This window comes from Parapedomonas caeni, assembly GCF_041060555.1.
In the GTDB taxonomy this organism is placed as follows: domain Bacteria; phylum Pseudomonadota; class Alphaproteobacteria; order Sphingomonadales; family Sphingomonadaceae; genus CAUJIW01.
This window is the reverse complement of the sequence record NZ_JBEUDS010000018.1, coordinates 1-56,328: the sequence shown is the minus strand read 5'-3', so window position 1 is coordinate 56,328 and position 56,328 is coordinate 1. Positions and strand designations below refer to the sequence as shown.

51 protein-coding genes and 2 tRNA genes (1 of these 53 only partly in view) are annotated in these 56,328 nt (G+C 66.4%); 27 read left to right on the top strand and 26 right to left on the bottom strand.

Annotated features, from left to right (window positions below; translation table 11 throughout):
• From ABU113_RS12380 to ABU113_RS12350, 7 genes are all read right to left on the bottom strand, one after another.
• Positions 1–191: the beginning of an SDR family NAD(P)-dependent oxidoreductase gene (locus ABU113_RS12380; RefSeq protein WP_454559806.1), read on the bottom strand. It extends 679 nt beyond the left edge of the window; the window shows 191 of its 870 coding nt (coding positions 1–191); it begins with the start codon at positions 189–191; the stop codon falls past the left edge of the window.
• The gene (locus ABU113_RS12375) at positions 191–991 is read right to left on the bottom strand and encodes an acetoacetate decarboxylase family protein (protein WP_454559805.1); all 801 of its coding nucleotides are present in this window, start codon (positions 989–991) and stop codon (positions 191–193) included. Before ABU113_RS12375 ends, ABU113_RS12380 begins: the two co-directional genes overlap by 1 nt.
• An 80-nt stretch (positions 992–1,071) precedes the next feature.
• Positions 1,072–2,172: a Rieske 2Fe-2S domain-containing protein gene (locus ABU113_RS12370; RefSeq protein WP_454559804.1), complete on the bottom strand. Its 1,101-nt coding sequence runs from the start codon at positions 2,170–2,172 to the stop codon at positions 1,072–1,074.
• Positions 2,173–2,201: 29 nt separating this feature from the next.
• Positions 2,202–3,107 carry a LysR family transcriptional regulator gene (locus ABU113_RS12365; protein WP_454559803.1) on the bottom strand — a complete coding sequence of 302 codons (906 nt, stop codon included), beginning with the start codon at positions 3,105–3,107 and terminating at the stop codon, positions 2,202–2,204.
• Positions 3,108–3,172: 65 nt separating this feature from the next.
• Positions 3,173–4,366, bottom strand: coding sequence for an amidohydrolase family protein (locus tag ABU113_RS12360; protein ID WP_454559802.1), 1,194 nt, complete (start codon positions 4,364–4,366; stop codon positions 3,173–3,175).
• A 137-nt stretch (positions 4,367–4,503) separates the two neighbouring features.
• A complete protein-coding gene (locus ABU113_RS12355) occupies positions 4,504–5,754 on the bottom strand; it encodes an MFS transporter (protein WP_454559801.1) in 1,251 nt (416 codons plus the stop codon).
• Between the two features lie 16 nt (positions 5,755–5,770).
• Positions 5,771–8,071 carry a TonB-dependent receptor gene (locus ABU113_RS12350; protein WP_454559800.1) on the bottom strand — a complete coding sequence of 767 codons (2,301 nt, stop codon included), beginning with the start codon at positions 8,069–8,071 and terminating at the stop codon, positions 5,771–5,773.
• A 631-nt stretch (positions 8,072–8,702) separates the two neighbouring features.
• Between ABU113_RS12350 and ABU113_RS12345 the strand changes: the two genes are divergently transcribed.
• Entirely contained in the window at positions 8,703–9,224 is a 522-nt protein-coding gene (locus ABU113_RS12345) for a DUF3598 domain-containing protein (protein ID WP_454559799.1), read from the top strand.
• Positions 9,225–9,271: 47 nt separating this feature from the next.
• On the opposite strand, the gene ABU113_RS12340 is transcribed toward ABU113_RS12345, so the two are convergent.
• Positions 9,272–10,294, bottom strand: a complete 1,023-nt coding sequence (locus ABU113_RS12340) for a DUF1838 family protein (RefSeq protein WP_454559829.1) — start codon at positions 10,292–10,294, stop codon at positions 9,272–9,274.
• A gap of 402 nt (positions 10,295–10,696) precedes the next feature.
• Between ABU113_RS12340 and ABU113_RS12335 the strand changes: the two genes are divergently transcribed.
• A complete protein-coding gene (locus ABU113_RS12335; RefSeq protein WP_454559798.1) occupies positions 10,697–11,410 on the top strand; it encodes an energy transducer TonB in 714 nt (237 codons plus the stop codon).
• Between the two features lie 9 nt (positions 11,411–11,419).
• Here the strand turns inward: ABU113_RS12335 and ABU113_RS12330 are convergent, their stop codons facing one another.
• From ABU113_RS12330 to ABU113_RS12320, 3 genes are all read right to left on the bottom strand, one after another.
• The gene (locus ABU113_RS12330) at positions 11,420–12,514 is read right to left on the bottom strand and encodes a cytochrome-c peroxidase (protein WP_454559797.1); all 1,095 of its coding nucleotides are present in this window, start codon (positions 12,512–12,514) and stop codon (positions 11,420–11,422) included.
• Positions 12,515–12,540: 26 nt separating this feature from the next.
• Positions 12,541–15,024 carry a TonB-dependent receptor plug domain-containing protein gene (locus ABU113_RS12325; RefSeq protein WP_454559796.1) on the bottom strand — a complete coding sequence of 828 codons (2,484 nt, stop codon included), beginning with the start codon at positions 15,022–15,024 and terminating at the stop codon, positions 12,541–12,543.
• 289 nt (positions 15,025–15,313) lie between these two features.
• A complete protein-coding gene (locus ABU113_RS12320; protein ID WP_454559795.1) occupies positions 15,314–15,790 on the bottom strand; it encodes an Hsp20 family protein in 477 nt (158 codons plus the stop codon).
• 171 nt (positions 15,791–15,961) lie between these two features.
• On the opposite strand from ABU113_RS12320, the gene ABU113_RS12315 reads away from it, so the two are divergent.
• Both ABU113_RS12315 and ABU113_RS12310 read left to right on the top strand, forming a co-directional pair.
• Complete coding sequence (locus ABU113_RS12315) at positions 15,962–16,432, top strand: DUF1465 family protein (RefSeq protein WP_454559794.1); 471 nt, start codon at positions 15,962–15,964, stop codon at positions 16,430–16,432.
• On the top strand, positions 16,432–16,809 hold the full coding sequence (locus ABU113_RS12310) for a DUF423 domain-containing protein (protein WP_454559793.1): 378 nt from the start codon (positions 16,432–16,434) through the stop codon (positions 16,807–16,809). The genes ABU113_RS12315 and ABU113_RS12310 overlap by 1 nt, the downstream gene beginning before the upstream one ends.
• 75 nt (positions 16,810–16,884) lie before the next feature.
• Here ABU113_RS12310 and ABU113_RS12305 read toward each other — a convergent pair whose 3' ends face one another.
• Positions 16,885–17,400 carry an FKBP-type peptidyl-prolyl cis-trans isomerase gene (locus tag ABU113_RS12305; RefSeq protein ID WP_454559792.1) on the bottom strand — a complete coding sequence of 172 codons (516 nt, stop codon included), beginning with the start codon at positions 17,398–17,400 and terminating at the stop codon, positions 16,885–16,887.
• Between the two features lie 80 nt (positions 17,401–17,480).
• On the bottom strand, positions 17,481–17,690 hold the full coding sequence (gene rpsU / locus ABU113_RS12300) for a 30S ribosomal protein S21 (RefSeq protein WP_259277421.1): 210 nt from the start codon (positions 17,688–17,690) through the stop codon (positions 17,481–17,483).
• 157 nt (positions 17,691–17,847) lie between these two features.
• On the opposite strand from rpsU, the gene ABU113_RS12295 reads away from it, so the two are divergent.
• The 4 genes from ABU113_RS12295 to ssb all read left to right on the top strand — a co-directional run bounded on the left by ABU113_RS12295 (position 17,848) and on the right by ssb (position 21,386).
• A complete protein-coding gene (locus ABU113_RS12295; RefSeq protein ID WP_454559791.1) occupies positions 17,848–18,534 on the top strand; it encodes a COQ9 family protein in 687 nt (228 codons plus the stop codon).
• Between the two features lie 123 nt (positions 18,535–18,657).
• Positions 18,658–18,951 carry a FeoA family protein gene (locus ABU113_RS12290; protein ID WP_454559790.1) on the top strand — a complete coding sequence of 98 codons (294 nt, stop codon included), beginning with the start codon at positions 18,658–18,660 and terminating at the stop codon, positions 18,949–18,951.
• Positions 18,948–20,783 (top strand): ferrous iron transporter B, encoded by a 1,836-nt coding sequence (feoB, locus tag ABU113_RS12285; protein ID WP_454559789.1) that lies wholly within the window; start codon positions 18,948–18,950, stop codon positions 20,781–20,783. Before ABU113_RS12290 ends, feoB begins: the two co-directional genes overlap by 4 nt.
• 72 nt (positions 20,784–20,855) lie before the next feature.
• Complete coding sequence (gene ssb / locus ABU113_RS12280) at positions 20,856–21,386, top strand: single-stranded DNA-binding protein (RefSeq protein ID WP_454559788.1); 531 nt, start codon at positions 20,856–20,858, stop codon at positions 21,384–21,386.
• A gap of 182 nt (positions 21,387–21,568) precedes the next feature.
• Here ssb and ABU113_RS12275 read toward each other — a convergent pair.
• Both ABU113_RS12275 and ABU113_RS12270 read right to left on the bottom strand, forming a co-directional pair.
• Positions 21,569–21,645 (bottom strand) — tRNA-Pro (locus ABU113_RS12275).
• 81 nt (positions 21,646–21,726) lie between these two features.
• A complete protein-coding gene (locus ABU113_RS12270) occupies positions 21,727–23,103 on the bottom strand; it encodes a DUF4139 domain-containing protein (protein ID WP_454559787.1) in 1,377 nt (458 codons plus the stop codon).
• Between the two features lie 117 nt (positions 23,104–23,220).
• Here ABU113_RS12270 and ABU113_RS12265 point away from each other — a divergent pair, with 117 nt between their 5' ends.
• From ABU113_RS12265 to ABU113_RS12255, 3 genes are all read left to right on the top strand, one after another.
• Positions 23,221–23,649, top strand: coding sequence for a hypothetical protein (locus tag ABU113_RS12265; RefSeq protein WP_454559786.1), 429 nt, complete (start codon positions 23,221–23,223; stop codon positions 23,647–23,649).
• 65 nt (positions 23,650–23,714) lie between these two features.
• Entirely contained in the window at positions 23,715–25,373 is a 1,659-nt protein-coding gene (locus tag ABU113_RS12260) for a copper resistance system multicopper oxidase (RefSeq protein WP_454559785.1), read from the top strand.
• A complete protein-coding gene (locus ABU113_RS12255) occupies positions 25,370–26,314 on the top strand; it encodes a copper resistance protein B (protein WP_454559784.1) in 945 nt (314 codons plus the stop codon). Before ABU113_RS12260 ends, ABU113_RS12255 begins: the two co-directional genes overlap by 4 nt.
• A gap of 43 nt (positions 26,315–26,357) precedes the next feature.
• Here ABU113_RS12255 and ABU113_RS12250 read toward each other — a convergent pair whose 3' ends face one another.
• From ABU113_RS12250 to ABU113_RS12240, 3 genes are all read right to left on the bottom strand, one after another.
• A complete protein-coding gene (locus ABU113_RS12250; protein ID WP_454559783.1) occupies positions 26,358–30,602 on the bottom strand; it encodes a translocation/assembly module TamB domain-containing protein in 4,245 nt (1,414 codons plus the stop codon).
• A complete protein-coding gene (locus ABU113_RS12245) occupies positions 30,602–32,266 on the bottom strand; it encodes an autotransporter assembly complex protein TamA (protein ID WP_454559782.1) in 1,665 nt (554 codons plus the stop codon). Before ABU113_RS12245 ends, ABU113_RS12250 begins: the two co-directional genes overlap by 1 nt.
• A gap of 302 nt (positions 32,267–32,568) precedes the next feature.
• Positions 32,569–32,778 (bottom strand): hypothetical protein, encoded by a 210-nt coding sequence (locus tag ABU113_RS12240; protein ID WP_454559781.1) that lies wholly within the window; start codon positions 32,776–32,778, stop codon positions 32,569–32,571.
• A 268-nt stretch (positions 32,779–33,046) separates the two neighbouring features.
• On the opposite strand from ABU113_RS12240, the gene ABU113_RS12235 reads away from it, so the two are divergent.
• On the top strand, positions 33,047–33,217 hold the full coding sequence (locus tag ABU113_RS12235) for a hypothetical protein (RefSeq protein WP_454559780.1): 171 nt from the start codon (positions 33,047–33,049) through the stop codon (positions 33,215–33,217).
• 40 nt (positions 33,218–33,257) lie between these two features.
• Here ABU113_RS12235 and ABU113_RS12230 read toward each other — a convergent pair whose 3' ends face one another.
• Positions 33,258–33,932, bottom strand: coding sequence for a S24 family peptidase (locus ABU113_RS12230; protein ID WP_454559779.1), 675 nt, complete (start codon positions 33,930–33,932; stop codon positions 33,258–33,260).
• Positions 33,933–34,094: 162 nt separating this feature from the next.
• Here ABU113_RS12230 and ABU113_RS12225 point away from each other — a divergent pair, with 162 nt between their 5' ends.
• From ABU113_RS12225 to ABU113_RS12215, 3 genes are all read left to right on the top strand, one after another.
• Entirely contained in the window at positions 34,095–34,289 is a 195-nt protein-coding gene (locus ABU113_RS12225; protein ID WP_454559778.1) for a hypothetical protein, read from the top strand.
• A complete protein-coding gene (locus ABU113_RS12220) occupies positions 34,289–34,702 on the top strand; it encodes a hypothetical protein (RefSeq protein WP_454559777.1) in 414 nt (137 codons plus the stop codon). The genes ABU113_RS12225 and ABU113_RS12220 overlap by 1 nt, the downstream gene beginning before the upstream one ends.
• A gap of 121 nt (positions 34,703–34,823) precedes the next feature.
• Entirely contained in the window at positions 34,824–35,153 is a 330-nt protein-coding gene (locus tag ABU113_RS12215) for a hypothetical protein (protein ID WP_454559776.1), read from the top strand.
• A 13-nt stretch (positions 35,154–35,166) separates the two neighbouring features.
• On the opposite strand, the gene ABU113_RS12210 is transcribed toward ABU113_RS12215, so the two are convergent.
• From ABU113_RS12210 to ABU113_RS12195, 4 genes are read right to left on the bottom strand one after another with little or no spacing between them, the layout of a single operon-like run.
• A complete protein-coding gene (locus ABU113_RS12210) occupies positions 35,167–35,796 on the bottom strand; it encodes an ABC-type transport auxiliary lipoprotein family protein (RefSeq protein WP_454559775.1) in 630 nt (209 codons plus the stop codon).
• Positions 35,786–36,727, bottom strand: coding sequence for an MlaD family protein (locus ABU113_RS12205; protein WP_454559774.1), 942 nt, complete (start codon positions 36,725–36,727; stop codon positions 35,786–35,788). The genes ABU113_RS12210 and ABU113_RS12205 overlap by 11 nt, the downstream gene beginning before the upstream one ends.
• 3 nt (positions 36,728–36,730) lie before the next feature.
• A complete protein-coding gene (locus ABU113_RS12200) occupies positions 36,731–37,537 on the bottom strand; it encodes an ABC transporter ATP-binding protein (RefSeq protein WP_454559773.1) in 807 nt (268 codons plus the stop codon).
• Positions 37,537–38,667 (bottom strand): MlaE family ABC transporter permease, encoded by a 1,131-nt coding sequence (locus ABU113_RS12195; RefSeq protein ID WP_454559772.1) that lies wholly within the window; start codon positions 38,665–38,667, stop codon positions 37,537–37,539. The genes ABU113_RS12200 and ABU113_RS12195 overlap by 1 nt, the downstream gene beginning before the upstream one ends.
• Positions 38,668–38,793: 126 nt before the next feature.
• Between ABU113_RS12195 and ABU113_RS12190 the strand changes: the two genes are divergently transcribed.
• The 3 genes from ABU113_RS12190 to ABU113_RS12180 are packed head-to-tail and all read left to right on the top strand — an operon-like array spanning position 38,794 to position 41,401.
• A complete protein-coding gene (locus ABU113_RS12190; protein WP_454559771.1) occupies positions 38,794–39,915 on the top strand; it encodes a CDP-alcohol phosphatidyltransferase family protein in 1,122 nt (373 codons plus the stop codon).
• Positions 39,912–40,715, top strand: a complete 804-nt coding sequence (locus ABU113_RS12185) for a nucleotidyltransferase family protein (RefSeq protein ID WP_454559770.1) — start codon at positions 39,912–39,914, stop codon at positions 40,713–40,715. The genes ABU113_RS12190 and ABU113_RS12185 overlap by 4 nt, the downstream gene beginning before the upstream one ends.
• The gene (locus ABU113_RS12180; protein WP_454559769.1) at positions 40,712–41,401 is read left to right on the top strand and encodes an HAD family hydrolase; all 690 of its coding nucleotides are present in this window, start codon (positions 40,712–40,714) and stop codon (positions 41,399–41,401) included. The genes ABU113_RS12185 and ABU113_RS12180 overlap by 4 nt, the downstream gene beginning before the upstream one ends.
• A 47-nt stretch (positions 41,402–41,448) precedes the next feature.
• On the opposite strand, the gene ABU113_RS12175 is transcribed toward ABU113_RS12180, so the two are convergent.
• A complete protein-coding gene (locus ABU113_RS12175; RefSeq protein ID WP_454559768.1) occupies positions 41,449–42,726 on the bottom strand; it encodes a glycosyltransferase in 1,278 nt (425 codons plus the stop codon).
• Between the two features lie 197 nt (positions 42,727–42,923).
• Here ABU113_RS12175 and ABU113_RS12170 point away from each other — a divergent pair, with 197 nt between their 5' ends.
• Together ABU113_RS12170 and ABU113_RS12165 are read left to right on the top strand one after the other, a co-directional pair.
• Entirely contained in the window at positions 42,924–45,038 is a 2,115-nt protein-coding gene (locus ABU113_RS12170) for a TonB-dependent receptor (protein ID WP_454559767.1), read from the top strand.
• A gap of 64 nt (positions 45,039–45,102) precedes the next feature.
• Positions 45,103–46,278, top strand: a complete 1,176-nt coding sequence (locus tag ABU113_RS12165) for a GNAT family N-acetyltransferase (protein ID WP_454559766.1) — start codon at positions 45,103–45,105, stop codon at positions 46,276–46,278.
• A gap of 43 nt (positions 46,279–46,321) precedes the next feature.
• Here the strand turns inward: ABU113_RS12165 and mutL are convergent, their stop codons facing one another.
• Entirely contained in the window at positions 46,322–48,139 is a 1,818-nt protein-coding gene (gene mutL / locus ABU113_RS12160; protein WP_454559828.1) for a DNA mismatch repair endonuclease MutL, read from the bottom strand.
• 759 nt (positions 48,140–48,898) lie between these two features.
• Here mutL and ABU113_RS12155 point away from each other — a divergent pair.
• The 7 genes from ABU113_RS12155 to ABU113_RS12125 all read left to right on the top strand — a co-directional run bounded on the left by ABU113_RS12155 (position 48,899) and on the right by ABU113_RS12125 (position 55,995).
• A complete protein-coding gene (locus tag ABU113_RS12155; RefSeq protein ID WP_454559765.1) occupies positions 48,899–49,945 on the top strand; it encodes a rod shape-determining protein in 1,047 nt (348 codons plus the stop codon).
• 81 nt (positions 49,946–50,026) lie between these two features.
• On the top strand, positions 50,027–50,941 hold the full coding sequence (gene mreC, locus ABU113_RS12150; protein WP_454559764.1) for a rod shape-determining protein MreC: 915 nt from the start codon (positions 50,027–50,029) through the stop codon (positions 50,939–50,941).
• Positions 50,938–51,468 (top strand): rod shape-determining protein MreD, encoded by a 531-nt coding sequence (mreD, locus tag ABU113_RS12145; protein WP_454559763.1) that lies wholly within the window; start codon positions 50,938–50,940, stop codon positions 51,466–51,468. The genes mreC and mreD overlap by 4 nt, the downstream gene beginning before the upstream one ends.
• Positions 51,469–51,490: 22 nt before the next feature.
• Entirely contained in the window at positions 51,491–53,485 is a 1,995-nt protein-coding gene (gene mrdA / locus ABU113_RS12140) for a penicillin-binding protein 2 (RefSeq protein ID WP_454559762.1), read from the top strand.
• Positions 53,486–53,489: 4 nt separating this feature from the next.
• Positions 53,490–54,620, top strand: coding sequence for a rod shape-determining protein RodA (gene rodA / locus ABU113_RS12135; protein ID WP_454559761.1), 1,131 nt, complete (start codon positions 53,490–53,492; stop codon positions 54,618–54,620).
• 68 nt (positions 54,621–54,688) lie between these two features.
• Positions 54,689–54,764, top strand: a tRNA-Lys gene (locus ABU113_RS12130).
• A gap of 325 nt (positions 54,765–55,089) precedes the next feature.
• Positions 55,090–55,995: a DNA adenine methylase gene (locus ABU113_RS12125; protein ID WP_454559760.1), complete on the top strand. Its 906-nt coding sequence runs from the start codon at positions 55,090–55,092 to the stop codon at positions 55,993–55,995.
• Here ABU113_RS12125 and ABU113_RS12120 read toward each other — a convergent pair.
• Positions 55,984–56,127, bottom strand: coding sequence for a hypothetical protein (locus ABU113_RS12120; RefSeq protein ID WP_454559759.1), 144 nt, complete (start codon positions 56,125–56,127; stop codon positions 55,984–55,986). The genes ABU113_RS12125 and ABU113_RS12120 overlap by 12 nt on opposite strands.
• Positions 56,128–56,328: the final 201 nt, after the last annotated feature.

The window sequence follows — 56,328 nt, the reverse complement described above, 5'->3', positions numbered from 1 at the left end:
TCGCAGACGATACCCAGCACCTCGCCATCGCCCAGCGCGGCGATCTCGGCCCGCGTCTTCTCGATGCGCGCCGGCTCGATATCCGCGATGACCACATGCGCGCCGGCGCGCGCCAGATCGGCGCACAGGCACTTGCCCACGCCGCTGGCGCCGCCGGTGACGACGGCAACCTTGCCCGAAAAATCCTGCATCAGGCGGCCTTTCGTCCGCCGACCTCGGCGCCGATATTGCGCGGATCATCCTGACGCCCGACCCAGTGGTGCGCGATCCACTCGCCCGGCACCGTGCGCAGCAGCACCCCACCAGTGGCGGTGCCGCCCTCGACATACTGCATGTCAGTGATACGACGCACCGGAATATCAACCAGCGGATCGTAAGGCGACTCCCGCAGCGTGATAGTGCCCGTCATCACGCGCCGCCCGGTGTAATTGCGCCGCCAGTTGAGACGGGTGAGGAACACGTCGCCATCAAACTGGCCTGGCTGGTCAATCGATGGCATACCCTTGTAGCAGAAGAGGTGCTCCTCGAAGGAGAGCGGCGCATCAAGGGCCTCTCCAATGGTGCCTTCGATCTCGAAATAGGTGATGCCATGGCGCGAACAGGTGGCGCGCAGATGGTCGCCATTGCGTTCGAAATGGGTCTGGGCGATTTTTTTCGGTTCGCCAAAGCGTTCCCGGCCGGAGGTAACCACCGTCTCGCCTTCCATGGCCATGTGGAAGCAGTAAGCACCCGGTGCGCCTTCATGGGTACAGTTGACCCCAACCGTGAGCGCGCCAATCTCCACGGTCTCGGTCTCCGTGACGTGCATCGCCACATGCACCATCTGCAGCCAGATTTCCGGGCGGTCCACCGCGTCCAGCGGCCGCGGCAACAGCGCGGCGATGATTTCCGGGTCGGTCTCGTAGGTCGCGCGAATGCCGTAAACGGTATTACGCAGCATCCCCGCCGAGCGGGTCTCCACCGGCCCTTGAAGATAGCGTAGTCTGGACATCACAATTCTCCCTGCACCTGTCGTGCTAATATTGATTGCTGCTTCTGATTGTTGTGCGTGCCGGTTCCGCCGGTGCGGCACTACTCGGCTGCCTCGATGACACGACGCCCGTCCGGGCCGCCGATGTAGAATTGCTCGAAATAGCGCCGGAAGCGCAGGATCGGCCCATCACCATCGCAGAGGAATGGCTGCGCGCGGTGAATCTTGTTATGCCAGATGGGAATGTCGCCCTCGACACCCGACTGCCCGCAGGTATTGGCGATCGCCTGTTCGATCGCTTTCTCCTGCGGCGACCCCGGTTCAACCCTGGAATGGGCGAAGCAGAAGCGCAACTCGACGTCATCCGCTTCGATCGGCGTGGCGATGACCAGCAGCGACAGCTCCACCAGTCCCCGCAGGCGCGTGTATTTCTGGCCGGCGCCGTTCTGGATTGTCTCGACCGAATAGGACAACTGCTTGCGCTCGCCGGTCGGCAGGTCGAGCGTGCGCAGCCCGCGCGCAATACTGCGACGGCGCACGCCGTCGTAATCGGTCTCGCCCTCGGGCACCGCGTCCATGGCATGGACATAATGAAAATGAGCCGTGTCGACGCCGTTCTCGGCGATCTCCTGCGGATTGCTCGCGAACCGCCACTCACGCTTCACCAGCGGCGCCCACGCGGGGTCGGTGAACTCCGGATAGTCGATGACGTCGAACATCGGCGCGACATTATCGGGATGATACCAGGCCCAGATGACACCGGATTTCTCGACCAGCGGATAGGCCTGCGTCAATGGCTCGCGCCTGGCGCGCGGCGGAAAGGCCTTGGCGTAGGGGATCGCGCTGCAGAACCCGTCGGGACGGAAGGTCCAGGCATGAAAGGGGCAACGAATGCTGTCGCCCTCCACCCGCCCGCCATGGCCCAGGTGCGCGCCGAGATGCGGACAATAGGCGTCAAGCAACCCGGCCTCGCCCTGCTCGTTGCGAAACAGCACCAGATCGCGCCCGAAATAATGGACCGCTCGAACATCTCCGCTCCGCAGGTCCGCACTATAGCCGACCCCGAACCACCCGTAGGGAATGGGCATGGGAAACCGATCTACCTTGGGCAACACATCCTCCTCTTCATGCCATTCTTGAATGCTGGCTTCATGAGCGAGAGTATCGTCTCGGCGCCAAGAGGTAAGAGGCAATTCATGCACGCTTTGTGCGCACCGGCGAACAATATGCGTCAGTAGCGCGCCGCCAGCGACGCCGCCATGTCGGGCCGCACTTTCACCCGCGACGTGCGGCGCACCAGGTAGTCGATGAAGGCGCGAGTCGCCACCGAGATAATGCCCGGCGAATACACCACCCAGCAGTCCTTGTCATAGAAGGACCACTCCTCCTCCAGGGCGATCAGCTTGCCGTCAGCGAGATCCTGACGGATGACGGTGACCGGCAGGCTGGCGATGCCCAGCCCCTTGCGCACAGCGCTGCGCAAAGCGATGCCGCTGTTGCTGATCCAGCGCGGATTGACCCGCACACAGATGTTGTCATTGAAAGTGATCGAGGTGCTGCGATCGGTCAGGCAATCGTGAGCCAGCAGGTCGCCCGGCGCCTTCGGCCAGCCGCGCGCCGCGACATAGGCGGGCGACGCGCACAGGCAGTAGGAAAGGTAGCCGAAGGTCCGGGCGCGCAGGCTGGAGTTGGGCAGCGTGCCGTAGCGGATGACGATGTCGAAACTCTCCTGAACGATCTCGTTCTCGTTCAGATAGGCAATCGGCTCGATGACGATGCCGGGGTGTTCGACACTGAAGGCCGCCAGCAGCCCCGACATGTAATCGGAGCCGAAAATGTCGCTCAGGCCGATCCGCAGCCGACCGACGGGCTCGGTGCTATAGCGGGCGATCTGCTTCTCGACCTCGGACAGCCGATGCTGCAACTGCGCGCATTCCCGGTGAAAGCTCTCGCCGGCACCAGTGAGCGACAGCCGCCGGGTGGTGCGGACGAGCAGCTGGACCCCCAGCCGCTCTTCCAGTTCATGCACCGTCTTGCTGATGAAGGACTTGGAAACGCCGAGCTGATCGCCCGCCGCCGTGAAGCTGCCATGCTCCACGACGGCAAGAAACTCCTCGATACCACGCCAGCTCGACATAACCCCCACCCTGAACGGGGTTATGCTATCACCCCTCTACCCGAATGCAATTCGCTTGACGAACGTCATTCCGCCGGCTGGCGGGCGAACAGTTCGCGGCGCGGACCGATTTTCTCGGCGATCCGCCACAGCGCCTCGGCGTCCAGATCATAGATTTCGAGCGCATTGGTGCCCAGCATGGCCTGGATGTCATCATCCGGCAGCCCGCCCAGGCTGACCTTCATCTTGTCCAGCGTGCCCGGCCAGGTGCCCTCGGGATGCGGATAGTCGGTGCCCCAGAGAATGCGGTCGACGCCGATGTCGTAATAGGCTTGCGTCGACTCCTCGTCGGGCAGCGCCGAACAACCGACCCAGACGTTGCGCGCGAAATACTCGCTGGGCTTCATACTCATGTTGGCGTTGTAATCGCCGAGCTTGCCACTGGTGTGCTTGACCGACGCGCGGATGTCCATCAGCCGGATCACCCACGGGAACCAGAACTCGCCACCCGCCTCGGTGAAACTGACCTTCAGCTCCGGAAATTCTTCGAACACGCCGCCGAACGTCATCGTCCACAGCGGCCGCGTCAGCCAGAAGGCGAACTCGCACATGAAGGTGCCGATCCAGCCCGGCTGCGTCGTGTCATAGGCCGGCGAGGCACCGGAATGGAAATGAAGCGGCATGTTCATTTCCTGCAACATCGCCCAGATGCGATGATATTTGGTGTGATTGTACAGATCGAACCCTTCGGTGAAGGCTGGAAAGAACACGCCCTTCAGGCCATTCTTGCGCGCCCACTCGATCTCGCGCGCCGTCTCGTCCAGATCGTAAAGCGCCGGAATCACCGCCAGGCCAATGCGGCGATGCGGGTCGTCGCGACAGAAATCCGCCATCCAGCGATTGTGGGCACGCGCACCTGCCCACTGCAGTTCGGCGCGTTCGGCCGATGGCCGCAGACCGATATCGGCCCCGAACGGCGGCGCGTTGCGCTCGGTGATGCCATCGGGAAACAGCACTTCAGCGGTCACGCCATCGCCGTCGAGCACCCGGTTGCGGATCGCGCCATCCCATGCGCCTTCGAGGCCATCGCCGACTCGGGCACGCCATTTGGTGTTGAAATCATCGATCAGGAAGCGTTTCTCGTGTTCTTCCCGCGCCTTGATTTCCAGCTGCACGGTCTCATCGAAGCGCTGGTGATACTTGGCTTCCAGATAGTCGCGATACTTCTCCGGCGGCAGACCGGCATGGCCGTCGGAAGAGATGACAAGGTAGCGATCCATGGTTTTCTCCAATCATTCATATGCTCGTCGCGGAACCTTCAGGGTGCGCCGCCGTGGCCGGCGCGCGGGCTGCCGCGATGTCCGGGGCCGACATTAGGCGGTTCACGACGCGGAAAAAGCAGACGGCGGGCAACGCACTATCGCCCTTCATGAACAATGGCGCCGCGGCGACGCGGCGACAGTTCACCCGCCAGCAGACCGGCCGTTATCAGCGCGGCAATGGCGAACGGCGACGGCGACCACCACTGATAGGTCGCCGAGGCCAGCACCGGCGGCAGGGTGATCGAGGCGCCCGCAATCAGGGTGATGGCGGAGGCGATCGCCACCTGATCCTCATCGGCGCCCGCCAGCGACGCCGCCGCGCTGAACCCGGGGCGGGCAAGGCCGTAACCCAGGCTCGCCGCGACAAAGGCCCAGAACGCGGCGTTCGTGCCGTTGTCGAAGGTGGCCAGCGCGTTGCCTGCCATAGCCAGCGCAGTCCCCACGCGCATCATCGTCAGCGGCGATGGCGACAACAGCCGTACCAGCCCCCATTGCGCCGCCAGCGCCACCGCCGCGCCCGCCGTCATGGTAAGACCGATCATGCGCTGGGCGGCCATGGGCCCGCCGTTCATGCGGTCGATGATCACAAAGCCGATGGTGTAGATGTTGATCGCCTGCGCTGAACACAGCAGCATCCCGAAGGTGAGATGCCGCCCCACACCAGGGCGACGCCAGACCGCCACAAGCGAGACCCTGCCGCTGGCGGCCGGCACCTGGGCGCGCGCCACCGCCGTCGGCGCGAGAAAGACAACCGTGCCCGCGAGCGCCAGGCCCCCGAGCAGGGCAAACCCGATCATCGGCCCCAGCGGCCCCAGTGGTTCGACGATCATCGCCGGCGCTATGGCTGGACCGACGATGGTTCCGAGGCTGAGCGCGCCGGCGAGCGTGGTCAAGGCCCGTGTCCGCTGCGCGCCCTCGGTTTCAAACGCGATCAGCGCCTGCGTCGCCGTGGCGCTGGCCGAGCCGAGCAGGCCGTAGATCGAGCGCAGCACGAAAAAGACACCGAAGGTCGCCAGCGGCGCCAGCAGGCCGAGCAATCCCAGTTTCACCGACAGCGCACAGCCGGCCATCGACGCAATAAAGCCCACCAGACCCGCCCGGATATAGTAGTTCGGCCCGGCGCGACTGATGCGCGACACCCAGAGCGGCGCGCTGACTGCCCAGGTGAGGGCGGAGAGCGAGAAAATGCTGGCGACCAGATAATCAGGGATGGCGAGCATCCGGCCGATGGCCGGCATGACCGACACCAGCCCGGTGTTGCCGATGGCGATCAGAAACGTCACCACGCCAAGGAAGGAAAAGACCCGCCGCGAACGGTGTCGCGGCGGGTCAGGATTAAACAGCATGTCCGTCTCGTTGTCCTTAGAAGCGAACGCGCAGTTCGCCGCCGAGAGTGCGCGGGTCACCGTACTGGCCGAGTGTCAGGAAGCTCAGGTTGATGGCGCTGACCTTGTACTCCTTGTCGGCCAGATTCTTGCCCCACAACGCCAGTTCAAGCGTGCTCTTGCCGAACAGCGCGATATCGGCCAGCGCGATCCGGGCATCGAGGAGGCCGTAGGACGGCAGCTTTGCCAGCGGATCGGGCGTGATCGAGGTGAACTGGCTGCTCCGCCAGCTGTAGTTCACGCTCGCCTCCAGCGTGCCCATGCCGAGATCGCGGCTGTAGATCGCGCCTAGCTGATAGTTCCATTCCGGCACCCGCGGGATGACGTATGTCTTGGTCACGTCGGTGCCGTTGGGCAGTACGAAGTCGGTGTAGCGCGCGTCGATGTAGCCGGCACCGAAATTGATCATGAAGCCGTCGAGCGGCCGCAGCGATCCTTCGATCTCGATGCCGGTGAACTTCGCCTCGCCGGCGTTGATGATATTGGTCGTCACCAATGCCGGCACGAACACGCCGGCCTGAAAGTCCTTGTAGATGGAATGATAGACCGCCGCGTTCAGGCGCAGCGCGTTGCCGAACCCCGCGTATTTCACGCCCAGTTCGAACGAGGTCAGTTTTTCCGGGTTATAGGAGGTCAGGAACGCGGCATTGGTGGCCGCGGTGTCGTTGATGCCGCCGCTCTTGAAGCCCGTCGCCACACGTCCGTAAACGGAGACATCCGGCTGGAACTTGTAGAGAATGTTGAACTCGGGGTTGAAGCGCTTCCAGACGCCCGAGCTTTCCATCGGGATCAGGTCGGTATAGCCGATGCCCCCCGCGCCGGGGCGGGCACCGGCGGCGGGCTGACCGCTACGGGTCACCGGATTGCCGTTCGCATCGCGGACAAAGACACCGGACCCGGCGGCCGCCGGATTGACCCGGTAGGCCGAGTTGGACAGCAGCAGTTCGTAGGCGTGCTTGGATTCGCGGGTGTAGCGCACGCCGACGGAGGCCGTCAGTTTCTCGTCAAGCGCCTTGGGCGTCCAGGCGAGCTGGCTGTAGCCCGCATAGGACTTGGAGCCGCCGCCGCGTTCGCTGATGTCGTAACTGTTACCGCCGAACTGGAAATTCCAGCGCGGATTGTAAACGTCGTAGTCGTCGTCGAGATAGAATAGGCCGAGCGTGTACTTAAAGTCGCCGGTGGTACCAATCGCTTGGAATTCCTGGGTGAATTGCTTGTAATCGTTGTCCAGGATGAAGCGCAGGATATCCAGCGGACTACCGTCGAAATCACTCTGCGAACTGGTCCGCGCGGTGCGGCGTGCGGTGATCGACTTGAGTGTCATGTCGCCAATGCCGGGCTGCCATTCCAGCGTCAGCGCATGACCCGTGGTCTTGAAGTCACTGTAAAGCGCGCTCTGCGCGCCAATCTCGCGGGTCCGGCCGGACACCACATAGGGCGCCAGCATCGCATTGACGAAGGCGGTGGAGCCGGAGCCCGTCACCGCGGTGGTGACCAGCTGGTTCGGCGTCCCGTTGCTATCCGTGATGTCATAGCTGTAGAGCGCGCTGAAAGCGTCGGACGGTCGCCACAGCAGGTCGACCCGACCGGCCCACAGTTCCTCGTCACCGAAATTTTCCGAACGCAGCGCGTTGCGGTAATAGCCATCATCGAGCTTGGAGATGATGCCCACCTTGGCGCTGAAACCGGCAACTTCAGGCAGATCCACGGTCAGCCGCTGGCTGAACTGGCCGTAACTGCCGGCACTTGACGTGAACTGGCCACCGAACTCGCCGCTCGGTTTGCGCGTGATCAGGTTCACCGCGCCGCCGATGGTGTTCTTGCCATAAAGCGTGCCCTGGGGACCGCGCAGCACCTCCACCCGTTCCAGATCCACCGTGTCGAACGCGGCACCGGTCGACTTGCCGATCGGCACGCCGTCAATGTAGAGGCCGACCGGCTGGTCGCGGGCCAGGCTGGTATCCGCCGATGGCGACAGACCACGAATGGTAATCAACGGCCCGAAACTGTTACCGATCGTCTCGTTGATCTGGATGTTCGGCACCACGGTGGCGATGTCGGTGACGGTGCGAACCTGGGCGCGATCGAGCGCCGCTTGACTGACCGCCGAAACCGAGATCGGCACGTCGACCAGCCGCTGCTCGCGGCGCTGGGCGGTAACGACGATTTCTGCGAAATCATCCAGCACCTGCTGGCTGGTACTGGAGTCTTGCTGCGCAAGCGATGGCACCGAGCCGAGTACCGTCGCGGCCCCGGCAATGAACAGAACTGACTTCATGACAGACTTATCTCCCCTGTTTTTATTGAGGCGCGGCCTTTTGCCTGGCCCTTGCCTTGCTGGACGTCTCAAGCCTTCCCGTTGCCCCGACGCGAACCTGGCGGCTGTTCCGCCGCTCTGGTGGCCACACTGTTTCCCAGGACGATCAATCATGAGGCCAGATTCACCTCCCGGATCACCAAGATCGACACTGTTCGGGGCATTAAGCGTAATTTTTTGCTCCTTTTTGTTATTTTTTGGCCGATTCCTTGCCATTTGCGTTATTTGACGACCGATCACCCGTGGACAATATCCCCATTTGGGGACAATGCCAGAGCCGCCATCGTCGGCATCCCGCGACGACACCGGGAGGGCCGGGCACGACGACGCGGAAATGGATCAGTCATTCATGACAACCGGCACCACCGCTCGCCCGCGAAGCACGAAAGGCCTGTAATGCGCGCATCCTCGCTGCCCCGGGAGCCTGCCAAGAAGGGCCCCCTCAAGGCCGCGGACGAACGTCGAGGCGGGTCCGCGAAGTGGCCGCCAGCCGAACAATTATCGCCCGGCCAACGGTGTCGGATACGCGAACGCCTAGAGTTGGATCCGCACCGTCCAGGCGCCGACACCACAAAAGAACAGGGAAAGTTCAATGACCGACACGACTTCGCCCGGCCTCGCCGAGGCCATGCCGATTCTCGCCCGCAACGAAGGCGTATGGGAGGGCTGGTATCGCTACTACGACGCCGCCACCGGCAAGCTCGTGGACCAGCACCGATCCCGCCTGTTCTGTCGCCTGACGCGCGATGGCGATGCGGAATACTATCACCAGACCAATCATTATTTCTGGGAGGACGGCCGCACCGAAGTGCGCGAGTTTCCCGCCCGCTACGAGAACGGTCGTATCTGGTGGGACAACGAATTGATCAAGGGCTGGTGCGCCACCATGCAGCCTGACGACTTCAACCGCTCCAGCTGCCTCAACTGGACCCGCAAGAACGAGCCCGGCATCTATCTCTACGAGATGATCCAGATCGATGACGCCGCACGCAACCGGGCCCGCACCTGGCAGTGGTTCCGCGATGGCGTCTGCTACCAGCGCACGCTGATCGACGAGCGCCTGGTCAGCCGGGACTGGCGCAACTGGACCAACAACGCCGCGCCCGATAATTGAGGCGCGCCGCACAGGGGCGCCGCCAACCTCGGCGCCCCATCCCGGTATCAGGGATGCTTATGCGGCGGCACATAGCCCGGCACCTCCGGCGGCACCTCCTCGACATAGGCCTCCAGCGTGCCGCGCACGCCTTCGTCCGGCCCGTCGGTCGGCTCCTCCAGCAGGTCCGGCCGGTCACGCTCTACCCGCTTGAGCACCGCCGGCGGCACGTCCTCGGGTCCGCCAGTGATCTTGTAGCTGTGCATGCGGCCCATCAGCACGCCGTGCACCCCGCTCCGGCCCATCAGCATCCATGGCCACCAAGGCGCCTGGCGCATGAAGCCGGCATGGTAGCGCGCTGACTCCACAGAACGATCATCGATTTCGGCTGTCGGCGTGAAGATGGTGAAATGCTCCGACGGATTGACGCGGCGGCCGGTGGAGGCCTTTGGCCAGCCTTCCGGGGTCACCGGGTTGGTGTATTCGTGCGCATAGTCCCAGCCGAGCAGGTACTGATCACCAATGCGCTGCCATGGCAGTCGGAACGGCTCGCCGCTGGTGGCAGCATTGGCGGACGTTGCCTCCATCTCATTGTTGACGGTCTCGCCGTCGCCAACCCTGAACACCTTGCGCTCCAGCCCCAGTGAGCCACGGAACCGATCGTTGAGGAAAGGAAACACCTCCACCCGCTCGCCCGTCCACGGATTGTCCCAGTGGTCAATGATTTCACCCGTCGCGAGATCGGTGAAGTATCCGCACTCCTTGCCCATCACCTTCACCGTGCCGTCGGGCTGAATGACGTTGCGAATGTTGCCGAAGCCGCAGTAGCCGAACAACGGCATCGCCCGCTTGTCGCCAACGATCGCGTACTGCACACCCTGATAACCTGACAGCACGGCCTTGGGACCAATCGTTCCCCACATCTTGGCAAAGCCATACAGATTCTCACGTGGATCACTGACATCAAGCGGCCGCAGGTCACTTTTTGACGGCACCGCGCCGACCGCTGGCGCGGCCAACGCAGCGCCGCCAAGCGCGGCAAAGCCGCCCAGCGCTGCCCGGCGCGTCACACTGCTCAGAATGGATTGCATCACTCGTCGTTCCCCTGCCCGTGCGGCACGATGGTGCCCACCTGGTTGACTGCACGCTTCGAGGTTGTCGCTCGACCCCTTGCTCCTCGGCCTGTGCGCGGCAGGGGAGATGTTAGTGGCGACCGGCTGCCACGCCCGCGCCGATCGGTACGCTGCCCGACAGGTGGGCAGGCGACGACATGTCACAGGCGCGGGGAGTCTAATTGCAATCGATTCACAACATCATTACCATGAATGCAGCATCACTCCCGTCATCGCTTATCCAGCTGTCGCCTGATCGTGTTTCAGACCGTTTCCCTTCGATGGCCCCTGCCAATTCAGGGCTTGTCTTGCGTCAGTGCGGACCCTGTCCGCGGCGGCCGGCTGGCGTCCCTGCTGGAGACACCCTCCCGTTTTGGCGGGATGCTGCTGACGGCATCACTGCATCTGGGAGTCGTCGCTGGCCTGTTCGCCACCTGGCAGGTCGCACATGTGGGCGGCCAGTCACCGACACTTGAGGTCGCGCTGCTACCAACGGCGAGTGCCGATTCCGGAGCGGCCGCCGCCGCGCAACAGGTCGCGCCGGTCCCCGCGCCCACCCTGCTGCCGGTCCGCATGGCGCCACCAGCAGAGCCCAGTATCACCGTTACCAGCGACGCTGCCCAGAATGCCGCCCCCCTCCCGATGCCAGACGCCGGAACCGAGTCAGCGGCCAACCAGCCAACGTCTCAAGGGGCGCCAGGCCCGGCGGCGGCAGTTGATCGTCATGACGGACTTGTCGCCGCCGATGGCGCAACAGGGAAAACGCCGGCGACCGGCGCCGGGCGGGGTGCCGCCGATCCCTACGCCGCGACCGTCCTGGCGTGGATCGAAAAGCACAAGGCCTACCCGCGCGATGTCGCCGGGCGCCAGATCGAGGGCGTCGTGCTGATCGCCTTCACGCTGGATCGTCGCGGGAGGGTGCTCGACGTCAGGCTGCGCGCGGGTAGCGGCGCGCCGGCGCTCGACCTTGTCGCCATGCGGCAACTGAAGGCGGCCAGCCCCTTCCCGCCGCCGCCACACGGCACCCGCTGGCGGGTCCGCCAGTTCGAGGTGCCACTGGCGTTTCACATCCGGCGACCGGCGACGGCTGGTTAGTGCAGGCAGCTAAAGCGTTTCCAGGAAGGCGACCAACGCCGCCTGCTCCTCGCGACTGAGGTCGAGCGGCTTGAGCAACGGATCTGTGCGCGGAAATTTCGGATCATCGGCCTGTTCAGCCGTGGGCCTCGGGTTGGCGCCGCCGCCGTTGTAGAAGGCCACCACGCCTTGCAGGCGCGGCATGACACCATTGTGCATGTAGGGGCCGGTTCGCGAGAGACCGCGCAGTGATGGCGTCTTGAAGCGACCGACGTCCGCCGAAACGCCCGTCATCGTGAAGCGACCGAGGTCCTCCAGCTTTCGCCCGTAGTAGGTCAGTCCGATGTTGTGAAAGCCGTCGTCGGTGAACAGCGGCCCACTGTGACAGTTGGCGCAGCCCGCCTTGGTGCGGAACAGATGCAGGCCCAACAACTGCTGATCGTTGAACACGCCGGTGCCGCGCTCCAGTGCCCGATCCCATAGGCTGGAACGGGGTTTCAACGTTCGCTCGAATGTGGCCAGCGCCTGGGCAATCCGTTCCAGCGATATACTCTCATCCCCGAAGGCTTTGGCAAAATCGGCGCGATAGTCCGGCACCGCATACAGTCGCTCGACGATGACATCGCCGTCTCCGGCCATCTCGATAGGGTTGGCGATCGGCATCAGCGCCTGCTCCTCCAGGCTGGCCGCGCGCCCATCCCAGAAGAAGCTGCTCTGCCAGGCCACCGCGAAAAGGTGTGGCGCATTGCGCTGACCGCGCTGGCGGTCATGGCCGAAGGCGGTTTTCAGGCCGTCGCCCAGACCCAGCTCCGGGTTGTGGCAGGAGGCGCAGGCAAACTGGCCTGACCCCGAAAGTTTCGGATCATTGAACAGCCGCTCACCCAACGCGACCTTGGCCGGGCTGGGCGGGTTGTCGGCCGGATGCTTGACAGGTGGCCGGGGACCAAACTCGGTGAACCGCGCGCCCTCATGCAGGGTCGGCGCCGGCCAGCTGTCGGGCGGACCGGCATAGAGCGTCCGCAAGGTGGCGATGTCAGGCGGACTGGCCGTTCCCGCCCCCAGCAGGGCCGACGCCGCCAACACCTGCAAACCCAGAGTCCGGCGCCAGCCCGGCCTGCCCGTCATCTCCGCCTCACTCCGCGCGCCGCGCATCAATATTTGTACCGCAGGCCCAACCATACGGCGCGGCCGATCTCGTAGGGCTCGGACGTCGTGACCGTGTCGGTATCCACGGCATTGGAGAGCAGATTCGTCACCCGCACTTCACCGATCAGGCGCCCAAAGCGGCTGCGCATGATGTCGGCCATCACATTCATGTTCACGGTCACCAGCGACTTGTAACGCACCCAGTCGTACACGTCATAGGTTACGCCATCGATGCTCGTGTTGACGCCGGTGTCCTCCAGCCGGCGATACTTGTCCCGCCACTGGGCGTTCAGATTGACGCTCAGGCGGTCATCCAGCCACACCGAGGTCCAGTCGGCCGTCGCCTTCCAGGAGCCGCCGTAATTGGCGCGACGGTTGTTCCAGCGCAGTTCGCGCTCGCTGATCACAGCGCCGTTGAAGACGACATAGTCGATGTCGAACGCGTCTTCCTCATAGGTTTCCCAGTAGTCGTCGTTGGTGGTGCGAGTCTTTTCCCACTGCACGTTGAACGCCAGCGCATGGCGGCCGAACTGGCCGACCCATTCGGCTGACAGGCTGCGGTAACGCGTGCCGCCGTCGTTGGTGAGGTCATAGCTGGCGTGCACCGAGGTGCCGCCCGTCTCCCGATCGTAGCTGACGATCTCGTTCAGCGAGCGAGAGAACTCATCCTTGTTGTGTCGGATGACGCCCTTCAGGCGGAATTGACCACCAAGCGCCTGGCCCATGAGCGCGCCCGTCAGTTCGTCGGAATAGGGCGTCTTCAAATCGGCGCTGGAATATTGCGCCGGGCGGGTGTGCTGGTAGAGCGTCCAGTTGTCGGAGAACACCAGTGAGCCGTTGGTCAGCGTGCCGGTACGGCGGTAGATGTAGGTATCCGGCATCTGCTCCATGATCGCGTAGGACAGGAAGCTGCGGCTGTAATAGCGATTGGCGCCGAAGGTCAGGTTGAGGCCCAGTGGCAGCGCATAGCTCGCCGACAGACGCGGCGCGACATTGTGGTTGCCGAGAAAGCTTTCATGGTCATAGCGCAGGCCGGCACGCACCGTCAGGTCGGCGAGACTGAACTGGTATTCGGTCCAGGCGCCGATGCTGTCGAGGTTCACCTTGGCATGATAGGCGGCATAATAGTTGTACTGGGCAAGCGCGATCTGGCCCGTGATGCAGGCGGTGTCGCTGGCATCGGCGCAGACCGTGCGGGTGTCGTAGGTGCCGCGGCTGTACTGGTAGAGGTCCTCCAGCCGCTGCTTGTCGGCCGAGACATGGCCATAATTGAAACCGGCGCGCCACTCGCCGATGCCCAGCGGCTGCTGCCACTGGCCTTTCACCACCATGTCCTCCTGGCGCTGATCGATGTCGCCATGGCCGCCCTCGCTGCAGCTCGACAGCGTGCACCAGTCGATCGCGCTGGCGGCCGACGACCAGCTGTAGGAGCCGTTGGGCGCGTTGCGGTCGGTCACCGACCGGGCGTAGCTCGCCTCCAGCTGCCAGCTCGCCTCGCCGCGCGTGCCATCCAGCCGCAGCCGGGCGGTGGTACCGCCGCCCTGGCTCTCAACATAGGCATTGCGCGAGTTGTTGATCGACGACTCCTCGGAATAGGGCGCATACTTGGCCTCGGCCCGCAGCGTCAGACTGTCGGACAGGGTGATGACCGCCTTGCCGAGAAACTCGCGCTTGTGGCTTTCGGTCACGTAGTTGCCGCCGCCATAATAGGCCGACCACTCGTTGGTGACCTTGGCGCTCTGTTCGCTGGCCGCGAACAGGAATTTGACCTTCTCGCTGGCCGGCAGGTCGACCGATCCGGTGTAGCGGCATTTCTCGAACGACGGCTTGCTGGGATAGGGCTCGCTCAGCGACGCCCTGGTCTCGCGGTCCAGTTCGAACTTGGTGAAATCCTCGCTGGTGCAGGCGATGCCCACCGACGCCCCCACCCGGTCACCGGGATCGCGGGTCTCGATCTCCAGCACGCCGCCGGTGAAACCGCCATATTCCGCGGAGACATTGCTGTCACGCAGCGTGATCGACCCCACCAGATCGGCATCCACCCAGACGGTCTGGGCGCTGACGCCCGCCACGTCCTGGGCATCGGCCGGGTTGTCGTTGGTGACGTCAAGACGGGAATTGACGCCCACACCATCGACCGAGATGAAGTTGTCGTAGAAGCGGCCGCCGGAGATGGAGATGTCGGCGGGCCGCAGATCGCGGATATCGGCACGATTACCACTGGCCTGATTGCGGTCGAACTGCACATGCGGCAGCACCTTCAGCAGTTCGTTGGCGTCGCCGTTACCCGAATTGCGCGCATCGATCGCCGCGCGATCGATGCTGGTGGTGCCGGAATCGATGGGATCGCCGATCTTGTAAGCCGATGGAGCCTTGGCGGTCTCCTCCACCGTCACCTGCGGCAGTCGATCGCCTTCCGCTGCCCGGGCCACGCCCACCGGCAGCAGCATCACGCTCACCAGTGCCAACTTCGATACCGTCACACGCATTTTCGCCCCCTGACGAACATCATCAACCGCAAGCCGCATTTTTCCGATCATTCCGATCCGAAATAGAGAATGCGACCGATTCGCAAGAACAGATAGACATATAGGAATAGTCATGCAACTCATTTGCAATCATGATCGCGCCTGACCATGCGCGGCGACGCCCGGCACACGAGCGGGCACCGGGGCGGACATACGGTTGGCCGTACCGCCAACAAGAAAACCGGCTCCCGAACCGAGTCCGGGAGCCGCAAGGTCAAGGTAACAGGGGAAGACGAACTGAAAGCTGTCTCTATTCGGCCGCCAGTCGCTGACCCTCGATGACCGAGGCCGCCGGAACCGCAGCGGCGATCTCGATCTTGCGGGGCTTCTTGTGCTCGGGCACCACGCGTACAAGCTCAACGTTGAGCAGGCCGTCGGCATAGCTGGCGTTGGTCACCTTGATGGTGTCAGCCAACTGGAACCGGCGCTCGAACGCCCGCTTGGCGATACCGCGATGCAGGAAGGTCCGCGTCTGACCGCTGGCCTCCTCCTTGCCGCGACCCGTAATGATGAGCGTGTTCTCCTGGGTGGTGACATCCAGTTCATCGGCGCTGAACCCGGCGACCGCCAAAGAAACACGATACTCGTCCTCACTCACTTTCTCGATATTGTAGGGCGGATAAGCGTTATCGGCACCATCAACCCGAGTAGCGAAATCGACAAGTCGATTGAGATTTTCAAATCCGATGGAAGACCGGAGCAACGGAGCAAAGTCGGAAGCACGCATAAGCCTATTCTCCTCTTTGAGCAATTGGCTTCAATACCTGCCACAGGGGCCAGGTTTCTTGAGCATCGAGCCCGCCACTTGCGGCACCCGACGATTTTCAAGTTGGGCATTAACTCTCTTTCTTTCAAGAGGTGGTTGTCGCCTGCGGCATTCTGTGGGCATAGTCAGGTCATGGCCGACGATCGACCCCAGGCGTCCCTGACGCCGCTGCTGGTGGACTCGCTGTACAGCGAAGCCATGGAGCTTGCCGACGAAGCCCGTGGCTATTTCGAGAAGATCGGCCAGTGGGACCGCAAACGGCTGGAGCCGATGGACCGGGTGGTATTCTCCTGCGAGTCGCTGAAGGTCACCACCCGTATCATGCATGTCATTTCATGGCTGCTGGTGCGCAAGGCGGTGGCCGCCGGCGAAATGAGTGAAGCCGAGGCTGATCACCCCGACCGCAAGCTGGGACGCGCCTCGATTTCCGACGAGCGCACCGACCCCCGCCTGTCGGCATTGCCGTCGTTCGCGCTCACCCTGATCCGCCGCAGCCAGGACCTCTACGAACGGGTCCACCGGCTGGAAGAGCAGATGCATGAGGAAAGTGCCGCCGCCAGTCCCGCGCGCCAGTTGCTCGACCGCCTGGAACGCGCCTTCTGATGCACGTCTCGGCACGCCTGCTGCTGGCCACCGGTGCCGGGTTGGGCGGCGCTGGCGTGGCACTGGCGGCGGTCGCCGCCCACGCGGTGCAGACACCGGCGCTTGGCACGGCTGCCACCATGGCAATCCTGCACGCCGCCACCGGCGTCACGCTGGCTTTGGGCAGCACGTTACCGATATCGGCTCGCACCGCCGCGCTGCTGCGCCTGTCTGGATGGACAATCACGCTGGGTGCACTGTTGTTTGCCGGTGATGTCGCCCTGCGCGAACTGGCCGGATACCGCCTGTTTCCAATGGCCGCCCCCGCGGGAGGCAGCCTGATGATCCTGGGCTGGCTCAGCCTGCTGCTGCCGGCGGCACTCTTCCGCCCTCGCTGACGCCCCCCCCAGCACGACGCAAAAAACCCGGGCCTGACGGGGGCCCGGGCTTCTGACTTGCCGCGATCCGAGGGATTACTGCTGAGGCGCCGCCGCACCGGGTGACGCCGACGGAAGAGGCAACGGCTTCACGGCCAACAACTCCACCTCAAACGACAGCACCGCATTGGGCGGAATCACGCCGCCCGCTCCTTCCGGCCCATAGGCCAGATCGCTGGGGATAAAGAGACGGTACTTGCCGCCCGGCTGCATCTGCTGCAGCCCCTCCGACCAGCCGGGAATGACATCGCCGACGCCAAAAACAGCCGGCTCGCCACGGGCATAGCTGGAGTCGAACTCGGTGCCGTCGACCAGCCAGCCCTTGTAGTGGACCATCACCATGTCCTGCGGACGCGGTTTGTCACCCTGACCAGGACGCAGCGTCTCGATCTGAAGGCCCGAGTCGAGGATCACGACGCCGGGCTTGCGGGCATTCTCGGCCAGGAAAGCCCGGCCGGCGGCCTCCTGATGCAATGATGACGGTTGCAGCACACGCGCCAGCACGACGGCACCCACGATCAACGCACCCAGAAGGACGATCCAACGCGCCATCACGGCCCCCCACTCACCACTGCTGTCAAATGACGAAAGCCGCCCGTCAGGGGCGGCTCCCGCCAGTCACGATCCGCGTCTTAACGGCTGGCGCCGTCACGTTCCTGGCGCTTGCGCTCCAGCTTGCGGGCGCGGCGGACAGCGGCGGCACGTTCGCGGGCGCGCTTTTCCGAGGGCTTCTCGTAATGGCGCCGAAGCTTCATCTCCCGGTACACACCTTCGCGCTGCAGCTTCTTCTTCAGCGCGCGCAGGGCCTGGTCGACGTTGTTGTCGCGAACGATAATTTGCATAAAGAGCCGTCTCTCTCCAATCGGAATAGGTTCGCCGAGAGCCGTCCGCCCACGACGCGAGCGGCCTCCCTATCAGAACAGGGGCTGTCTGTGAAGCCTCGAATCTGCGGCAATTGGCCTTTCCACAGGCCTGCGGTTGCAGGCTATATACTGACTCATGACAATGCCCTCGGCCACCCCCGACCTGACGCCGCCGGACGACCTGACGCTGGACGACCTGGCGCCACGCCTGATCGACGCGGTACTGCCGCATGTGCCCTTCGATGGCTGGACCCCGCAGGCGCTGGCGCGCGCAGCGGACGACCTCGGCATTCCCGCCGACCGGGCCGCGCTCGTCTTCCCTGGCGGGGCCATTGACATGATCGCCGGCTTTATTGCCAGGGCGGATGCCGACATGGCTGACACGCTCGATCCGGCAACCCTGGCGAGCCTAAAGATTCGCGCCCGCATCCGGTTGTGCATCACCACCCGGCTGGCCCAGGCCGCGCCGCACCGCGAAGCGATTCGCCGGGCACTGGCTGTGCTTGCACTGCCCGCCAACGCAATGCGTGGGGCCCGCCTGCTGTGGCGGACCGCCGACACCATGTGGCGGCTGGCCGGCGACACGGCGACAGACTTCAACCACTATACCAAGCGGCTGACACTGGGCGGCGTTTACGCCGCCACCCTTGCGGTGTGGCTCGACGACGAGTCGGACGATCAGGCGGAAACGTTGGCCTTCCTCGATCGCCGGCTGGACGGCATCATTCGTTTCGAGACCTTCAAGTATCGCTTGCGGGAGAGCCAGGCCCGCCTGCCGAGCCTCAGCCGCTTCCTCGGACGGCTGCGCTATCCCGCATCCTGACCCCACGCCGCACACGCCCCGCCTGATTTTCATCGCCGACCACCGTACGACGCGAAGACGGGACTCGACCCTGATCAAACGTTTTGATAATTGTTCGCAACAACATTCGTTTGGAAGCAGTGAATGACCGGACCGACCACCCTCGGCGCACTTCGCCCCAGCCAGCGGGCAACCATATTGGCGATCGATCCGGCCGCCTCGGCCGGGGATCTCGACTTGCGTCTGCACGAGATGGGCTTCGACGAAGGAGTCGATGTGGAAATGCTGCATCGGGGACCGTTTGGTGGCGACCCCGTTGCGGTGCGGGTGGGCGGCTGCGTCATCGCCATGCGCCAGGCCGACGCGGCGCATGTCCATGTCGAGGTCGACGCAACGAAACATGCCGGCATGCTGGCCAAGCGTGAGGCCGCGGAATGAGCATCGCCGCAACGGTTGCCGTCGTCGGCAACCCCAACGCCGGCAAGACCTCGTTGTTCAACGCGCTGACCGGCGCGCGCCAGAAGGTAGGCAACTATCCGGGCGTCACCGTCGAGCGCAAATCCGCCCGCATGACCCTGAAGGACGGCCGCGACATCGACCTCGTCGACCTGCCCGGCGCCTACAGCCTCACCCCGCGCAGCCCCGACGAGGAGGTTACCCGGCGGGTGCTGCTGGGCACCCAGGAAGGCGAGACCAGACCCGCCGCCATGGTGTGCGTGGTGGACGCCACCAACCTGCGCAATCACCTGCGCTTCGTGCTCGAACTCAAACGGCTCGGCGTACCCATCGTGCTGGCGCTCAACATGATGGACCTCGCCGAACGCGACGGCCTGAAGCTGGACCTCGAACGGCTGAGCGCGACACTGGGCGTGCCCATCGTGCCAACCGTGGCGGTGCGCCGGCGGGGCCTTGACGATCTGATGGCCGCCCTGCCGGCCCTCATCGATCGTGCCGAGGCATCGCCTCCGCTGCCACCGGCGGACGTCCGCACCCTGCAGGCGGAAGCGCGCGCCATCGCTGCTGACGTCATCCTGTCCCAGGGTCAGGCCCGCAGGATCACCCAGAGCGTCGACCGGGTGGTGCTGCATCCCGTCGCCGGCCCCCTGATTCTCGCCACCCTGATGTTCGTCGTCTTCCAGGCGGTGTTCGCCTGGGCCGAAGCGCCGATGACCTGGATCGAGGACGGTATCGCCGGACTGCAGACGCTGGTGGCCACATCGCTGCCCGAGGGGCTGCTGCGCTCGCTGATCAACGACGGCATCCTGTCGGGCGTTGGCTCGGTGGTGGTGTTCCTGCCGCAGATCCTGATCCTGTTCGCCTTCATCCTGCTGCTGGAACAGTCCGGCTACATGACCCGCGCCGCCTTCCTGATGGATCGCATCATGGCGCGTGTCGGCCTCAACGGCCGGGCATTCATTCCGCTGCTGTCGTCGTTCGCCTGCGCCATCCCCGGCATCATGGCCGCCCGCAGCATCGACAACCCGCGCGACCGCCTGACCACCATCATGATCGCCCCCCTGATGACCTGCTCCGCCCGCCTGCCGGTCTATGCCGTCATCATCGCCGCCTTCATCCCCAACAAGGCCGTGCTGGGGCCGGTCGGCCTGCAGGGGCTGGTGCTGTTCGTGCTGTATCTCGCCGGCATCGTCAGTGCGCTGGTCGTCGCCTGGGTGCTGCGAAACTCGCTGGTCAAGGGCGCCTCGCAGACATTCCTGCTGGAAATGCCGAAGTACCAGCTGCCGGTGTGGCGCGACGTCGTCATCGGCCTCTATCAGCGTGCCATGGTATTCCTGAAGCGCGCCGGCACCATCATCCTGATTTCGATGATCGTGCTGTGGGTGCTGCTGACCTTCCCGGCGCCGCCGGAAGGCGCCAGCGGCCCAGCTCTCGACTATTCCATCGCCGGCACCATCGCCCACGGCCTGCATGTGATCTTCGCGCCGATCGGCTTCAACAAGGAGATCGCGCTCGCCCTGGTGCCCGGCATGGCCGCGCGCGAGGTGGCGGTCGGTGCTCTGGGCACCGTCTATGCGCTGCAAGGCGGCGAGGCGCAACTGGTCGAGACCCTGCGGGCCGCCTGGTCGCTGCCAACGGCACTCGCCTTCCTCGCCTGGTACGTGTTCGCGCCGCAATGTCTGTCGACGCTGGCGGTGGTCCGCCGCGAGACCAATGGCTGGCGCTGGACCACCTTCATGTTCGTCTACCTGTTCGTGATGGCCTACATAGCCGCCGGCGCCACCTACTGGATTTCCCGCGCGCTGCTTGGTTGACGACTGGCGTTCAGCGCGCGGGCTGCTATGCTGCCCGGCCTTTTCAAAGCCCAATCACGACAAGGAGCGCGCATGGCGGGCAGCGTCAATAAAGTCATTCTCATCGGCAACCTCGGACGCGACCCGGAAGTGCGCTCGCTCAACGACGGTTCAAAGGTCGTCAACCTGCGCATCGCCACCTCGGAAAGCTGGCGCGACCGCGCCTCGGGCGAGCGGCGCGAGCGCACCGAGTGGCACAATGTGGTGATCTTCAACGAGAACCTCGCCAAGGTCGCCGAGCAGTATCTGCGCAAGGGCACCAAGGTCTACATCGAGGGCCAGCTGCAGACCCGCAAGTGGACCGACCAGCAGGGCCAGGAGAAGTACACCACCGAGGTGGTGCTGCAGCGTTTCCGTGGCGAGTTGACCATCCTCGACGGCCGCGGCGGCGGTGGCGAGGAAGGCGGTTACAGCGGGGGCAGCAGCGGTAGCGGCGGCTTCGGCGAGGACCAGGGCGGCGGTTACCGTTCGGGCGGCGGCCGGTCGTCGGGCGGCGGCGGCGGCTTTGGCGGCCAGCAGCGCTCCAGCCGGCAGGACGATCTCGACGACGATATTCCGTTCTGAGCCAACCCCCAACACGGGTTCATCGACAACGCCGGCGTGCCACACGCCGGCGTTTTCATTGGGCGGCGCTCGCGCACCTGGCTCCTCATGGGGCCGCGAACACGGGAGCCACAACGAAGAAGGGGCTGGCGTTTCCGCCAGCCCCTTGATCTTGCGCCGATTTTCGCGGCAGCCCCTGCGATTGGTCGGGGAAAGAGGATTCGAACCTCCGGCCCCTGCGTCCCGAACACAGTGCTCTACCAGGCTGAGCTATTCCCCGTCAGAGGAGCTGCCGCCGTCGGACGCGGGTCTATAGCGCAAGCGATCCGGGAAACGCAAGGCCCCGCACAGGGTGTTTGTGTCAGTTTCTTTGTCGCAGGGTGAATTTCACCACTGTCTCGCCCTTGGCCGGCACCGGCACCTGCCAGCCGATGGTGTCGGCATCCAGCTTCTGGTGTTTCAGCGACTCGCCCAGCAGCTGCCAGTCACCGTAGAGACCGCTCTGGCGCAGATCGACGGTGGTGGCGGCATCCTTGCGATTGCGCAGCGTATAGACCATCGACCACTCGACGGTCTGGCCGTTGTCGTCCCGGGCGACGATGCGCCGCCCCTCCAGCAGCGGTTGCACCGTCACGTCGAACGCGCGCCCGAGCGTCAGGTCCACCGTGTTGCCGTCCGGCGTATGGGCGATGGAATCCTCGCCGAGGAACTGCGACTCGCCGGCCTTGTCCTGTCCGTACAGGCGCACCACCCCGCCCGGCAGCGGCTGACCGAGGCCATTGGCGGCGGTGTTGGCGAACCGCACCCGCACCTCGACATTCTGCGGCTGCTCCTGGGTCGAGAAGCCATGCGCCTCGTAGCGGTAGGATCGGGCGGCCTTCACCGAGGCCGCGTGCAGCAGCGCCACCTGCTTGGTCTGGTTGTTGGTCAGCGTCAGCGGCGTCGGCAGGGTATAGAGGTGATAGTCACCCACCGCCTCGCGCGCGGGCTCGGCCGGGGGCGCCGGCATCGCCATGGCATCCTTGCGGTAGGCGGTGACCATGATCTCGCGGGTCGCCTGATTGATGTCGCCGGCGACGACCTGGGTCCGGGCGTTGACGAAGTCGGTGCCGCTCTGGTTGCGGATGGTCACCCAGCCCTGCAGATTCAGCAGACCGCGCGCCTCGTCATACTGCCCGACATAGTCGGCGTTCCAGCCGAGGCCGCCGGTGAGGTAGGTCAGGCGGGCGGGCCGGCTGCCGGCGCGCGCACTGACCACCTGCATCGACAGGGTGGGGCGGGATTTCAGCGTCTCCGGCAGGCTGTCGAACGCCACCCGCGCGCCCGCACCCAGCGTCTCGATACGCCCGTCGATCACGAACAGCGGCTCGCCGTTGGCCGCCAGCACCGTCGCCCGGGTCGCCTCCTCCTTGCCGGTGGCGGGGTTCAGCCGCAGGATGGTCACCGGCTTGCCGACGGCCTTTTCCAGCAGTTTGGGCGGCGAAATCAGATCGAAATCGAAGTTCTGCTGCTCCACCCGCACGCCGTCGGCCTTCAACGCCGCGGTCTCGGGACGGATGCGCGCCGACACGCCATCGAAGGCGATCGCGCCGCCGCCGGCCGGAAAGGCGATGGTGCGGCTGTCACGCACCATGGCGAGATCTTCGTTGTAGATGGTCAGGCTGACGCCATCCGCCAGCGCCGGCAAGGGCGCCAGCGGTGCGGTCAGGGCGACAATGGCAAGAGGAAGGGTGCGCATTTGCTCTCTCCGGTTGGTGCGGCCTCCTTGCTGGCAGAGTGGCGGTGAACCGCCGCTGAACCACCACTGAACCGCGGGCCGCTTGAATGCCGGTCATGCTCACCCTAGTTTGAGCCGATGACAAGTTGGACGCGCCCTGTCGGCCGGCTGATGCTGGCGTTGGTGCTGGCGGTGCTGGTCCCCGCCGCCCCGTCGGCACAGGCGATGCCGATGGCCGGCCAGGCGAGCCGCGCGGCCGCCGCCACGGCAACGCCGGACAGCCCCTGCCATGACAGCGCGATGCCTGCACCCAGCGACCGGAGGATGGCGCACCCCGACGCCGGCACGGCCGCGCCACCACCGGCCGGTCACGACTGCTGCGACCAGGGTGGCATGGCTGCCTGCCCGACCGGCCATGGCTGCGGCTGTGCGGGCCTTGCCAGCCTGACCCTGCCGCTGCCGGCCGTCATCGCCCTCGCCCTGCCGCGCGCGCCAGCGAGGCCCGAACACGCCGACACGCCACCGCCGCAACACGCGCCGCCGCCACTGCGCCCCCCGATCGGCTGACCGGCCCGCCGCGCGTGGCCGCTGGTCCGCGCGATCCGCCTGTCCAAGCTTCGGGAGTCCTCTCCATGTCCCTGATTCCGCCCGGCCTCAGCCGCCGGCGCTTCGTCACCGGCCTTGCCGCCAGTGGCGCGCTGGCGAGCAGCGGCCTGCTCGCCCCGCGCCACGCCCGCGCGGCCCGGCCTGCACCCACACCCACCGTGCTCACCGGCACCGAGTTCAACCTCGATGTCGTCGAGACACCGGTGAACATCACCGGCCGACCGCGCATCGCTACCTGCGTCAACGGCCAGTTCGCCGGCCCGACCCTGCGCTGGAGGGAAGGCACGGAGGTCACGCTGCACGTCACCAACCGGCTGAAGGTGGATACCTCCATCCACTGGCACGGGCTCATCCTGCCGGTCGGGATGGACGGCGTGCCTGGCCTGTCCTTCCCCGGCATCCGGCCGGGCGAGACCTTCACCTACCGCTTCCCGGTCCGGCAATCCGGCACCTACTGGTACCATGCCCATTCGGGCTTCCAGGAGCAGACCGGCCTTGCCGCGCCGCTGATCATCGACCCCGCCGGGCCGGACCCGATCGAGGCCGACCGCGAGCATGTGATCTTCCTCGGCGACTGGTCGGACACGCCGCCCGCCACCATCCAGGCGCGGCTGAAGAAGATGAGCCACTACTACAACCACGGCAAACCGACGCTGGGCAACCTGCCGGACGGCATGTGGGCGACCATGCGCATGGACCCCAGCGACCTGGCCGACGTCTCGGGAGCGGCCTACACCTACCTGGTCAACGGCCAGCCGCCGGCCGCCAACTGGACCGGGCTGTTCCGCCCCGGCGAGACGGTGCGGCTGCGGCTGATCAATGGCTCGGCCTCGACCATCTTCGACCTGCGCATCCCCGGCCTGACGCTGACCGTGGTCGCCGCCGACGGCCAGCCGGTGGCGCCGGTCGCGGTGGACGAGCTGCGGCTCAACGTGGCGGAAATCTATGACGTGCTGGTGCGCCCGGCCGACGATCGCGCCTACACCCTGTTCGCCCAGTCCATCGACCGCTCGGGCTTTGCCCGCGCGACGCTGGCGCCGCGTGCCGGCATGAGCGCCGCCGTGCCGGCGATGGACCCGCGGGTCCGCCTCGACATGATCGACATGATGGGCGCGATGAGCCACGGCGCCCACGGCGGACATGCGGGTCATCGCGCCCCGCCGCTGCCTGCCCGCCACGCCAGCAGCGAGTTCGGCCCGAGCGTCGACATGCGGGTCGACAGCCCGCGCGACAACCTCGACGACCCCGGCATCGGCCTGCGCGACAACGGCCGGCGAGTGCTGACCTACGCCGACCTGCGGACACTGGGCGGGCCGCTCGACGCACGGGCGCCGGCGCGCGACATCGAACTGCACCTCACCGGCAACATGGAACGCTATGTCTGGGGCTTCGACGGCCTGGCCTATCCCGAGGGCAAGCCGATCCACCTGACGTACGGCGAACGGGTGCGCTTCGTGCTGGTCAACGACACCATGATGACCCACCCCATCCATCTGCACGGCATGTGGAGCGAACTGGAAGACCCGCGGGGGCGCTTTCTGGTGCGCAAGCACACCGTCTCGGTGCAGCCGGCGCAGCGGGTGCGTTTCGGGGTCACCGCCGACGCACCGGGCCGCTGGGCCTTTCACTGCCACCTGCTCTACCACATGGCCGGCGGCATGTTCCGGGAGGTGATCGTCGCATGACTAGGATCTCCCTCACCCTTCTCGCCCTGACACTGAGCGCCCCACCGGCGCTGGCCCAGCACGTCCATGACCACGCGCCGGCCCCGACTCCCGCGCCCGCCATCGCGCCGGACCACGGCACCATGGATCACTCGGTCATGGACCATTCAGGCATGGACCATTCAGGCATGGACCACGGCCAGATGAGCCACCCCGCCACGCCGTCAGCGGCACCTTCGGCGCTGCCGGAGACACCCGCCTCCGGTCCGCGCGACCCCCACGCCTATGCCAGCGGGTACGACAACGAACCGATGTCGGCCCATCACATGGCGCCACCGCGTACCTTCCTGCTGCTGGTGGACAAGCTCGAATACCAGGGCAACACCCGCTCGGCCGACGGTCTGGCCTGGGACATCCAGGGCTGGTCCGGTGGCGACATCGACCGGCTGGGGTGGCGCAGCGAAGGCGCCGCCGCCGGTCATGAGGTGGAGGCGGCTGTCGAGGTGTTCTGGGCCCGCGCCGTCAGCCCGTTCTGGGAGGTGCAAGCCGGCATCCGGCAGGATGTCGGCGACGGGCCTGAGCGCGGCTGGCTCGGCATCGGCATCGAGGGCCTGGCGCCCTACTGGTTCGACGTGCGAGCCAGCCTCTACGCCGGCCCGTCCGGCCGGCTGGCGGCGCGGCTCAACGTCGAGTACGAGCTGCTGCTGACCCAGCGGCTGGTGCTGACGCCCGAACTGGAGGCCGATGCCTACAGCGAGACCGACCGGGCACGCGGCATCGGCCGGGGCCTGTCGGAGGTCACGCTGGGTGCCCGCCTGCGCTACGAGTTTCGCCGCGAATTCGCCCCCTATGTGGGGGTGAGCTGGACCGCGAAACTCGGCCGCACCGCCGATCTAGCCCGCGCCGACGGCGCATCGCCACGCGAGGCCGCCGTGGTCGCCGGGGTACGGTTCTGGTTCTGAGGGCAACCTGTCCTGCCCGCCATCGGTTGGCAGGACAGGTTCCTCAATAGTCCTTCGACCACTTCAGGCTGACGTTGGTGGTGCCCAGCGAGCCGATCTGCGACAGGATCGACAGCGTGCGGGTGAGATCGACCTCGATCAGGGTCGAGGTGTAGCCGCTGCCGTCGGTCGAGACCTCCATATAGACCCGGTTGGTGAGGTACTTGCCGCCGGTGACGGTGGTGCCAATGCCCTTGGCGCGATCGCCGGGCGACACCCGCAGCCGGTCGATGCCGATCGCCTTGCGCACCTGCCCGACCACGTTCAGACCGCCGTCGCCGCGCAACGCCGCCAGCGCCGCCCCCAGTTGCAGCGCTTCCGGTGCCGACAGGTTGGTGATCGAGGTGCCGAACAGGATACGCGAGAGGATTTCGTCCTGCGGCAGGCTGGGGCTGGAGGAGAAGGTGATGCGCGGCTTGCGGGCCGTGCCCTCGATGGTGATGGTGACCGTGGTGCCATCGAGCGCGTGAGTCGCCACGATGTTGAGCAGCGGGTTGGGCGGACTGGCGCCCTGGAACAGGATCTGGCCGCGGTCGAGATCGAAATTGCGGCCGGCGAACTCATAGGTACCGCGCACCAGATCAAGCCGGCCAGCGATCAGCGGCGTCGCCGTGGTGCCGCCAATCTCCAGATTGCCACGCCATTCGGAATCGAGGCCCAGCCCCTCGACGAACACCTTGTCCGACACCTTGACCGCGAGATCGAGGCGCAGCGGTCTGCTGACGCTGGCGCGCGCGACACTGGCCCGCTCGACGAACTCGCCGCCCACCTCGCGATAGGCGATGATCGGCACCGGATCGACGGCCTGTGCACCACCGGCGCGCAGGCGTGCGCTGTTGACCCTGAGCGCGCCGGCAATCAGTCCACCATCGGCGCCGTGCGTCACCCGCACGTCACCACTGGCGCTGGCGGTCACATCGTCGCGGCGCATCAGCGTCGCCTTGTCGAGGCTGATCCTGACGTCGGCGGGGAAGCCCCGCGCGGCGGAAAGGTCCGCCCAGCCGGTCGCCGAGACCTTGCCATCCTTGCCGGCACGGCCGGCAAGACTGGCGATCTCCAGCCGGGATTCGGTGAAGCTGGCATCCAGCGCCAGCTGGTCGACGATGAACCCGGTCGCCAGATTCTCATAGGAAAGTCCCCGGGAGGTCAGGTGGCCGTTGATACGGGGATCAGCGAGCGTGCCGGACAGCCGGGCGTCCAGCATCACCGGACCGGCGATGTCGTCGCCCTCATGCCCGATCAGCGCCCACAAGGCCTCCACCCGGCCGTTCCAGGCGACGCGACCGGCCAGCGGCGCGGCAAGCCAGCTTGAACGCACCTGCCCCAGTGTCGCCGGCGGCAGACGCGGGCCAACCGTCACGTCGGCGCTGCCGGCCTGGGTGCCGTTCTCGTGCGCACTGAGCGAGGCCTTCAGCGCCGTGGCGTCAAGCGAGGCCACCAGGCGCGCGCGCATCGGCGCCGAGCGACCAACCAGCCCCGCCCGACGCAGGTTGTCTACCGCCAGATCGGCATTGGCGGTCATTGGCCGGTCCGCCAGCTGGCGCGCCTCGACAGTGCCGGACAGCCGGCCAGTAAAGCCGAGATTGGGCTCGATCAGCTCCAGCACGGTTGCGCGCACGTTGGCCGCTTGCAGGCGCAGGTGCTTGTCCTGTGGCGTCCAGGCCCCTTCCGCCGCCAGGGTGCCGGAGGCCAGCGTGAGTTCGGACCGCAGCAGTCGCCAGCCGTCGCCAGCGCGCGCCAGAACGAGCGGCTGGCTGAACCTGATGGGCAGATCCCCCACCGTACCGGCCCCGGACAGCCGGATTTCACCGGGCGCCAGCTCGGCCTTGCTGGCGAGATCGAAAGTCAGGCCGCGCGTACCCCTGGCCTCCAGCGCCAGCGTGGCGTTGCCACCCGCCTCATCGCCCGCCAGCCGGACGCGATCCAGCACCAGCCGACTGATCGCCGCCTTGTCCATCTCGACGCGACCGACGAAACGCGGCATCGCCGGCTCCAGCAGCAGCGCGCCCCGGGCATCGAGCCGGCCGATCGCAATCGGCCTGGCCAGGGGCAGCCGCACATCGCGACCCTGGAGGTCGATGTCGAGCCGGGGCGCCGCGCGCGGCTGCGCCAGCGCCACTCGGCCATCCAGTCCAGCGCCTGAGACCGCCAGCACTCCACGCCAGGCCTGGCCAACAGGCCGGGCGAGGTCGCCACGCAAGGTCAGGGCGCCGAAACGGGCGGCCAGCCCGCGCAGCGCCACCCCATCGGCAAGATCAAGCCCGCTGGTGATATTGACCGCGCCCAGCGGCCCGCTGCCCGTGAGCGTCACCCGATGGCGCGCCAACGTCTCCGACTGCGTTCCGGCCTCAAGGTTCGTCCACCGCTGGCCGGCGAAATCGGCCGCCGCCAGCCGCGCCGTGGCAACAAGGCGCGGCGCCGCGAGATCGCCGTCGGCGCGCACCGAGAACCCGACCGGGCCTTGCGCCACGCCAGCCAACCCGAACGGCGACAGATCGGCCAGTCGACCGTCAAGCCGTCCATCAAGCCGGCGGTCCGGACCGAGGCGCACCGAGCCGGACGCCGACAGTCCAGCAGCGGCGAGCCGGATATTGGTCACGCTCAGGTCACCGCGGGAAGACAGCGCCAGCCGGCCGTCGAGCCGCGCCGCGCGACCCAGCAGGTTCGCCAGCACAGGATCACGCCCGCGCAGCCTGGAGGCCGAAACAACACCTTCAACACGCGGCGCCCGGCTCCAGTCCTCGCTGCTCCCGTGCACGATTGCCTCGATGTCGGTGGCCAGGCCGGGCGGCAGGGCCAATCCCCGGGCCAAGGCGCGCAGGCTGAATTCATAGCGTCGTCGATCCAGCAGGATATCGACGTTGCCCCGTGCCGTAAGCACGCGGTTGTCCAGCGCGATCTCGGACACCGCCAGGGCATGGTTGTCAGGGTCATAGGTCAGCACCCCGAGCAGGCGCAGGTCGCGCGTCAGGGGTTCGGCTATCTCTGGCAGCCCGCGCACAGAAGCGACGCTCGCATCCAGCAACACACGCGATGGCGCGGGTCCGGCCGCTAATCTTGTCCGGGCCCGCAGGTTGGTGAACGCCAGCCCGCCGCGGACCAGCCGCCGCGCGTCGGCGGTCAGAGTCAGCGCCGGCCGGTCATACCGGCCGGCGACTTCCAGCCGCGCCGACAACCCGTCGGCGACAAGGGCCGGATCGATCGCCGAAGGCACCGGCAAACTGATACTCAGCGCCGTCTTGTCGAGGGCGCCATCATCGAGTCCAAGGGTCGCCTGACCGCGCGCCTCCAGTGCCCGCCCGACCAGCGTCACCTGGGTAACAAGCCGCCGGTCCGTCTGTTCCCCGGTCAGTGTCAACCGGACGGGTCCCTCCAGCAGCCGGCGGGCCGGCGCGGGGAGCGCGGTGACGGGGCGGATATCGCCGGCAAGTGCGAGCCGGCCATCGGCAAGGCGCACGACAAGCGCTGTCAGCGGCTCGTCGGCGTATCGTGCCGATATCCGGCCACGCCAGTCCTGCCAGCTTCCCTTGCCCGCGACGGTGAGACGAAAACCATGCGGCAGGCCCAGCAGACTGGCCAGAGCCCCATCTTCCGGCGCGACGATGCGGGCGTCGATGTTCAGCCGATCCCGCTCCGGCTCGGCCACGAAGGTCGTGACCATCCGGTCCGCGCTGCCGGTCGATCCCACGCGCAGTTGGCTGTCGACCCGGCCATCACCCACATGCAAGCCACCGCGTACCGTGAGAATGAACCGCTGATCCGCCCCCGTCACCGGCGCCTCCAGCACCAGCCGATCGATGCGCAGACGCCCGATACTGATGTCCATCTCCGGCAACAGCGGGCCTTCGGACGGCGTCTCGCGCAGCACGGGTCGACGCTCCAGAACAAACGTCGGGGAGGAGATGCTGCTGATGATCAGCCGATTACGGACAAGGGACAATGGCGACCAGTTGATCGCCACCGATGGCGCACGGGCGAACACACCCTCGGGATCACGCAAGGTCAGGTCGACAACCGTGAGCCCGCCGAACAGACTGCCACGAATGCCGCCAACACCGACGGCCAGGCCGGACTCAGTCTCCAGCGCGGCCAGTTGCCGGGCGAGCCAGGCCCGGCCGGATGGCGTGTCCAGCCAATAGCCGCCCGCTGCGACCCCTGACGCCAGCACCGCGAAAACCGCGAGCGCCACCACGGCGTAGCGCTGCAGGCGCCCCAGCGCGCGCACCAGCCAGGCCAACCGCGCGCGCATCAGAAACTCTGCCCGATGGACACATAAAGCAGCAGTCGCTGCTCACCCGGCCGGCGGCCCAGCGGCGTCGCCACATCCACCCGTATCGGCGCGAAGTCGGTATAGTAGCGCAGGCCCAGACCCGCGCCCCAACGGAAGCCCGACAGTGTCGGCGTGCTGTCACGGGTAACGATGCCGCCATCCAAGAAGGGAACGATGCCGAAGCGCTCCGTCACCCGCCAGCGCAGTTCAGCCCCGACCTCGCTGATCGCCCGGCCGCCCAGCGGCGTACCATCGGCGCTCTGCTCGCCAACGTTCTGATAGCTGAAACCGCGCACCGAACCGCCACCGCCGGCAAAGAAGCGACGATTGGCGGCGATCCGGTCTCGCCCGGCGCCGACGATGGACCCCACCCGCACGCGGCCAGCGGCGACGAACCGCGCCTGCGCATCAAGCGGCCGGTAGTAGCTCCCGCCCAACTCGGTCTTGAGGTAAGTGAACACCCCCCCCTGTTCGGCCAGCTGCGGGGTCACGATGGCGAAAGCGCGAAATCCCGCCGTGGGATCGAACAGGTCGTCAGTGGAATCGTAGCGCAGCGTCGCCGGTGCCGCCAGCAGCAGGTAGGTGCGCTCCCCCGCGGCGTCCTGGATGCGCTCGATCGATGTCTCGGCGCTCAGGGAATAGACCCATCGCTTCTGCCAGATGGGGTCGGTTTCCCGTTCGATGCCGATGCTGAACGTCCCGCGATAGGTCTCGTAGGCGTCCGGTGTTTCGTGAGCGATCTCCAGCTGACTGATCAGCGCGTTGTCGCGACGGCGAAAATTCGACTTCTGCAGGTTGGCCCGCGCCAGTTGCTCCTGGGTGCCCACCCGCCCCAGCAGTGTCAGCCGTTCTTCGGCGCCGAACAGATTGCGATGCTGCCAGGTGGCTTCCGCCTTCGGCCCCGAGCCGGAACCATAGCCGACGCTGAGGCCGATCGAGCGACGCTTGGCGGCCTCCGTGCGCAGAACAACCGGCGCGGCGACCTCGGCATCACCCCGGCTGGCACCCGTCGGCAATCGGGGCGCCACGGCGGCCTCGGCGAACAGCCCGGTGGACAGCAGGGCCTCGCGAAAGTCGTCGACCCGGCGCTGATCGTAGATTTCGCCTGCCTTGAAGCGGGCAAGCCGGGCGATATGGCGCGGGCGCAGCACCTCCTCGCCGGTGAACTCAAGGGGTCCGAACCGGGTCAGCGGCCCGGTATCGACCGCCAGCTCGTAGCTTACGCCGGCATCGCCATGGTCCACCACCACATCCCGGGCACCGACCTCGACAAAAGGATGCCCGCGTCGCGGCAGCTCGACCCGAAGGCGTGCCTCGGCATCCAGCATCGCCTGCGCGGTCGCCGGCTGGCCTGGCGCCAGCGCCAGGATGTCGCGCACCATGACCTGAACCCCCGCCGGGGCCTTGATCTCCACCGATCGCAGCAGATAACGCGGACCCGGCTCGGCGGTGATGATGACTTCGACCTGATTGTCGCCGCTGTCCTGCCGATCCAGCGCAAAGCGCACCCGGCCGGCATAATAGCCTTCCGACTGGAGCAGCCGCTCGGCGGAGGCGACATCCTCGGCGATCCGGCGGCGCAACTGCGCCAGGCTGTCCGGGCGGCTGCGCCGGTTGGCCCACAAGATGGAGAGTTGTTTCATGCGATCGTCGAGACCGATCGCGTCAAAACCGCTGAATGTCACAGCGTAGCGAGGCGTGCGTTCGGTGGCGTCCGTCGCCGGCGCGGTCGAGGGTGGTACTGTGTCCGGGAGCGCCGGTTGCTGACCTCGGGCTCCAGGTACGCCGCACAGGATCGCGCCAACAAGGGCGCCACCGAAGAGCATCGAGACCGAGAACCCATGGCTCATGGGTCTGGTCTATCCGATCCGCGTCACGATGACAGCCAGGATCGACGGGGTAATGTCAGTTTTTGTTCAAAATTCCTGCGTTAACCTGAGGGTGGTCAGTGGATCTCGCCCAGCGGCTCCTCCAGCTGGAGCACCTGGATGGCATGCTCCACCGCGCGCCAGTGGCTGAACAGCTCCTGATTGCCAAGCGCCCGGCTGTTGTCCGCCTGGCTGGCGGCCTCCAGCACCGCCTCGTCACCATGCCAGCGCACCAGATGCTCGGCGACGCGGAAAGCGTTGATGTCGTGGATGGCAAGCTGTTCCATGAGTCTGCTCCCGGCCTGTGTCCGTTGTTGTGACAGACAGGGAGCAAGGCGCGCGCCAAGCGACACGACATTGAAATAACTCTATTTTTTTAGAAGTCCTGGCTGCCGCCCTGTGCCGCGCAGGCGCACCCTGTACCAGAACGGGACTCACTGTGCCAACTTGTCGAGGCGGAACGAAACCGTTCCCCCTCCGCCCGAAATGCTCTAGATGCAGCGGCGGAAGCTTCCAGGCGCCACGGGGGCGCGGAGGATGAAGGAGAAGCAGGCCATGGCGGCACAGGCCGGAGGCATTTGCATCACGCTGGGCGTGATCGTTGGCGTCGCCGCCGGCATGGCGACCCGTCAACCGAGCCTGGGACTGGTAATCGGTCTGGCGACCGGCGTCGTCCTGGCAATCGGCATCAGTGTGCGGGACTTCATCCGCAAGGGGAAACGCTGACCCCCGGCAGGCCCCCCGGCAATCCCGCCGCGACGCGGCGCTACAGCTTGCGGCCGACCCACACCACGCGACCGATGATATCGATGCTGGCGGGGTCGCAATCCTCCCATGCGGGATAGACCGGATTGTCGCTGCGGATGCTGAGCCGCCGGCTCGTCGGATTGACCGAGACGCGCTTCACATGCAGCGCGCCGTCGGTGCGCAGCACGAAAATGCCATCGCGGACCCGCTTGTCCGCCGCGTCGACCAGAATCTGGTCGCCGTTGGACAAGGTCGGATACATCGAATCGCCCTCGACCCGGATCACCGACAGTGCCTCGACACCGCCCGATGCAATGCTTCGCGCCCAGCGGGCCTGAAACGCCAGCGCCGACTGCGCGTCCTCGTCGCCCGGCAAACTGCCATGGCCGGCCGAGGCGCCCACATCCAGCCGCGGAATCAACACGTAATCCTGCGAATCGTGCACCTGTCCGACACCGGCGTGAACGGCGCGGCCCACGGGCCCCGGCGGCCCGCCCAGTTCCTGCTCCGAAACCCCGAAGTGTTCGGCCAGCTTGCGGCGATCATCCTCGTCAAGCTTGCGCGGCACACCGCGCTTGATGAACTGCTGGATGTAGGTCTGGTTGCGGCCCAGCATCCGCGACAACGTCGCATAATCGTCGCCACGCTCATGAACCAGGCGGTCAAGCCGCTGCCGGATGGCATCGTTGGTCATCACACGCCTTTCTGCGCCAATACAGCAATGGGCAGACCAGAGCCCTGGCCGCGCCACGCGCTGGGGGAAGTTCATTCCTTCCTACCATAGGTTTTACCCTAGACAATAGCGGATTTTCAGGGTAATTGCTTAAATCCTATCTAGTAGGGGAATAACGAAAAAATGAACGGTCAAAAACTACTTATGCACGTTGAGCGGGTCATTCTTGACCACAACATCGCGCCGTCGCGCTTCGGCCGGGACGCCCTCAACGACCCGCGACTGGTGTTTGATCTGCGGCGAGGCCGCCGCATCAAGAGCCAAAATCGCCGCAAAATCAGTCAATTTATCGCCAAATTGGCAACAAGAGAGCCGTGATGATGGCCGCGACGACATGCGATGCCCCACATGCCGCACTGCTCGACCAGATCAGCGCGGCACTTCGCCAGAACGCCGATTCCCTTGGCTGCAAACTGGTGTCCCGGATCAACGCCGCCGATCACGCGCCACAGGTCATGCTGACTTGCCTGCGCAGTCGCCCCTGGCACAGCGCGAGCTTCACGGGTCAGGGCCACCAGGTCATGCTCGACACCGCGCAGACAGGCGTGTCTGCCGCCGCGCTGGGGGCGTTGACCAGTCAGCTTGCCATCACCGTTGCCAATCTCGAAATGACAACGAGTGCTCAGACCATCGTGGAGACCAGTATCTGCGAGATTGTCACGCGCATCGATGCCAGCTCCGGCATCGTCCATGGCCATGCCGTAATCGACTTGCTGGCGCTCGACGAGTGAAGGTGTGATTAACCATAAATTATTCTACTTTAAAGAGTAATGTCCCAACAGCGAACCAAATTCGCGGGGCGTGGCACGGGAGGTGCGCCGCCCTCGGGCGGGCAACAGCCGGAGGAAAACCATGGCGACAACCGAATTCTGGGCAGTGACCTCATCGTGGGCGTCAGGTGAATTCTGGCCGACCGGACCGGACGGACTGCCATCTCCCCCCCTGCCCGGACACCTGCCCGGCTGGCGGACCTGTCAGTTCACGACGGTTCTGCTGCTGGAAGCCCCGGTGCTCGGCCGGTTGCGCGGGCTCGCCGCGCGCTGGATCGCCGACGGCGTACCGCTGCTGCTGCCGGATCACCCCGTCGGCTGGCGACCGGCGAGACTGCTGGGCGCGCCGGACATCATCGCGCGCTGTGACGGCCGCTGGCGCGTCGGGCTGGATTTCGAGACGCTGACGTAACGTCGGCGGGTGGTCAGCCCGGCTTGCGCCCCGATGCCGTCGGTACCGCCGCCAGCCAGTCGGCGATCTGGCGCGCCGCAGCATTGGCCAGTTCGTTCATGGTGACGGCCACGGCATCCGGCCGGGTTGACGCCAATGGCGCGGCGACATCCACCCGGGTGACGCTCACCACGCGCGGATTGGGGGCAGTCAGCAGGGTAAGGTAGAGCGAGACCCGGGCGCGCGGATTGTCCTTGTCGGAGACATCGACATGGAAATCGATCAGCCGGCTGTTCAATCGATAGGCAAAAGGCGCGTCGATCTGGCGGAAGCTCAACACCTGGCCGTCGGCGGCGAACCGCAGCTGTTCCTCCAGCAGCTTGCTGAACAGCCGGGCCGGCGGATCAACCCACCGGGCCCGGGCCAGATACTCAATCCCGGTCGGCGATGTACGAACCGCCATGCGCGGAGAGCGCAGTTCCGCCACCGCCTCGGGCTCGTCCACCAGCAACGGTGTCGGCAGCGCCATGGCAGGCAGCGGCTCAAGCACCCGCAGCGTGTGGAGCGACGGCGGCGGCGCATCGTCGCCGATCTTGACCAGCGGCCCGCAACCGGCAAGGCCGGCAAACAGGGCCAGCATGACGAGGACTCGGTTAGCGCTCATATTCGGGCACCTTGCTGCCGCTGATCAGTGATTGCGCCGACCCCTGCTCCATCCGTTCCGCCAGCCGGTTGAGTGTGCGGGTCAGCTCCCGCAGGTCAATCATCAGCCGCGTCATCTCCGGCACGGTGGCCTCGGTGAACCGGGCAAGGCCGGGACGATTCTCGGTCACCACATCATCGAGCTGCGCCACCAGCCGACTGGAATGCCGGGCCAGCTTGCGCACCTCGGCGATCATTGGCCGGGCATCATTGTCCACCATCGCCTGGCCGCTCTGGGCCAGCGCGGTGAACGCCGTCGCCGCCACGCGCACTTCCTTGGCTGTCGTCTCCAGCTCGACGAGCGTACGTTCGATCTCGGGTGTCCGCCGCGCGATGCCCGACGACACCGTCTCCATGTTCTTCAACGTATTGGCGACGGACTGCCGGTTCTCCTCGTTCAGCAGTTCGCCCACCCGGCTGACCGCGACCGTCGCCTGCTGCAGCAGTTGCGGGGCGCCGGTGAACAGCTCGGCCAGCGGTGAGGGCCGGCTGGAAATGACCGGCACGCCCTCCGGCCCGCTCTCCTTCAGCGGCGGGGCGCCGACCATCGCGCCGGTGAGCTGGACGAAAGCGATGCCGGTGAGCCCCTGGGCCTCCAGCGTCGCGGTGGTACCTTCGAGGATCTGCGCGTCCTCGGAAATGGCGATGCGCACGCGCACCTTGCGGGGGTCTTCCGGCACCAGGGCGATGCGTGCGACCTGGCCGACCGGGACACCGTTGAAACGCACCACGCTGCCAACGTCGAGACCGGCCACCGAGTCCCTGAAGTAGATATCATACTGGGCGCTGGCACCGCTTTCGAAGCGGGCCAGCCAGATGACGAAGCCGAACAGCGCGCCGGTAAGCACCAGCATGAACGCGCCGATCAACACATGGTTGGCTTTCGTCTCCAAGCCCTATCCCCCTTCACCATGGCCAGAGGTATCCGCGCCGCCGGCGATCTGCAAGGCCGCGCGGCCCCGCGGCCCCTTGAAATACTCCTGCACCCACGGATGCGGGTAGGCCAGCAGCTCGTCGATGGTGCCCACGGTGATCACCCGCTTGTCGGCGAGCACCGCCACCCGGTCGCATACGCTGTGCAGCGTGTCGAGGTCGTGGGTGATGAGAAACACCGTCAGCCCCAGCGTCTGCTGCAACTGCCTGACCAGATCATCGATCGCCGTGGCACCGATGGGGTCAAGCCCCGCTGTCGGTTCGTCGAGGAACAGGATCGACGGATCAAGCGCCAGCGCCCGCGCCAGACCGGCGCGCTTGCGCATGCCGCCGGAAAGGTCGGAGGGGTACTTCGGACCGGCATCACGGTCGAGGCCGACCATGGCGATCTTGAAGGCAGCGATCTCGTCGAGCAGATGATCGTCCATGCGATAATATTCGCGCAACGGCACCTGCACATTCTCGGCGACGGTCAGCGAGGTGAACAGCGCCCCGTTCTGGAACAGCACGCCCCAGGTCCGCCGCAGTTCCTTGGCGTCGCGCTCCGACAGGCTGGCGGTGGAGCGGCCATGGATCTCGATGGTGCCGGCCGCCGGCTCCTGCAGGCCGATGATCGAGCGCATGAGCACCGACTTGCCGGTGCCCGAGCCGCCGACAATGCCGATGATCTCGCCGCGTCGGACGTCAAGGTCGAGATTGTCATGCACCACCTGCGCGCCGAACTGGTTGCGCAGGCCGCGGACACGGATGATGACGTCGCGATCCGTCATCACATGCCGATCGTTGTGAAGAAGACTGCAAAGAAAGCGTCGAACACGATCACCATGAAGATCGACTCGACGACCGAGATGGTGGTGCGCTCGCCCACCGAGGCGGCATCACCAGCCACCTGCATGCCTTCGAAGCAGCCGGCGACCGCGATCACCATACCGAAGACCGGCGCCTTGATCATGCCGACCAGAAAGTCGTCCATGGTGACGACCGTCCGCACCCGGGTGAAGAAGGTATCGACCGGAATGTCGAGTGACAGCCAGCCAAACACCATGCCGCCGGCGATCGCCACCATGCTGGCATAGAACACCAGCAGCGGCATCAGGATCACCAGCGCCAGCAGGCGCGGCAATACCAGGGTGTCGATGGGATCGAGGCCGATGGTGCGCATGGCGTCCACCTCCTCGGTCAGCTTCATGGTGCCGATCTGGGCGGTGAAGGCCGAGCCGGAGCGACCGGCCACCATGATGGCGGTGAGCAGCACCCCCAGTTCGCGCAGCGTGGCGATGCCGATCATGTCGACGACGAAGATCTCGGCGCCGAACCGGCGCAACTGATAAGCCCCCTGCTGCACCAGCACCAGCCCGATCAGGAAGGACATCAGGCCGACGATGGGCAGCGCCTTGAGGCCGACTTGCTCCATGTGATGGCTAAGCGACGTCCAGCGGATACGCCAGGGCCGCGCCAGTTGCAGCGCCAGCCGCGCCAGCACGAGACCGAGGAAGGCCAGCAGCGCCCCGAAGCGGTCGGTGATGGCGACGGTCGCCCGCCCGATCTCGGCGAGCTGACGCACCACCGGATTGGCCTCGCGCGGCCGCACCTCGCACGGCGCGTCGTTGATCCTCGCCTGCTCGATCAGCTTCTCCTGCTCGGGCGTCGCGTTGGCATACCGCGCCCGGACGCCGGCAACCCGCCAGTCGCGCAGGAAGCGGTAGACCAGCCAGGCGCCGATGGTGTCGATCGTGTCCGCCTCGCCAAGGTCGATGGTCATGGCCGGCGACGGCGTCAGCGCCGCCAGCCGGTCATAGGCGATGCCGGCCTCACGCACGGTCAGGGGGCCCACGATGCACACGCGTGTCTCGTCGCCCGCCGTCTCGATCCGCAGTCCGGTCAGCGCTGCCTGTGTCAAATCTCATCCTCACCTGCACGGCTTCGTGCCCGGAGCGCACTGTAATGGCAGGATTCTGCACGACAACCCCACGCCCATCGACAACTGACCACATTTCGGCCACATGACATTGAGAGAGAGCCGTTCATGAGCGACGCGGCCGTCATTGTTGGTTCCTGTGCCACCCCTCTGTGGGGGCTGACGTCCGCGCAGCGTATCACCCGCATCTTCGAGAAGAATGGCGTTGCCATCGCGCGACCGGACGCCCTGCCCGATACCGGCCGGGTGTTCCTCGCCGACGCCCGCTTCGCCTTCGATCCAGCCTGGGTCGTCGCCATGAAGGAGCAGCCGTCGGTGCTGACGCTCGGCGGCCGGGTGGTGCTGGCCAACCTGTCCGCCGAACACGCGCCCGCGGCACTGGCCGCGATGACCGCCGGCACGCCGTGGCAGGCCGCCCACGGCATCACCGAGTTCGCCGCCGACCGGGGCGCCGAGATCTACAATCACGAGCTGCGCAAGCGCGAGACCCCGTTCGTACGGCCGCTGACGCCCGAGACCGTGCCCGGCATCGAGCGCGACAGCTATTACGGCGCCTACAAGGGTGTCACCGACCTGCTGACCAAATATGCCTGGCCGGTGCTGGCCTTCCACCTGACCCGGCTGGCGGCACGCCTGCGCCTGACGCCCAACATGGTCACCGCCATCGGCCTGGTGCTGTGCATCGCCGCCACCTTCGCCTTTGCCGAAGGCTGGTACTGGAGCGGGCTGGCCATGGGCTGGACGATGATGGTGCTGGACACCGTCGACGGCAAACTGGCGCGCGTGACCATTACCTCGTCCAAGTTCGGCAATCTGTTCGACCACGGCATCGACCTCATCCATCCGCCCTTCTGGTACTGGGCCTGGGCCTGGGGTCTGGCCGCCTATGGCACGCCGCTCGCCCCCCCGCTGTTCGAGCAGATGATGTGGGCGATCCTTGTCACCTATGTCGCCGGTCGTCTGGTGGAAGGTGCCTTCCAGCGGTTGTTCGGGATGCACATCCATGTCTGGGAGCGCATTGACTCCCAGTTCCGGCTGATCACCGCCCGCCGCAACCCCAATGTGCTGCTGATGACCGGCAGTCTGCTGTTCGGCCGGCCGGACATCGGCCTGCTGCTGGTGGTGGGCTGGAGCGCGTTGTCGTTCGTGTTCCACCTCGTGCGCCTGTTCCAGGCGCTGCTCGCCCGCATGAGCGGCAAGCCGATCGTCTCCTGGCTGCGGGCGGCATGACGCTCCCGCTGCCGGTGACAGCCCTCGTGCCGGCCGGCCGGCGGCCGGGGCGCGATCCGCTGGCCGAGCATTTCGGGGTCTCGTTCAAGGCCATCATTCCGGTGGGCGGCGAGCCGATGGTCGGCCGGGTGGTGCGCGCCCTGCTGGCGACGCCGGGCATCGGCCGGGTGGTGCTGCTGACGCAGGAACCCGAACTGCTGATGACCCACCCCGACCTCACCTGGCTGGCCGACGATCCACGGGTCGGTTTCCGCACCTCGCGGGAATCCATCTCGGCCAGCGTGCTCGACGCGATGGCGGCGCTCGACGGCGACGGCAGCCCGCTGCTGCTGACCACCGCCGATCATGCGCTGCTGACGCCGGCCATGGTCGCCTCGTTCCTGACGCCCGCCGTCGCCAGCGGCGCCGACCTCGCGGTCGGCTTCGTCGAGCAGGCGACCCTGCTTGCCCGCTATCCGCTCAGCCGGCGCACCTGGCTGAAGTTCCGCGGCGGCTGGTACTCCGGCGCCAACCTGTTCCTGTTCCGCGACCCCGGCGCCCGCGCGGCGCTCGAACTCTGGCGGGAGGTGGAGCAGGATCGCAAGAAGGTCTGGAAGATCTTCGCCCGCTTCGGCCCCTGGCTGTTCCTGCGGATGCTGACCCGCTCGATCAGCCTGCCGGCCGCTTTCGCCGCCGCCGGCCGCCGGCTCGGGCTCACCGCGATCCCGGTGGTGATGGCCGAGGCGGAAGCCTGCATCGACGTCGACAAACCGGACGACCACATGCTGGTCGAGCAAATCCTGAAAGACCGCGCCCCGTGAGCGACACCCTGGCGACCCCGATCCGGCTGGCGATCTACGACATGGATCGCACCATCACCCGCTACCCCACCTACACGCCGTTCATGCTGGCGTGGGCGGCCAGGCACCGGCCGTGGCGGCTGCTGACGGCGCCGCTGGTGGTGGCGTGCCTGCTCGCCTATGTCGGCAAATGGATCAGCCGCGGCCGGCTGAAGACGCTGATGCTGGCGCTGCTGGTGGGCAGGCCCAGCGCCACCCAGCTGCAACCGGCGATCGACCGCTTCGTCGACCGCCTGTTCGCTGGCGGCATCTACGCTGGCGCACTGGCACAGATCGCGACCGACAAGGCCGCCGGCGCGCGGGTCATCCTCGCCACCGCCAGCTACGACTTCTACGTCGACGACATCGCCGCCCGGCTGGGTGTCAGCGAGATCGTCGCCACCCGTTCGGTGTGGGATGCCGGCCAGCATATCCTGCCGGCCATCGACGGCGAGAACTGCTATGGCCCGGCCAAGCTCGCCATGGTGCTGGACTATCTGGCGGCCGAGGGGCTGGCGCGAAACGCCTGCCACGTCACCTTCTATTCCGACCATCACTCCGACCAGCCGGTGTTCGACTGGGCGGACGTGGCGGTCGCCACCAACCCCAACCGGAAACTGCGGGCGCTGGCGCTGGCGCGCGGCTGGCAAATCATCGACTGGGACTAAGCGGCTGGCTCGACAGTCGTGATCAACGGCAGCGCGAGGGTTGACGGTCAGGCAACCTTTGGCAGACCAGTCGAGCGTCGAGGCTGCGGCCGGCCCAGTTCCTCGGCGAACACCCGGATATAGCTTTCCAGCGTGTCGTCGAGTGAGAAGACGCGCGCGCGCGCCATCAGCGACTCGGCCGCACGGGGGCGCGCCAGCCGCCAGGCCATGGCATCGGCCAGCGCGGCGGCATCATCGAGCGGCACCAGCGGCCCGAAGCGGCCATTGGCGAGCACTTCCGCCGTGCCGGTCGGGCAGTTGGTGGCAACCACCGGGCAGCCGCAGGCCAGCGCCTCCAGCAGGGCGTTGCTCATGCCTTCCCACGACGACGACAGCACGAACAGGTTGGCGCGCCTGAGATAGGCGAAGGGGTTGGCGCAGAAGCCGGCCAGTCGTACATCGTCGGCGACACCCAGGCGCTCGGCCTGTGCCCGCAGCCGGGCGGTGGCCGCCGGCGTGCCGCCACCGAGGATCAGCAGTCGCGCCGGCGTATGCGCGCGCAGCCGGGCGAAGGCCTCGACCAGCAGTGGAAAATTCTTCTGCCGCACCAGCCGGCCGATGCCAACGATCACCGGCGGCGCGCCGGGAGAAAACCATGGATCATCGAGCGGTGCGGCCGCCTGGCGGGCCACCGTCGCCAGATCAATACCGTTGGGCAGATAGTCGATGCGATGGTCGCGCAGGTCGAGATCACGGGCGATGTTGCCAGCCAGATCGCGTGATACCGCGACGATGCGGTCGGCCGCCGCGAACATCGCCTTGAGCCACGGCCGGGCCAGCGCCGCCACCACCGGCGCCACCAGCGCCTCCCAGCCGCGCTTGCGCGGATGCACCATGTCATTGGAGGCGCGCATGACGAGTTTGGGCGGCTGCTTGACCCCACGCAGGGCCAGCGCCGCCAAGGGATGGACATGATTGCCGGAGGAGAACAGCACGCCTGGCCGCCGGGCCTCGACATAGGCCCGCAACGCCGGGACCGCCCGCAGCGTCGCCACCGCCCGGTTGCCGCCCTCGTCGGCGCCAAGCTGGACCAGTCGCAACGACGACGGCAGCGCGTGGCGGAAATCGCCGCCACCTTGCACCACCACCAGATCGCAGCTCATGCCGGCGGCCACCACCCGCTCGGCGATCCGCAAGGCATTGCGCACGACGCCCGACCCCCGCAGGTCGAACACCAGCACGGCGACATCGACCTGTGAGGTCGTGTTGTCGCGCATGGCGGCATCGCCACGCTTCAAAAGGTGAAGCGCGCTGTCCAGCCGGGGTTGCGGAAGGGCGAATGTCATGGGCTCAACTGCTGCCGATGCAAGAAGTCAGAGGATACCTTATCCACTCCGGTATGAACCCGGCATGACCAGACTGTGAATTAAGTGTGGCGGCGCGACAAATCTTTCGCGGTCGCAATATGTGCGCCCCAGCCCTGATTGACATGTAATAACATCACATATACCACCGCTGCATAGCTTGTGCAGGGAGTAAGCAGATGAAAACCGTTGCCAGCCTGATCGGGTTGAGCGCCCTTGGCCTCAGCGCACCCGCCATGGCGAATGCGACCGACGCAGACAGGAAAAGCCAGGCACCAGACCTGGTGGTGACAGCGCCGCTGATGCGCGAGCGGCTCGACACGCTGCAGGCAACCTCAGTGCTGTCAGCAGACGCCCTGGGACGGGCGATGAAGGCGACGCTGGGCGACACCCTGGCCTCGCTGCCGGGCGTTTCCGCCACCTCCTTCGGCCCCGGCGCCTCGCGGCCGGTGCTGCGCGGCTTCCAGGGCGAGCGCATCCGCATCCTCATCGACGGCATCGGCAGCATCGACGTTTCCAACACCTCGGCCGACCATGCGGTCTCCGACGACCCCACCGCCGCCACCCGCATCGAGGTGCTGCGTGGGCCGGCGACCCTGCTCTACGGCGCCGCCGCCATGGGGGGCGTGGTCAACCAGATCGACGACCGCATCCCGCTCACCGTGCCGGCCGACGTCATCGATGGTCACGCCTCGATGGGCTATGGCACGGCGGCCAACGACTTCAGCGCCGCCACCGGCATCACCGCCCGTCTTGACGACTCGGTGGCGGTCCATGTCGGCGCCAGCTATCGCGACACCGGCGACATGGAGATCGGCGGCCACGCCGATTCCAAGTATCTGCGCGCACGACTGGCCGACGTCGGCGAGGAACACGACGAGCACGGTACGCTCGATAACAGCGCGCTGTGGGTGAAGAGCGGCTCTGTCGGCGTCAGCAAGCTGTTCGACAACGGCATGATCGGTATTGCCGTCAGCCGGCTGGAGACCAGATACGGCATTCCCGGCCACAGTTTCGACCCCCGGCTGACCCTGGCTGACTATGTGCCTGACGAGGATCACGACGAGGACGAGGATCATGACCACGAGGAAGACGAGGATCATGACCACGGCCACAGCCACGAGGACATCCAGATCAAGCTGAAGCAGACCAGGATCGACGCCAAGGCGCAGTACAGGTTCTCGGACGGCTTCATCGAGGATGCCCGTTTCCGCTTCGGCTGGGCAAAATACGAGCATTCGGAAATCGCCGACGGCGAGGTCGAGACGACGTTCCGCAACAATGGCTACGAGGGCCGGCTGGAACTGACCCAGCGCCAGCGCGGCGCCTGGCGGGGTGCGTTCGGCGTGCAGTTGGCGCGGCGTGACTTCAAGGTACGCGGCGCGGAACTGGTACTGCCGGACAACATCACCAACCAGTTCGGCGCCTTCGCCCTGCAGGCGCTGGAGTTTGACCCGCTGACCATCGAAGGCGCGCTGCGCTACGACCGCGACAAGGTAAGCGCGCGCGACCTTGGCGCCCGGCGCCACTTCGACAGTGTCAGCGGCTCGCTGGCCGCCAACTACAAGCTGGCCGATGCCTGGCGGCTGGGCGCCAGCGTGTCGCGCACCGCCCGCGCGCCAGCGGCCGAGGAACTCTTCTTCGATGGCGCCCATGCGGCGACGCGCTCCTACGAGATCGGTGACCCGGACCTGAAGGTGGAAAAGGCGTGGGGTGCGGAGGCCTGGCTGCGTGCCCGTGCCGAGCGCTACAGCTTCGGGCTGACCGCCTACTGGAGCCGCTTCTCCAACTACATCCTCGCCGAGGCAACCGGCGAGATCGCGGAGGATCTGCCGGTGTTGCGCTATGGCCAGGTCGATGCCCGATACTACGGCCTGGAACTGGAGGCCTCGGTCGAGCTCGGCCGCGCCGCCGGCTGGACCTTCGTCGGCGACGTCACCGGCGACATCACCCGCGCCAAGAACCTCGACGACGGCACCCCGTTGCCGCGCATCCCGGCCAAACGCCTGCTCGTCGGCCTGGAAGGTCAGTCCGAGACGCTGGACGCGCGCGGCGAGGTGGAACTGGTGGACGACCAGAAAAAGGTCGGCGCCTACGAATTCCCCACCGACGGCTACACCATGGTCAACCTGGCGACGACCTGGCGGCCGTGGGGGCGGAACCGCGAGGTGTCACTGGTGGCCCAGCTCAACAACCTGTTCGACGTCGATGCCCGCCGTCATGCCTCCTTCCTCAAGGACGTGGCACCGCTGGCTGGCCGGGATTTCCGCCTGACCGCCCGCATCGGCTTCTGACCCGACGGCCGGCGCCCGGGCGCCGGCCTCTTTTCTGCGCGCGAAATCCGCTTAAGGTGAACGCATGACCGCGTTCACCGTCAGTGTCTCCAACAGCATCGCCAGCATTCCCGCCGCCGACTGGGACCGCTGCGCCGGCGCCGGCAATCCGTTCGTCGCCCACGCCTTCCTGACCGCACTGGAAGCCAGCGGCAGCGCGACGCCGGAGACCGGCTGGACACCGCTGCACCTGGTGGCGCGCGACACTGGCGGCGCCATCGCCGGTGTGATGCCGGCCTATGGCAAAAGCCACTCCTACGGCGAATATGTGTTCGATCACAGCTGGGCGGACGCCTTCTCGCGCGCCGGCGGCGACTATTACCCCAAACTGCAGATCGCCGTGCCGTTCACGCCAGCCACCGGGCCGCGCCTGCTGCTGGCTGACCGGGCGGCGGCGGCCAGCCTGCTGGCGGGCGCGCGATCACTGGTGGAACGCGCCGGCCTGTCCTCGGCCCACGCCACCTTCATCGCGCCCGGCCAGGTGCCCCTGTTCAAGGCCGACGACTGGCTGATCCGCCACGACCAGCAGTTCCACTGGGTCAATCGCGGCTATGCCAGCTTCGACGATTTCCTGGCGACGCTGGCCTCGCGCAAGCGCAAGACGATCCGTCGCGAACGTCAGCAGGCCTTGGAAAGCGGTCTGGAGATCAGGGCGCTGACCGGCGCGGCGCTGGACGAGTCGCACTGGAACGCACTGTGGGCCTTCTATCAGGATACCGGCGCCCGAAAATGGGGCCGGCCCTACCTCACCCGCGACGCCTTCACCCGCGTCGGCGCCACCATGGCCGACCAGGTGCTGCTGGTACTGGCCTACCGCGGTGATCGTCCGGTCGCCGGCGCCTTCAACATGATCGGCGCCAACACCCTGTACGGCCGCTACTGGGGCTGCACCGAGCACCACCCGATGCTGCACTTCGAGTTGTGCTACTATCAGGCCATCGACTTCGCCATCGCCCGTGGCCTCGCCACCGTAGAGGCCGGCGCCCAGGGCGAGCACAAGCTGGCGCGCGGCTACGAACCGGTGCGCACCACCTCGGCCCACTGGATCGCCCATCCGGGCTTCCGCCGCGCGGTGGCGGATTTCCTCGACCGCGAGCGCCATGCCGTGGCCGCCGACATCGCCTATCTCGGCCGCTTCACGCCCTATCGGCGCGGCCCCGGCCCCGCCGCCGGCCCCGACACCGCCGAGGACCACGACTGAGCGGCCACAACGCCGCCGCCTTGCCTGCTCACGAACGCCGGCCTCAGCGCCGGCCGAACAGCTTTTCGATGTCACCGGCGCCCAGCTTGAGCCAGGTTGGCCGGCCATGGTTGCACTGGCCGGAATTGGGAGTCGCCTCCATCTCCCGCAGCAGCGCGTTCATCTCCGCCGGCGACAGCCGCCGGCCGGAGCGCACCGAGCCATGGCAGGCCATGGTGGCGCAGACTTCATGCAGCTTCTCGGTCAGCGACAGCGCCTCGCCGAGGTGGACAATCTCGTCCGCAAGATCGCGTACCAGACCGATGATGTCCGCCTGACCGAGCAGTGCCGGCGCTTCTCGTACCAGCACCGCCGACGGCCCGAAACGCTCGACGACCAGCCCCAGCGCCGCCAGTTCGTCGGCGCGGGTCTCCAGCGCGTCGGCGGCGATCAGATCGAGCTCCACGACCTCCGGCAACAGCAGCACCTGCCGCTTGACCCCGCCGGCGGCGAGTGCCGCCTTCATCCGCTCATAGACCAGCCGCTCGTGGGCGGCGTGCTGGTCGACGATCACCATGCCGCCGTCGTCGGTCTCGGCGACGATGTAGGTGTTGGCGATCTGGGCACACGCGGCGCCGAGCGGGTAGGACTCGGCAGCCGGCGCCGCGGGCTCGACGGCTGGCATCGACTCGGCGGCACGCGCACCCGGCATGAACGGCGTCAGCGCCGGCTGGGCCAGCCCGGCGCCAGCACCAGGCGTGTTGTAGGCCAACGTCCACTCGGCCATTGCCGGCGTCGAGGGCCGGGGTGGCGCCGACAACGGGGCGTTCAGCGGCCGGAAGGCGCCGAGCGCCGCGCTGGAAACCGTGGTGGCGGTGCGCTGGCCATGCTCGCGCAGGGCGTGTTTCAGGCCCCCGACAATCAGCCCGCGCACCAGCCCCGGGTCGGCAAAGCGCACCTCCGCCTTCGTCGGGTGGACATTGACGTCAACGAACCCCTCCGGCGTTTCCAGGAACAGCGCGACAACCGGAAAGCGATCATGCGCCAGCACATCCTGATAGGCGGCGCGAATAGCGCCCAACAGCAGGCGGTCGCGCACCGGCCGGCCGTCGACGAACAGGAACTGGTGGTCGCCGACGCCCCGGCTGTAGGTTGGCAGGCCCGCGAAACCGGTCAGCCGCAATCCGTCGCGGGCCAGATCGACCGCCAGCGCGTTGTCGGCGAACTCGACGCCCAGCACGTCGGCAAGGCGGCCGGCGCCGGCGGCGAACAGGTCGCCGGCCTGGGCCGCGCTCTGGAACAGGGTGCGGCCATTGTGGGTGAGCGTGAAGGCGACCGCCGGGTGCGCCATCGCCAGCCGGCGGACGATATCGACGCAGGCGGCCAGCTCGGCGCGCTCCGACTTCAGGAACTTGAGCCGCGCCGGCAGCCGGCCGAACAGATCCTCGACCGCCACCCGGGTACCGGGATTGAGCGCCGCCGGCGCGTCCTGCACCAGCTGGCTGTTGTCCACCACCACCCGCCAGCCGGAAGCCGCATCGGCGGGGCGGCTGGCGATGTCGAAGCGGGCCACCGAGGCGATGGAGGGCAGTGCCTCACCCCGGAAGCCCAGGGTGCGGATGGTGGCAAGGTCATCGGAGGGCAGCTTGGAGGTGGCATGGCGCTCCAGCGCGAGGCGAATCTCGTCCGGGGTCATGCCGCACCCGTCATCAGTGACCCGAATGAGCCGTCGCCCACCCTCCTCCAGATCGACAACAACGCGGCGGGCGCCCGCGTCGACGGCGTTTTCCACCAGTTCCTTCAAGGCGTTGGCGGGCCGTTCAACGACCTCGCCAGCGGCGATCTGGTTGACGAGATGATCGGGCAGACGGCGAATGGACATGACCGCACCATAGACGCGGGGCATCCGGCGTGGAAAGCCGCCAGTGGCACCGGCGGTGCGCATGGTGGCAGGTGCCGGCTGGCATGTGCGGGCAGCATTACGACGAAGGTCGCACAGCCCGCGGCTGCACTCTTCACTTTTCTTTAATTGCTAATAGCAATAATGACCTCATTGTTCGAGTGGCTTCCAGATTGTTGCGTCGCGCTTGATCGATCCCGGTCCAGAAAGGTCCAGTCAGATGGTTACGGCCAGTGTCCAGCAGGCAGCGATCCACGCGCCGAAAGCCTCCCCCCAGCTTTCCCGCGTCATCCCCGCTCCGGTTGTCCACGCCCGCCTCGCCCGTCTGATGCGGGAAGTCCAGCAGATGGGCCTCGGCCAGTTTCTCCGAGGGATCGATCGGGTCGCCAGCGTAGTGAAAGACAGCGATCGGCGTCCGGGCACCTGAGCATAGCGACCGCACCAGCCCCTCAGCGGTCTACCATGCAAGCCCGTTCGCTCTACCGGCGCGGTGTTGATTCCAATCCCCCCTCCCTGGGATCGGCACCGCGCCGGACAATTTTCATCCCCCTGTTTTCATCGCTCCTGTCTCTCCCCCTCGCCCGCGCCTGGTCGCCCCGTCGCGTCCCGCTGCCCGCCCAGGGTGCAGATTCCTCTTGGCGGGCCTTGCCGGACTCGCCATTGTGCGCGGCCGAAAGCGCCCGATTCGGGCGCGCTCCCATTCACTCAGCCGACCGGCCCCTCGATAAACGGACGCAATGCATGGCAGGGATGTTCAGCCGCTTTCTCAACTTCCTTTCGTCGGACATGGCGATCGACCTCGGCACGGCCAACACGCTGGTCTATGTGCGCGGTCGCGGCATCGTGCTCAATGAGCCGTCGGTGGTCGCCATCAAGAACGAGAACGGCCGCAAGCAGGTGCTGGCGGTGGGCAACGAGGCGAAGCTGATGATGGGCCGCACGCCGGGCAACATCGAGGCCATTCGCCCGCTGCGCGACGGCGTGATCGCAGACATTTATGTCGCGGAGGAAATGATCAAGCATTTCATCCGCAAGGTGCATAACCGGCGCTCGTTCGCCAGCCCGGAAATCGTCATCTGCGTGCCGTCGGGCTCGACGTCGGTGGAACGCCGCGCCATCCGCGATGCCGCCAACAACGCCGGCGCCAGCCAGGTCTACCTGATCGAGGAACCGATGGCGGCGGCAATCGGCGCCGGCCTGCCGGTGACCGAGCCGACCGGCTCGATGGTCGTCGACATCGGCGGCGGCACCACCGAGGTCGCGGTGCTCAGCCTGCGCGGCATCGCGTTCGCCAGCTCGGTGCGCGTCGGCGGCGACAAGATGGACGAGGCGATCATCAACTATGTCCGCCGCAACCATAACCTGCTGATCGGCGAATCGACCGCCGAGCGGATCAAGAAGGAAATCGGCACCGCCTACCCGCCCGCCGACGGCACCGGCGCGACGCTGGAGATCAAGGGCCGCGACCTGATGAACGGCGTGCCCAAGGAAATCATCATCAACCAGGCCCAGGTGGCGGAAGCGCTATCGGAACCGGTGTCGGCGATCGTCGAGGGGGTCAAGGTGGCGCTGGAGAACACCGCGCCGGAACTGGCCGCCGACATCGTCGACAAGGGCATCGTGCTCACCGGCGGCGGCGCCCTGCTGGGCGACATCGACCGGGTGCTGCGCGAGGCGACCGGCCTGCCGGTCTCCGTTGCCGAGGAGCCGCTGAGCTGCGTCGCCCTGGGGACCGGACGCGCGCTGGAAGACCCCATGTATCGCGGCGTGCTGACGACCGCCTACTGAGCCTGCCCGGTACTGGCCCCCGGGCCGGCTTGACGGGATTGACGTTCCAGGGCCGCCACAGTCGCAGATGAGGATCGCGGGATGCCGCTGCCGCCCGCCACCACGCCCCCCTATCCCCGCGCCCGCTGGCGCTGGCTGATCGGTCGCGGGATGGTCATCTTTCTCGTGCTGCTGGGCAGCCTGATGCTGATCGCCAACCGCTCGATCCCGCCCGCCATGATGTCGGGCGTGGCCCTGGATGGTATCGCCCCGGCGCTCAGCGTGTTGCGCGCGCCGGTGGAGTGGGTTCGCCAGGGCGTCACCGAGGTCCAGCGCTATTTCTTCGTACATCGCCGCAACGCCGAGCTGGAAAAGCGGCTGCGGCGCGCGCAGGCCATTGAAAGCCGCTACCGTACCGTCGTCGCCGAGAACGCCCGTCTGAAGCAGCTGCTGCGGATCGTCGAGCCCGGCCAGCAGACGGTGGGAACGGCGCGCATCGTCGGCTCGACCGCCGGCTCCTACGTACGCAGTGCCATTGTCCTGCTCGGCGCCCGCGAGGGCGTGGCGCGTGGCCAGCCGGTCCGGGACGCCGATGGCCTGGTCGGACAGGTGGTTGATGTCGGCCAGGTATCGGCGCGCGTGCTCCTGCTCACCGATCTTGCCAGCCGGGTGCCGGTACGCGTGGAAGGCACCAGCCGCACCGCCATCGCCACCGGACTCAATGAACCGGAACTGCTGCTGGAATTCCTGTCCCCTGGCCGGCCGCTGCGGCAGGGTGACCGCCTTGTCACCTCCGGTGATGGCGGCACCTTCCCGCCAGGGATTCCGGTTGCCCTCGTCACCACGCCGCAGGGCGCCGAGCCCCGGGCACGTCCCCTCGCCAACCCCGGCGGCCTGGATTTCGTGGTCATCCTGCGCCCCTTCGTGCCGGAAGCCCTGCAGCCCCCGGCACCCTCGCCAGGCCTCGCGCCGGCGCTTCCCGCCGCCCCCGCGCAAGACGGGAGCACCGCCCCATGACCCAGCCCTGGGTGCTGATGACCCGCGAGGAGCGGCTGGCACTGCTGCTGTCAGCCTGGCGGACGGCGATTCCGGCGCTGCTGATCCTGGGCAGCATGCTGATCATGGTACTGCCGGTATTCCTGCCCGGCCCCACCCTGCCGCACCTGCCGCTGCTGGGCGTGTATTACTGGTCAACACACCGGCCGAACCTGCTGCCGGCCTGGGCCGCCTTCCTGATCGGGCTGGCGGTGGACATCGTGCTCGGCATGCCGCTGGGCCTCAACGCCCTGCTGTTCGTGCTGGTCCGTGCCGGGCTGGGCAGCCAGATCACCGCCTTCCTCGCGCGGCCGTACATCTTCGGCCTTGCGGTGGCGGCACCGGTGATCCTGCTGTTCCAGGTCATGACCTGGACCCTGCTGCTTCCCTTCGAGCCACGCATCGGCCTGACGCCCTTCCTCGTGCAGGCAGCGACCACCCTGGCGGCCTGGCCCCTGATGACCCGGCTGTGCGCGCTGGCGCAGACGCGCCTCGTGGACAAGTGGTAAGAGGGCGGGCACTGTCACGCCAATGGAAACCGAGGCCGATCGCCAGCACCTGTTCACCCGCCGCGCCCTGCTGGTCGGCGCCGGACAGGCCACGCTGTTCACGGTGCTCGCCGGACGCGCAGCCTATCTGTCGGTGTTCCAGAACGAACACTACAAGCTGCTGGCCGAGGACAACCGCGTCTCGATCCGGCCCATCCTGCCCCGGCGCGGCCTGATCGTCGACCGTCGCGGCTATCCGTTGGCGCTCAACCGTCAGGACTACCGGCTGGCGCTGGTACCGGAGCAGGTGAAGGATCTGGAAGCGACGCTGGACGCCATCGCCCGGCATTTCCCCCTCACCGAGGAGGACCGCGACACGGTGCGCAAGATGGTCCGCCGGGTGCCGGGCTTCATGCCGGTTGAGGTCGCGCGCGACATCGACTGGCAGGCCTTCTCCGCGCTCAACGTGAACATGCCGCAGCTGGCCGGCCTTCAGCCGATCCAGGGCTATACCCGCTACTACCCCGACGGCCCGGCGGTGGCCCATGTGCTGGGCTATGTGGGGTCACCGTCGGCGGAGACGGTGGACGCCGACCCGGACCCGATGCTGCGTCTGCCAGGCTTCAAGGTTGGCAAGGGCGGAATCGAGGAGATTTTCGACACCCGGCTGCGCGGTCGCGCCGGCGCCGACAAGGTGGAGGTCAACGCGCGGGGCCGGGTGGTACGCACGCTGGGCCGTACGCAGGACACCCCGGGCGACACCATCGAGCTGACACTGGACCGCGAACTCCAGGTCTTCACCGCCTGGCGGCTTCAGGGCGAGGCGGGCTCGGCCATTGTCATGGACGTCGAAACTGGCGAGATCCTCGCACTCTGTTCGACACCGGCCTTCGACCCCAACAGTTTTTCCGCCGGTATCAAGACCCGTGAGTGGAAGGCGCTGCTCGGCGACGAGATGCATCCGCTGCTCAATAAGCCCTTCCAGGGAGTCTACCCGCCGGGGTCCACCTTCAAGATGCTGACCGCTCTCGCCGGTCTGGCCAGCGGCGTGACGCCGGAGGAGGGCATCAGCTGCAGCGGCCGCTATCGACTCGGCAGCCATTATTTCCACTGCTGGGAGCGGCGCGGCCACGGCTTCGTCAACATGCACAGCGGCATCTTCCAGAGCTGCGACGTCTATTTCTACGATCTCGGGCGACGTATCGGCATTCAGGCGATCGCCGACATGGCGCGCAAGTTCGGGCTTGGCGAACGTTACGACCTGCCGGTACCCTCCCAGAAACGGGGCCTCGTCCCCGATCCGGCGTGGAAACTGAAACGCCATGGCAAGAAGTGGCTGCCGGGCGAAACACTCAACGCCTCCATCGGGCAGGGCTATCTCCAGGTGACGCCGCTGCAGCTGGCGGTGATGTCCGCGCGCCTGGCGAGCGGCCGCGCGGTGGTGCCACGCCTGCTGCGCAAGGATGTCAGGCCCGCACCGCTGCTGGACGTCCCCGCCGAGCACCTGGCCCTGGTGCGTCAGGCGATGAGCGATGTGGTCAACTCCAGCCGCGGCACCGCCATCGGCGCCCGCCTGCGTCTGCCAGGCCTTGCCATGGCCGGCAAGACCGGCACCGCCCAGGTGCGCCGCATCACCATGGCCGAACGGCGGGGCGGGGTCCGCAGCAACGACAGCCTGCCGTGGCGCGAACGCGACCATGCGCTGTTTGTCTCCTTCGCGCCGGTGGACCGCCCCCGCTATGCCTGCGCGGTGGTGATCGATCATGGCGGCTCGGGCAGCAAGGCGGCGGCGCCCGTGGCCCGCGACATCCTGTCCTTCCTGTTCAAGCAGGACATCGCCCGGGGTGACTACCGCACACCGTCGACCGCCGCCACACAGCCCGCCGCCGGGAACACAGACGAGGCCGCCAGCCCCGCCGGCACGCCGGCCGATGCCCCCGCCACCGCGCCGTTGCCGGAGAGCCCCGGCACCGCCGTGAGCCCCGATCCGGTGGCGGCATCAAGCGCGCCGCCGGATACGCCGGCGACCGGAGACTGAGCCGATGCACGCGCCGACCATCCCCGACAAGCTGCGCCGCCTGAACTGGTGGATCGTCCTCACCATTGCCGTGCTGGGCGGCTTCGGCATCGCGGTGCTCTATTCGGCAGCGGGCGGTGGCGGCAGTTTTCAGCCCTTCGCCATGCGCCAGGGTCTGCGCTTCGTCGTACTGCTCGGCCTGATGCTGGCCATTGCCAGCGTTGACCTCAAATTCTGGCTTCGCATCGCCTATCCGGCCTACGCCGTCGTGGTCGGGTTGCTGCTGGTGGTGGAGCTGCTGGGCGCCGTCGCCGGCGGCAGCCAGCGCTGGGTGGACCTCGGCATCATCCGGTTGCAGCCATCCGAGTTCATGAAACTGACGCTGGTGCTGGCACTGGCGCGGTACTACCACTTCCTGCCGCGCGTCTATGTCACCAACCCCTACCGGATGATCCCGCCGGTCGTGATGACCGCCGTGCCGGCAGGACTGGTGATGCTGCAACCTGACCTCGGCACGGCGACGCTGATCACCGCCGGCGCGGTGGGGATCATGTTCCTGGCCGGGCTCAATGGCTGGCTGTTCGTGGGCGGTGCCGTGGCCTTCGCCGGCAGCCTGCCGATCGCCTGGCAACTCATGCACGACTATCAGCGGCGGCGTGTCGACATCTTCCTCAACCCGGAGAACGACCCGCTGGGAGCCGGCTATCACATCACCCAGTCGAAGATCGCCATCGGCTCGGGCGGCATCACCGGCAAGGGCTTCCTGGAGGGCACCCAGAGCCATCTCAACTTCCTGCCGGAAATGCACACCGACTTCATCTTCGCCATGATGTCGGAGGAATGGGGACTGCTGGGCGGCCTGTTCGTACTGGCCTGCTATGCCGTGCTCATCGGCTGGGGGCTGTGGGTGGCACTGACCGGACGCTCGCAGTTCGGCCGGCTGCTGGCCGGCGGGCTCACCATCACCATCTTCCTTTATGTCTGCATCAATCTGATGATGGTGATGGGGCTGGCGCCGGTGGTGGGCATTCCCCTGCCGCTGATCTCCTACGGCGGTTCGGCGATGATGACGGTGCTGATGGCGTTCGGCCTGCTGTTCGCCTGTTCGCTGAGCCGCGACCGGACGCTGATCGAGGAAGGACCAAATTATTCGTGAAAGCTGCACCAGGGGGCTGGACAGACGCCGCCACCTCGTGTATCCGCCGCTCTCCGCTTCGGCGACGTGGACGCATAGCTCAGTTGGTAGAGCAGCTGACTCTTAATCAGCGGGTCCTAGGTTCGAGCCCTAGTGCGTCCACCACATTCTACCAATTAAAACAGCCGCTTACGCCGCACGGCAAGCACTCTTACATTACGGTGCGAATGCTGTGTAAGGGCGTTGTAAGGTTGCGCGGCGAGGCAACCGCGCTTCGCCAGCAGCTACGCACCGACGCGCAACTGCCTGTGGTCACACAGATTCGAGCGCCACGAACCGCCCCTAAGGGTATGCTGGCAATTCGGGTGGCGCAGGTCGCGGAGCCGGCCTTTTTGACCGAGCGCGGTTTTTACTCGATGCACTGACTGGTCGTTGCCAATGAGCTAGCCCGCTGCTAACCACGTTCTTGTTTTGATCGCAAAGGAAAACGATGCAGAAGCTGCCGCACCCCATTCCGTATCAGGGCAGCAAGCGGCGTCTTGCGGACGCCATAGGGACCGTCGTGCCGATGAAGGTTGGCACTTGGTATGAACCGTTCGCCGGGTCCGCTGCCATGAGCATCTGGGCAGCTCGTTATCGCGATCCCGAACAAATTATTCTCGGTGATTCACTCGCCAGCCTCACCGCATTATGGGAACTGATAATCTCTGACCCCATTGGAGCTGCCGAGAGATACGAGACTGTCTGGCACGGACAAGCTGACGCTGGCCCCGGCTATTTCAACGAGGTTCGCGCTCGCTACAATGAGCAGGGCGACCCCATCGACATTCTGTATCTGATGGCGCGGTGCGTTAAGAACGCTGTCCGCTTCAATCGCAAAGGTCATTTCACGCAGTCGGTGGATAAGCGTCGCCTAGGGATGCGTCCTGACAAAATGCGAAACGCGATGATGGGCGCGTCGGAGTTGCTGAAAGGGCGCACTGTAGTCAGGACGGGCGACTGGACTGCCACAATTGCCGATGCAGTGGAGGGCGATTTCATCTACCTCGACCCTCCATACATGGGCACAAGCATCGGGCGTGACCTGCGCTATGCGGAACAAATGACACAAGAGAGGCTTGTCGGTGGACTTGAGCAGGTTCTGGCTCGCGGCCTGTCGGTCGCGTTAAGCTATGACGGCAGCACAGGAGAAAAGGTCTATGGTCCGCCGCTGCCCGACCACCTAGGCATGACTCAGACGTTCATCCATACGGGTCGCTCCTCGCAAGCGACCCTCTCCGGGAAAGCCGACGAAACAATCGAGAGCCTTTACCTAAGCCCCGACCTGCGCGCCGAATTCACGACCATTCGTGTCGGACGGGAGCAAGCCCCGCGCCAGCACGAACTAGTCATCTAGTTCTGTCAGCAGCAGACGCTTGATTGCAGCGTCGATGGATTCGCCCCTTGCTGCCAGGCGAGCCTTGATCGCGTCGAAGGTTGCAGCTTCCCCGTCCGGCCAAATCACTTCGAGACGCCGCACCTGCTGCATCGCAATGTGGTCATAAGATTCGGGGAATGCCCAATAGCAGCCGCCGCAGATGTCTGGGTCTTTCAGTTCAAGGAGTTAGCGTCCGCGCTCGTGGTGTAATTTCCGGTGTAGGCGATGGTGTATTCCGGGGTGGGGCATGCCCCACCCCGGAATGCGGCGTCGCTGGTGGCCACCGGGTTCATCGTTATGGTGGAGTTTGCA

Excerpts from the sequence above, each read along its gene's own strand:
- ABU113_RS12375 (WP_454559805.1), bottom strand. The coding sequence starts at position 991 with ATGTCCAGACTACGCTATCTTCAAGGGCCGGTGGAGACCCGCTCGGCG.
- ABU113_RS12365 (WP_454559803.1), bottom strand. The coding sequence starts at position 3,107 with ATGTCGAGCTGGCGTGGTATCGAGGAGTTTCTTGCCGTCGTGGAGCAT.
- ABU113_RS12360 (WP_454559802.1), bottom strand. The coding sequence starts at position 4,366 with ATGGATCGCTACCTTGTCATCTCTTCCGACGGCCATGCCGGTCTGCCG.
- ABU113_RS12355 (WP_454559801.1), bottom strand. The coding sequence starts at position 5,754 with ATGCTGTTTAATCCTGACCCGCCGCGACACCGTTCGCGGCGGGTCTTT.
- ABU113_RS12350 (WP_454559800.1), bottom strand. The coding sequence starts at position 8,071 with ATGAAGTCAGTTCTGTTCATTGCCGGGGCCGCGACGGTACTCGGCTCG.
- ABU113_RS12345 (WP_454559799.1), top strand. The coding sequence starts at position 8,703 with ATGACCGACACGACTTCGCCCGGCCTCGCCGAGGCCATGCCGATTCTC.
- ABU113_RS12340 (WP_454559829.1), bottom strand. The coding sequence starts at position 10,294 with ATGCAATCCATTCTGAGCAGTGTGACGCGCCGGGCAGCGCTGGGCGGC.
- ABU113_RS12335 (WP_454559798.1), top strand. The coding sequence starts at position 10,697 with ATGCTGCTGACGGCATCACTGCATCTGGGAGTCGTCGCTGGCCTGTTC.
- ABU113_RS12330 (WP_454559797.1), bottom strand. The coding sequence starts at position 12,514 with ATGACGGGCAGGCCGGGCTGGCGCCGGACTCTGGGTTTGCAGGTGTTG.
- ABU113_RS12325 (WP_454559796.1), bottom strand. The coding sequence starts at position 15,024 with ATGCGTGTGACGGTATCGAAGTTGGCACTGGTGAGCGTGATGCTGCTG.
- ABU113_RS12320 (WP_454559795.1), bottom strand. The coding sequence starts at position 15,790 with ATGCGTGCTTCCGACTTTGCTCCGTTGCTCCGGTCTTCCATCGGATTT.
- ABU113_RS12315 (WP_454559794.1), top strand. The coding sequence starts at position 15,962 with ATGGCCGACGATCGACCCCAGGCGTCCCTGACGCCGCTGCTGGTGGAC.
- ABU113_RS12310 (WP_454559793.1), top strand. The coding sequence starts at position 16,432 with ATGCACGTCTCGGCACGCCTGCTGCTGGCCACCGGTGCCGGGTTGGGC.
- ABU113_RS12305 (WP_454559792.1), bottom strand. The coding sequence starts at position 17,400 with ATGGCGCGTTGGATCGTCCTTCTGGGTGCGTTGATCGTGGGTGCCGTC.
- rpsU (WP_259277421.1), bottom strand. The coding sequence starts at position 17,690 with ATGCAAATTATCGTTCGCGACAACAACGTCGACCAGGCCCTGCGCGCG.
- ABU113_RS12295 (WP_454559791.1), top strand. The coding sequence starts at position 17,848 with ATGACAATGCCCTCGGCCACCCCCGACCTGACGCCGCCGGACGACCTG.
- ABU113_RS12290 (WP_454559790.1), top strand. The coding sequence starts at position 18,658 with ATGACCGGACCGACCACCCTCGGCGCACTTCGCCCCAGCCAGCGGGCA.
- feoB (WP_454559789.1), top strand. The coding sequence starts at position 18,948 with ATGAGCATCGCCGCAACGGTTGCCGTCGTCGGCAACCCCAACGCCGGC.
- ssb (WP_454559788.1), top strand. The coding sequence starts at position 20,856 with ATGGCGGGCAGCGTCAATAAAGTCATTCTCATCGGCAACCTCGGACGC.
- ABU113_RS12270 (WP_454559787.1), bottom strand. The coding sequence starts at position 23,103 with ATGCGCACCCTTCCTCTTGCCATTGTCGCCCTGACCGCACCGCTGGCG.
- ABU113_RS12265 (WP_454559786.1), top strand. The coding sequence starts at position 23,221 with ATGACAAGTTGGACGCGCCCTGTCGGCCGGCTGATGCTGGCGTTGGTG.
- ABU113_RS12260 (WP_454559785.1), top strand. The coding sequence starts at position 23,715 with ATGTCCCTGATTCCGCCCGGCCTCAGCCGCCGGCGCTTCGTCACCGGC.
- ABU113_RS12255 (WP_454559784.1), top strand. The coding sequence starts at position 25,370 with ATGACTAGGATCTCCCTCACCCTTCTCGCCCTGACACTGAGCGCCCCA.
- ABU113_RS12250 (WP_454559783.1), bottom strand. The coding sequence starts at position 30,602 with ATGCGCGCGCGGTTGGCCTGGCTGGTGCGCGCGCTGGGGCGCCTGCAG.
- ABU113_RS12245 (WP_454559782.1), bottom strand. The coding sequence starts at position 32,266 with ATGAAACAACTCTCCATCTTGTGGGCCAACCGGCGCAGCCGCCCGGAC.
- ABU113_RS12240 (WP_454559781.1), bottom strand. The coding sequence starts at position 32,778 with ATGGAACAGCTTGCCATCCACGACATCAACGCTTTCCGCGTCGCCGAG.
- ABU113_RS12235 (WP_454559780.1), top strand. The coding sequence starts at position 33,047 with ATGGCGGCACAGGCCGGAGGCATTTGCATCACGCTGGGCGTGATCGTT.
- ABU113_RS12230 (WP_454559779.1), bottom strand. The coding sequence starts at position 33,932 with ATGACCAACGATGCCATCCGGCAGCGGCTTGACCGCCTGGTTCATGAG.
- ABU113_RS12225 (WP_454559778.1), top strand. The coding sequence starts at position 34,095 with ATGAACGGTCAAAAACTACTTATGCACGTTGAGCGGGTCATTCTTGAC.
- ABU113_RS12220 (WP_454559777.1), top strand. The coding sequence starts at position 34,289 with ATGATGGCCGCGACGACATGCGATGCCCCACATGCCGCACTGCTCGAC.
- ABU113_RS12215 (WP_454559776.1), top strand. The coding sequence starts at position 34,824 with ATGGCGACAACCGAATTCTGGGCAGTGACCTCATCGTGGGCGTCAGGT.
- ABU113_RS12210 (WP_454559775.1), bottom strand. The coding sequence starts at position 35,796 with ATGAGCGCTAACCGAGTCCTCGTCATGCTGGCCCTGTTTGCCGGCCTT.
- ABU113_RS12200 (WP_454559773.1), bottom strand. The coding sequence starts at position 37,537 with ATGACGGATCGCGACGTCATCATCCGTGTCCGCGGCCTGCGCAACCAG.
- ABU113_RS12190 (WP_454559771.1), top strand. The coding sequence starts at position 38,794 with ATGAGCGACGCGGCCGTCATTGTTGGTTCCTGTGCCACCCCTCTGTGG.
- ABU113_RS12185 (WP_454559770.1), top strand. The coding sequence starts at position 39,912 with ATGACGCTCCCGCTGCCGGTGACAGCCCTCGTGCCGGCCGGCCGGCGG.
- ABU113_RS12175 (WP_454559768.1), bottom strand. The coding sequence starts at position 42,726 with ATGACATTCGCCCTTCCGCAACCCCGGCTGGACAGCGCGCTTCACCTT.
- ABU113_RS12170 (WP_454559767.1), top strand. The coding sequence starts at position 42,924 with ATGAAAACCGTTGCCAGCCTGATCGGGTTGAGCGCCCTTGGCCTCAGC.
- ABU113_RS12165 (WP_454559766.1), top strand. The coding sequence starts at position 45,103 with ATGACCGCGTTCACCGTCAGTGTCTCCAACAGCATCGCCAGCATTCCC.
- mutL (WP_454559828.1), bottom strand. The coding sequence starts at position 48,139 with ATGTCCATTCGCCGTCTGCCCGATCATCTCGTCAACCAGATCGCCGCT.
- ABU113_RS12155 (WP_454559765.1), top strand. The coding sequence starts at position 48,899 with ATGGCAGGGATGTTCAGCCGCTTTCTCAACTTCCTTTCGTCGGACATG.
- mreC (WP_454559764.1), top strand. The coding sequence starts at position 50,027 with ATGCCGCTGCCGCCCGCCACCACGCCCCCCTATCCCCGCGCCCGCTGG.
- mreD (WP_454559763.1), top strand. The coding sequence starts at position 50,938 with ATGACCCAGCCCTGGGTGCTGATGACCCGCGAGGAGCGGCTGGCACTG.
- mrdA (WP_454559762.1), top strand. The coding sequence starts at position 51,491 with ATGGAAACCGAGGCCGATCGCCAGCACCTGTTCACCCGCCGCGCCCTG.
- rodA (WP_454559761.1), top strand. The coding sequence starts at position 53,490 with ATGCACGCGCCGACCATCCCCGACAAGCTGCGCCGCCTGAACTGGTGG.
- ABU113_RS12125 (WP_454559760.1), top strand. The coding sequence starts at position 55,090 with ATGCAGAAGCTGCCGCACCCCATTCCGTATCAGGGCAGCAAGCGGCGT.
- ABU113_RS12120 (WP_454559759.1), bottom strand. The coding sequence starts at position 56,127 with ATGCAGCAGGTGCGGCGTCTCGAAGTGATTTGGCCGGACGGGGAAGCT.